Below are 56,938 nucleotides of genomic sequence, written 5' to 3'. Positions count from 1 at the left end.
TGTTCCTCTCCGGTTATCTGCGTCAGATTGAAACCAAACCACTCGCCTATTCCAAACCGTGGTGTAACGTCTTTTGATTTTTTTTCCATCACTGTCCCCCTGACACATTGAATCTCGACACAGCCAGCAACAGCAGGCACACGCCACATATTTCGGAAGGTGTGATCACCGCTTCCGGCATCCTCGCCGTAGTGATCACGTTCTAAAGATTAAAGTTCTGCATCAACTACACCGATGGCCGTGACACCGATAACAGCACCAATAACACAACCAAACATGCATCCTCATGATGCTTAATAAAATGCTATTGGCACTTACACACCGCCTCGAAACTGCCATCTGACTGCACGGCTCATGGACGTACACACCAATCTCATGGTTACAGCGCAGCACACCTCCATCCCAATCGCTTATTGCCGATACATCCTTGCAACCATCACCCTTGATGAACCAAACATCCGCAGCGTCACCCCGCTTGCAGCAGACACCTCAGCGACTCCCAAGCAATGTTTCTCCAACATCACAACGTGCACACAGGCAGCCGATACATAGACAACCACCCAGAGAACACCGCAACAGCAACAGCAACATCAGCACCGGCAAAACAGAACGATAGGCAGCATCGCATGAGCACTGCAAGCCACAGCAATATCAGACAAATGCAATACTCGCCCTCACGAACACACGCCATACCTCGTAAAAAGCGACACACACCGCCGCACAGGATGAGAGACCATCATGTGCATCACAGCTCGGGATTGGCGACCTCACGGTTCAATCACTCGCACCGCTCATCAGCTGCACAGCGTAATCGACCAACAATTTGACGTTGAGTACGACAATCACGCTAGCAATCAGCCACGCCATCACCATCAACCAACGCGGCGCCACCAACGCACCCATGACATTGCGATCGGCAACACAACGCAGCAACGGGATCACCGCAAACGGCAACTGCATCGACAGTACCACTTGACTCAACACCAGCAGATGCGCAGTACCTCGCTCGCCATACAACAACGTCACCACAATCACCGGCACAATCGCTAAACCGCGCGTCAGCAAACGTCGCAACCACGGCGTCAACCGCAACCGCAAGAACCCCTCCATCACGATCTGCCCAGCCAACGTCGCCGTCACTGTCGAATTGATCCCTGAAGCAAGCAGAGCCGTCGCAAACAACGTCGACGCAACCCCAACCCCAAGTAGCGGTGCAAGTAATTGGTGCGCCTGCTCGATTTCCTGCACATCGAAGCGATGCTGAGCATGAAACACCGCTGCCGCCAGAATCAGAATCGAAGCATTGATAAACAACGCGAACATCAGCGCCAAAGTACTGTCAGTCACTGCCCAACGCAGCGCCGCGCGCCGTCCAACAGGCGTGCGCGGATAAGCACGGGTCTGCACAATCGAAGAGTGCAAGTACAGGTTATGAGGCATCACCGTGGCACCAACAATACCGATGGCCAAGTACAGTGCTTGCGGATCGGCAACCACCTGCCAGCGTGGCACAAAGCCGCCCAGCACCTCCTGCAAGGGCGGCGCCGCCAGCACCATTTGGACCGCGAAGCATCCGAAGATTATCAACAACAGGGTGATCACAAACGCTTCAAGCGCACGGAAGCCACGGTGCATCAACAACAGCACCAGAATCACGTCGACCGCCGTGATGATGACCCCCCAAGAGATGGGAATACCAAACAGCAGATTGAGCGCAATCGCCGTACCGATCACTTCAGCCAAATCACAAGCAACAATCGCCAACTCGCAGACCACCCACAACGCCAGATTCGTCCTACGCGAATAGCGCGCCCGGCACGCCTGGGCTAAGTCCAGATCACTGGCGATGCCCAAGCGTGCCGCCAGTGCTTGCAACACAATCGCCATCACATTGGAAAGCAGAATGACCGATAACAGCATATAGCCGAAACGCGAACCACCCGCCAAACCCGTCGCCCAATTGCCAGGATCCATATAGCCGACCGACACCATATAGCCCGGCCCGAGAAAGGCCAACAAACGGAACCCCCAATGCCCACTGCGCGACACCGCGACACTGGCATGCATCTCTCCAAGACTGGGGGAATTAGAGACCGGAGACATAGGTTGAAACGAGGACATAGAACGATTGGTAAGCAACGGCACGCTTCATTTTATAGCAAATGCTATATAGCAACTCACTTCCCAAAGAGATCACACACCATGCAGACCACAACAACGCCAAGAAAATATCTTGGTGCCAACCTTGCACCGTTCAGAGCATTTTCCCCAGAAAATCGCAATGCGTTCCTATCATGCGATAGAAGCAATCACCAGGAAGTTACGTCAAACTAGCGATGACCAACGATGCAATCCCCGATGAACACGAGGCACAAAGTATCCAATCACGGAAAAACTGAAGCAGCGGAACAGCCCCTGATCGATGCAGACATTCACGTAGAAAGCTTCCGTCAAGTGCGCGAAGCCCGCCGTGCCGAACTGGTGAAAGACTACGTCGAATTGATCTCCGATCTTCTCGCCGATAGCGGCGAAGCCCGCCAAGTGGACATCGCCGCACGCTTAGGTGTTGCCCAACCGACTGTCGCTAAAATGCTCAAGCGTCTTGTACGCGATGGATGGGTCATACAACGCCCCTACCGAGGCGCATTCCTGACCCCTGCAGGCAAAGAACTCGCTGCCTCCAGCCGCGAATGCCATCAAACCGTAGAACGCTTCCTCCTGGCACTCGGCATTGATGCAGCAACCGCACGCTGCGACGCCGAAGGAATCGAACATCACGTCAGCGAAGCAACACTTGCCGCATTTAAAGCCTTCCTCCATCGCCACAGCGAAACAACGTGAAACGAACATGCCTGCGATACACCCCAGCGCCGTCTTCCCTGACGACACCCACTGGATGCGCCATGCACTGACCCTGGCCAACCGTGCAGCCTCTGAATTCGATGAAATCCCCGTCGGCGCAGTGCTGCTCAGTCCCGAAGGGACCCTCCTCGGCGAAGGGTACAACTACAACATCACCAGCCACGACCCCAGTGCCCACGCCGAAATCATGGCGCTGCGGGCCGGCGGCCAACAGTTGCGTAATCATCGCCTGCCTGGCTGCACACTCTACGTGACCCTAGAACCGTGCATGATGTGCGCCATGGCCATCGTCCACGCACGGATTGCACGCCTCATCTACGCCGCTGCCGATCCCAAAACAGGCGCCTGCGGCAGCAGATTCAATGTACTTGCCGACCCTCGCCACAACCACCGTGTGCACGTCTGCGGCGGCGTCCTTGCCGAAGATGCCTCACGCCGCCTGACCAACTACTTTCGTACCAAGCGCGGACAATCACCGCTGCCGGAATAACACCTCCCCCTGACGTGGCGACACAGACACCCATCCGATGCATATCAAAACTGCACCCCACACCGCCATCCAAACCGCCCCGATACACCCACCCCACCGGGCACCCTACAACTTCAAACCATCACTACACACCTACCCTATCAAGGCAGCTTGCATTCCTTTGGTCTCAAACACCCCCCCCCCCCCAGAGGCCATACCAAGAGGCCCCGCATCTGCGGGGCCTCCCAGTAACACAACACACCCTCAGACAATCGAACTGGCGACCAGTAAGTGATGCTCGTTAGTGTCGCGCACCGTCGCCTGTGTCGTGGTCACCGCGGACGGCATCGCCATCGCCGCAATCAAACGCTCCACCTCACCGGACAGCACCGTCCCATCCTGGAATACGAAAGATTCCACCTGATGCGCCGGCGTACTGAACCAGCCTGCCACGGTCACCTGATCGTCCCCATGATTGAAAAGGATGGAGAGATCGTCTCCTGACTTCGTAAAGAGCGCCTCTTCACGATGCAGTCCCTCACCAAACACCAGCCTGTCGGTACCGCCCTGTTCCACGAGGGTGTCGTGGCCGTCTCCTTTCTCGAACAAATACGTGTCCGAATTATTACTGCCGTACAGCGTGTCATCGCCGGTACCACCGCTCAGCACGTTGTCAGAGGAGTAATACGCCGACACTTTGAGCACGTCGTTACCGGCACCGCCTTCCAGACGGTTGGTGCCAGCGCCGCCGGACAGCACGTCATCGCCAGCGCCGCCCAGCAGGATGTCCCGGCCTTGCCAGCCCTGCAGGGTGTTGTCGCCAGAGGTGCCGACGGTCGTCAGGCCGATGTCGCTTAACGTCTCCCCAGTCCAGACCGTGCCATCAGCAAACACGATCTGCTCAATGTGGGCAGTGCTGCTACGGTAGCCATCGGAGGTCAACCAGTCCTTCAAGCGGATGCTGTCGTGGCCGTTGCCCAGGTCCAGCACCACGTCTTGACCTTCGCGCAGCACCTTGACATCACTGGCCACAATCCCGGCGCCCAACACGAGTTTGTCGGTACCGCCCTGTTCCACAATGGTGTCGTGGCCGTCTCCTTTCTCGAACAAATACGTGTCCGAATTATTACTGCCGTACAGCGTGTCATCGCCGGTACCACCGCTCAGCACGTTGTCAGAGGAGTAATACGCAGACACCTTGAGCACATCGTTACCGGCGCCGCCCTCCAGACGGTTGCTGCCGCTGCCGCCGTCCAGCAGGTCGTTGCCATCCCCGCCCAGCAGCACATCATCGCCGCCGCGGCCGGACAGCGTGTCATCGCCAGCGCCGCCCAGCATGGTGTCCCGGCCTTGCCAGCCCTGCAGGGTGTCGTTGCCGGAGGTGCCCTGTGTGGTTAACGCCATGTCATTCAACGTCTTTCCGGTCCAGACGGTGCCATCGGCAAAGGTGATCTGTTCGATGTCGGTGCGTGTGTCACGCCCTCCATCGGAGTTCACCCTGTTCTTGAACCGAATGCTGTCGTGGCCGTTGCCCAAATCCAGCACTACATCCTGACCTTGCAACCATCCTCGGATGTCGCTGGCGGCAATGCCTGTGCCAAACACGATGGTGTCGCTACCGCCTTGATCCACGAGGGTGTCGTGGCCGTCTCCTTGGTTAAACAGGTAGGTATTGTTTTGGGAGCTGCCGTACAGCAGGTCGTTGCCCGCATCGCCACGCAGGATATCGTTGCCCTCACCACCGTACAGCGTGTCGTCTCCGCCGCCGCCGGACAGCACATCGTCGCCAGCGCCGCCACTGAGGGTATTGGCTCCGGCATCGCCGAACATGATATCCGCCGCGGCACTGCCTTCCAGATCTCCAGACACAAAGGGCGTACCCGCCTCCTTCAGGGCCTGTATGCCATCAGGGGCGGCGGCGGTACGGTCGATCATGTCGCGCAAGGTATCCAGCGGCTTCCAGTCGCTGCCAGCAAGGGCATCGCTGCCGTAGCGGTACAGGTCCATCGCATCCTGAAGCGCCTGGGCTTTGTTGTGCTGCCAGGTGTCATCCAGCTTGGCGTGCACCCCGGAGGCATCCCAGCCCATCACACCGTGGTGATATGTCATGGTGAGTCCGGACAGGTAATCGCTGAGCCGCTGCTGGAGCACCAGCCGGATATAGATGGATTCTTTCAGGTGGGCATAGGCCTTCGTGAAGGGGTCAATCAAGGGATCGAACTGCTCCGGCAGGAACCGGAAGGTCATTACCTCTTCGCCGTGTCCGTCAGGATGGACCACGCGGTTCCAGCTGAAGATCTGCCCCCCCATGGAGATCTGGCCGTTGTGATCGCTGACCAGGGTGGAGCCGTTGAACTTCTCCAGGATGCCGATGATCGGCCCAAGCCGGGCATGCTGCTGCTGGGTCCAGGTCTGAACGGCCTCCTGGCCCTGGGCGATCACGGCAGCAGGGACGAACCATTGGTAATACACATTGCGCTGCATGTCCCCGGAGGCTTCGAGGCGCTCCTCGCTGCTACGCATGGTTGAGGTGTCGGCCCACAGGGCAATGACCTGATCCAGCGCGGCGCGCAGGGTGCCCGGAGTGGTGCCGGACAATAGCGCTTGAACGGCCGCCAATAAGGCCGGTGACTGGCTGGCGGCTTCTTGCAGATCGCGCACCGCGCCGCTGCCGGTGATGGCTGGTAAGGCGCGGGCCGCCTCGCTCACGGTCACTTGGGCGTGGGCGCCGTTGTAGTCGCGGTAGAAGTGGTCCAGACCCAATTGCAGGTTGCCAACGACGCCGGTGCGGCCATCGCTGCGGGTGTAGGTGCCGCGGCCATCAATGAAATTACCGTCGTTCAAGTTGACGCGCTGGGTGTCGGTGGGCGTCAGGGCGATCGAGGCAATGCCCAGGCTGGAGAGGGTGAACAGCTCGTTGGTCTGGGAGCGGCCATCCTGATTGAGATCGCGCCACACGCGCACGTCGGTAAAGCGGGTGTCGCCGGCATCAAAGACGCCATCCCCGTTGCTGTCCAGATCGCGCAGTGCCTCAAAGCCGGAGGTGGCTTTCTGGCCGTTGGCCAATAGGGTATCGGCACCGAACAGTTCGCTGCCGTCATCAATGTGTCCGTTGCCGTTGCGGTCCAGCACTAGCAAGCCGTCATCGGATTTAATCCAGCCGCTGGCGTGTTTGATGCCGTCGCCATCCAGATCCAGCACCAGCGGGTCGCGGACATCACGCTGATAGCCGAACAGGTCATGAAGCAGCGTCATAAAAGCGTCGCTGTCTTTGTGTAGTTGACCGGATAGGCGGTGGAAGGCATCGCTCATGTGCGTGATCCAATCGTGGAGCGCCTGCTCCGACACCTGGCCGAGCCGATGCAATTGGTCGAATATCTTGTTCAGCACATCCCCCAGGTAATGGCTGCCTAAGAAGGTGCCCTCCACACCCGCCGCTAGCGTCAGGATGGAAGCAAAAATCGCCCCGGCCGGGCCATCCATATACAACGGCGTCAGCAGCGACCCGACTGCTTGTGCCTCCATCAAACCACCCATCAGCCCGCCCAGATAGCGGCTGGTCCAATCCTGCACAATCGTGTTGCCGGCGCTGGTATCGCCGCGGGCGTAGGCCGCATTGGCATCGTGCACCATCGTCGCCAGCGAGAGCAGATCCGCCGCCACACCCATTTTGCCCAGTACGCGCAGCGCATTCGCCCGTGCCGCGCCAGACTCCGGCCCCAGCAACCGCGAGGCGCTCTGATAGCCGTCTTTGATCTCCTGCACCAGGCGCGCCCCATCCACATGACCGCTGCGGCGCTCGGGGATGAATCTGTCAAAGCTGCCGTAACGCCCCGTATCCACCAGCGGGGGTTTGCCTTCTACACCGGTCAGCCCGAAGTACTGGCGGCTATCCAAGCGTGGCACGCCATCAGGTAAATGTATGATGCGGCCATCGGCATCAATGGCCACCTTGATGTAGCCGGACAAGTTGTCGGATTGCGCTGAAATCGCCTGGAAGGCCGCCGCCGGCCCCAGCCGTTGCAAGTCGGATAAGGGCAGGCCATCCACCGAGGTGATATTGGGGTTATTCAGCAGGCGCGGCAGTTCGGTTTGATTAAACACGCCATTGACAGACGCACCGCCGGTCAGCGTGCGCACCTCGCCGACGGTGGCATCCACAAAGCGGGCCGATATGTTGTCCCAAGCGCCGTTCGGGAAACGGGTGCCATCGGCAGTTCTTTCGCCGAAAAGGAATTGGTTGGAGCGGCTGTTGCGCTCATTAGGGTCATCACCAAAAATTTGTTGCAGTTTCTCCTCAAGTACATCATTTCGATTGGGATCGCCAGGCGTGACATTCAGAAACTTGGCCGCTTCGGTGTTATCGATGACCCTGATATCGTCGCCGTTATGCAGCATGCCCTGGAGAATTTGGAAGTTATCGAGTCCATTCACGGTATTACCACTGTATAAAACGGTGGTACTGCCGCCACTGTTGATATCGAGCTGGTTAATTAAATCGCGCAGTTGCTCTTTGGTAGTGATACTGTCGAGTAATGCGTTGGCTTGTTCTGCGGTGAGTGACATGCTGATCTTCCTCTGATTTAAAATTTTAGAATCCAAACTGGACCACAATGGGATGATGGATGTGACGGTTACTTTCCCCCGCTCCGCGTGTTGTCAACGCCTCTTTCAAAATCGTGATGAATTCATTAAGTGAATAGTTATCCAACACTGGTTGCGGTTCATCGGAGTTCTTCCAAGCTGAATGTGGCAACGAAACGAGAGGTTTCATAGGATTGGAAACCGCGTTGATAGACACAATTGTGTCCCATCTAACAACATAGGGATTGTCATTGAAAGTCGAGGGGCCATAACCACGATCCAATTCAACAATAAATTTGGGGCCATTAAGATATAACTGGAATTGGTAATAAACGGGTTCATCACTCGCTTGACTCCCTCTTTGACCGATTCCACATAAATAAAAGTTACGCTCATGATCAACTGTCCATTGACGGCGTATTTCGATAGGTAATATCTCGTTTTTTTTATAAAGATGAAGCAATCCATATTTTTCGATATCTTCTTCTGATGGAATTTCATTAATAAACGGCATGTGATGTCCTTTGAGAGTTTAAATATAGAGATACAACACCTGTGATGCTGGGTAAAAGCGTTCCTGTTGTTTAATCATCATTCCTGTTTAAGAATCCCTCCTGTTTCTTGACCTCCTCATCTGATAATGATGTACATGCCTGTGAAATCCTTGATGAAACACCATCATATCGTGTTTCATCAAAGATCTGACACAGCTGTTTGCAGCATATAGCGGCGCTGCGGAGAGTAAAGAGTCGCAGCGTAATCGCTCCCCCAAATAGCGTCGCCGTTATGCAACATCCCCTGGAGAATTTGGGAGTTATCGAGTCCATTCACGGTATTACCACTGTATAAAACGGTGGTACTGCCGCCACTGTTGATATCCAGCCGATTAATTAAATCGCGTAACTGTTCTTGAGTGGTAATGCTGCCAAGTAATGCGTTGGCTTGTTCTGCAGTGAGTGCCATGCTGATCTTCCTCTGATTTAAAATCCAAAACGGACCACAATGGGATTATGGATGTGACGATTAGAGTCACCTGCACCACGCACAGTCACCGCTTCTTTCAGGATGGCGATAAATTGATTGAGCGAATAATTGTCCAATAAAGGTTGCGGTGCATCGGGGTTTTCCCAGGCCGAGGGAGGCAATGTCTTCAGGGGGCTCACTTGATCACGAGGCATCACCTTGATCGACATCAATTTGCTCCACGTGATGACATAGGGGTTGTCTTCAAAATTCGAGGGTCCACGAGTACGGTCGCGGTCCAATTCGATAATAAATTTCGAACCATTCAGATAAAGATCGAACTCATAATAAAAAACATCTGTAAATGCCTGATTTGCATTAGCACCACCTCCGTATAAGTGAAAGTTGCGTTCACGATCCACAGTCCATTGTCTGCGCAGTTCCATACGCAAGGTCAAATCTTTTTTAAAAGGCAATCCATATTTTTCAATATCTTCCGCGGTGGGAATTTCATTAATAAACGGCATGTGATGTCCTTTGAGAATTTAAATATAGAGATACAACACCTGTGATGCTGGGTAAAAGTGTTCCTGTTGTTTAATCATCATTCCTGTTTAAGAATCCTTCCTGTTTTTTTGATCTCCTCACCTGGGTGATATACATGCCTGTGAAATGCTTGATGAAACCCGACGATATCGTGTTACATCAAACATCTGACATGGCGGTGTGCATCATATACCGGCGCTGCGGAGAGTAAAGAGCCGCGGCGTGATCGCTCCCCCGGATAGCGTCGCCGTGATGCAGCATGCCCTGGAGAATCTGGGAGTTATCGAGTCCATTCACAGTATGACCGCTGTATAAAATGGTGGTACGGCCACCGCTGTTGATATCCAGCTGATTAATTAAATTGCGCAACTGCTCCTTGGTAGTGATGCTGTCAAGTAATGCGTTGGCTTGTTCTGCAGTAAGTGCCATGACTATCTTCCTATGATTTAAAATCCAAAACGGACCACAATGGGAGTATGGATGTAACGATTAGCGTAACCGTCTCCATACACAGTGAATGCTTCTTTCAGAATGGTGACAAATTGATTGAGCGAATAATTATCCAATAGCGGTTGCGGCGCATCGGGGGTTTCCCAGGCCGAGGGCGGCAATATCTTCAGGGGGCTCACCTGATCATGAGGTATCAACCAAATCGACATTAATTTGCTCCATACAACAACATTAGGATTGTCATCAAACCTCAAGGCCCCCCCATCTTCCAATTCAACAATAAAATTTTTTCCATTCAAATAAAGTTTAAAGCGATGATAAATTTTTTCTTCAAACGCTTGATTTCCAGTAGCACCAAGTCCGTATAAATGAAAGTTGCGTTCACGATCCACAGTCCATTCATTACGCAGACGCATGGGTAAATTCAGATCGTTTTTATAAGGCAAACCATATTTTTCGATATCTTCCGCTGCGGGAATTTCATTAATAAACGGCATGTCATGTCCTTTAAGAGTTTAAATATAGAGATACAACACCTGTGATGCTGGGTAAAAGCGTTCCTGTTGTTTAATCATCATTCCTATTTAAGAATCCCTCCTGTTTTTTTGACCTCCTCACCTGGGTGATATACATGCCTGTGAAATCCTTGATGAAACCCAACAATATCGTGTTGCATCAAACATCTGACATGGCGGTGTGCATCAGATCCGGGCGCTGCAGAGAGTAGATAGCTGCGGCAGAATCGCTCCCCCGAATAGGGTCGCCGTTATGGAACATCCCTTGAAGCATCTGGGTATTGCTGAGTCCATTCACGGTATTACCACTTTATAAAACAGTGATATGGCCAGAAAACTTACATTCCGGGCATCGATTCGGATGGTAAGCAATGGACGATGCCATACATCCAAGAGGACGATACTAAGCAGTTTGCGAAGCGGAGTCGCAAGGAGGGTTGCTTTCATCCAATAGGTGGCCTTGATGCTATTGCAGCAGCACCCGTGATCGTCATCGGCGAGGGCTATGCCACCGCCGCGCAGGTGTCGCAGGCCCTGGGTTATGGGACAGTTGCCGCATTTGATGCTGGCAACCTCGAAGTCGTTGCCAAGGCGTTGCACAAAATTTTCCCGAACAAGCCCATCGTGATTGCCGGTGACGATGATCAGTCCTTACAGAATAATCCCGGCAAGACCAAGGCCAAAGAAGCAGCGCTTGCTGTGGGTGGTACGGCGTTCTTTCCGATTTTCGCTCCCGGTGAACAAACGGACAATCCGAAAAGTTTCACCGACTTCAACGATCTTGCCACCAAAAGCGTACTTGGCATCGAAGGTGTTGAACGCCAGGTGCGTGCGGCTGTTGGCAAGGCTATCGAGAAGCATCAAACACGTGCTCAGCAACAGGAACAACAACGTGAATGGAAGCAGGAACGTCAACCGCGTCGGGTTCGCATGGGGTAGGAAATTGACACTTGGTGGTGCTGGATGGGAAACAAAAGCCGAATGGGAGGATCAGTGGAACCGAATTCCAGAGTCGCCCTTTGGATGGGTTGATTCATCTATGCTGGGTCTCGAAAAGATTGATGAAAACGGCTACCAAACCGATGATCGTCCCATCACGGCTGAAACAGCGGAGATTCTGCTCGGGAAACCAATTGATGTTCTGATCGAAGCAGCCCGCCTAAGCATTGAATGCAGTTAAACCCTATGACCGAGAGACTTAGCTAGTTAAGTCCCTTGGTCATCATTAGTAATTCACCGGCTTCACGCTCATACGTTGTGCGCTGGTTTGGAGCGTATCGTGGGGCATGATCTTGTAGGCGCACTGGCGCACATCGCCAAATGGTGGGGGATCGTTCGCTCTTAGTTGTCATCGCTATGACGCTCCACGGCAACCCATCCAACCGACCCGTACCAGGGTCTCGATCAGCGTGGTTCGCTTGACGCCGAAGTTGCGGCATACTGCCGCTTTGGACATGCCACCATCAAGCGCGGCTACGATGGTGTCCAGCTTCTCACCAGTGACTGCTTGTGGCCGTCCGCCGATCCGACCACGTTTGCGGGCAGCAACCAGGCCAGCGACGACGCGCTCCTGGATCAACGCGCGCTCGTATTGCGCGAGCGCACCAAATACCTGGAACAGAAATTCCCCCGATGGCGTCGTGGTGTCCAGGTTTTCCGTCAGCGAGCGGAAGGCCACCCGTTTGTCTTTGAGCGAAGTTACGATGGCCAGCAGGTGCGACAGCGAGCGGCCGAGCCGGTCTAGTTTCCACACGACCAGCACGTCGCCAGGGTGGACGAATTCGAGCGAGCGCATCAACCAACAGATCGATATCGCTGCCATCACGGTCGGTTCCATGAAGCACCGAGCCGAAGACGCGCGGGTTCGCGGTGCGGAAGCGGCCTACCGCTTCACGCACTGCGATTCGCTTCATGTCAAGCACAACGAGTCGAATCTCTGAATTTCTGTTCGGGTAATTGCAACCGCAATAACGCGGCCGATCTTCAACTACCCCCAGCCCCTATATTAGGTTCTTTACTGCGAGCAGTCGGTAGTACTCACCGAGAGCCGTGAGACGAATGGTTTTGCTCTCCATTGCAGCATGCCACATGTGCGGAGCACCTTCAGGCATAACAAGCCCTACGCGGTTGTAATTCTGTAGGATTTTGAAGATCGCGTTGTGGTCAGGGTCTGGAGCTGGAACGCTTTTGGGGTCTGTGGCCCAGGTCTCATACCGCTCTGGCTCATACGTCGGGTCAAGCTGGAACTGAAATCCAGGGGCCGGGAAAAACTCTGAAATCCGGCGAAGTTCCGCAGGTTCCAAGGGAGGTTGTACTTTCCGCAAGGAAACGAAACGTTTAACGTTGGTCTTAAAAACAGGTCGTTGCGCCCATGGCCCGAGCGACTGGTCTACATGTGCATAGACACCGCCTGGCGTCACATCTCCGACGAGGTTTGCGGCAGCGCCGCCAAGCGCATCGATTAACAAGCTGGTAAAGACCCCAGCCCTATTTTCTTCAGTTGCATACTGTTCTGCTGTTGAGGCAGTGAGGATGGTCACTCCATCGCTGATCTCGGCTACCTTCTGCTGCAACGGGCTTCCTCCTGTGACACCGCTGTAACAGCTATCGAGAATGATCAAGCGGTTCTGAATCTTCGATTGGTTGGCCATCGTCATGATTTCGGCCAACGGCACGCCGTCGTTTCCGGTCTTGACGTCAGAAGAGCAAAGGTAGCCACCCGTCGCTTCGATGTGACCGTGCCCGGCAAAGTAGAAGAGTGAAACTTCACCATCACCATCGAAAAGGCTTGCGATGGCCTTTCGAAGCTCATCTCTCCCAACCGAACCGCTTGATCCAGTGGCGGTTAAACACTTAACACCGAAATTCACTGACCCATCGGCGTGCCGACTAAGCATGGTATTAACCGCTAACGCATCGTTCACGCAACCATAGAGTGGTGAAACGTTGGCGTAGCTGTTGATGCCGACTACAAGTGCTTTACGCATTAAAGGCTATTAATCCAGGCAGCGATGTTGTCCCAAGTCCAGACCATCGTATCCACACCGGCGAGGTCGGTGCGATCTTCCTTATAGGCCCAGATGCCACGAATTTTTTTCTTCTCTTCCTTGGCGCATTGAATCTCCCACTGCTGCCCACTGGAGTTGAGGGAGTTTTTGCTGACGATGACAAGGACGCCATCGGAGCGAAGGATGCGAGTTCGCACCTTCTTTTTCCACTCTTCTTCGTAAGCCTCTTTGACAGACATATCTATGTACTCAAAGGGCGAGTCGGTACGCAAAGACTGCCCCTTGATCATGTTGCGGATGTTCTCATCTTCGATGGCGAAGGCAACGAAGATGACTTTATTGTCGGCCATAGTAACGCTCCTTAATGAATTGTGTTTGCAGTGTATAAGGCACACATCCTCGCGCAGCCAGCCGGCGAAATTCATTATACGCCGCACTGCGAGATCCAACCTCCGTAAAACAAAAACCTATCAATAGATGCCATCCTTCATTTGCTGCTGCTTGGCGAACACGCCCTTGGCCCAGGTCAGCGCCGCCAGCCACGGGCTGTTCGGGTCGGTGCCAGCCAGGTCGAGCGCAACGTGTAGCGGCCGAAGATGGCGGCGGATACGCTCGGCCAGGCCGTCCACTGCCTGCCAGTGCAGCGCCAGTTTGCTCACCGGCTTCTCGCTCATCCGCTGTACCGTGGTTTGCAGCGTGTCGCGCGGCATGATCTTGTAAGCGCGCTGGCGAACATCGCCGAACGGCGTGGGATCGGGCACGCTGTCGTCGATGTAGAGCGACAGCAGGCGGCCGACCTGCTGCGGCGTATTTTGCTGACGGCGTGTCTGTTCGGCAGCAAAGGACTGCTTTGCGTCTGCGCTGCTTTCCTCCTCCAATTGCTTCATGTGGTAGGCCATCGCATCGACCAGGTTGTCGGAGAGTTGCCGGTAGCGTACCCAGGCATAGCACAGCAGGTAGAGGTGCGTCTGATCGGCTTTCAGATTGCGCAGGTCGTGGATGGTGTAGAAGTTCGCCATGCTGGCGTAGTACAGCAGGTTCTGATGTGAGACGCCGAGCTTGGGCAGCAGCGCCTTGGCGATCCCATGAAGCGGCTCCAACGTGGCGCGCTTCTCTCGCTCGCGGGCCATCTGACGCCAGCCGAAATCCTTGGCGTCTTGCTTGAGCGCTGCCAGTTGCGACAGGGTGTCATCACGCACCAGGAGCTGGCCCAGTGCGGCCTTAGCTGGTTTGTCCAGCACTTCCGCCAGCAGGCCCGCCCAGCCGCCGACGTTCGACGGACAGGGCTTCACTGACCAGCTCTTGCAGGGTGGTATAGCCCGGCCGGATGATTTTGTGTTCGTTGAGCCAGACGATCAGCTCGGCGGCGACGAACCCAGGCGTCACGTCGCGCCGCACGATTTGCGCCGCCAGCGCGACAAGCTGCGGCATGAAGTCGGCCCCCCACGGCCGGTAGCCGAACAACTCCGCGATCCGCTCACGCTGGGCGTAATGCTCGTGCTTGGTGATCGGCTTGCGCTGGAACGGCTCGCCGTGGAAATAACGGCTCAGCACGAAGACGCAATCGTCTTCGACCTCGTTCCAGTCGAAGCGGAAGAAGGCGTGCTTGGCCTTGAAGTAGCCGATGTGCAAGACGCAATAGACCTGGGCGGTGAGGCTGGGCCGGCCGCTGGCGAGCGCCAGTTCGGCTTCGGTCAGCGCAAGGTATTCCACCCTTTGGGTGTCGTCGAAATCCGGCAACCCGTACAAGGCTTCCTGCTCGGCGTCCGACAGGACGGTCAATCGTTCGCTCTTGGCCGTCATTGCGATGACGCTCCACGAGAGCCTGTCCAACTGACCCGTGCCAGGGTCTCGATCAGCGTGGTTCGCTTGACGCCGAAGTTGCGGCATACCGCCGCCTTGGACATGCCGCCATCCAGCGCGGCGATGATGGCGTCCAACTTCTCGCCAGTGATCGCCTGCGGCCGGCCACCGATCCGGCCGCGTTTACGTGCGGTGGCCAGGCCGGCGACGACGCGCTCCTGGATCAAGGCGCGTTCATACTGCGCGAGCGCGCCGAACACCTGGAACAGGAATTCACCCGAGGGTGTCGTGGTATCCAAGTTTTCCGTCAACGAACGGAACGCCACCCGTTTGTCCTTGAGCGAGGTCACGATGGCAAGCAGATGCGACAGCGAGCGGCCGAGCCGGTCGAGCTTCCACACCACCAGCACGTCGCCGGGCCGGACGAATTCGAGTGCCCGCACCAAACCGGCACGGTCATCCTTCGCACCAGAAGCGCGATCCTCGAATAGGTGCCGGACATCGACGCCGACAGCGAGCAGCGCATCGCGCTGCAAGTCCGTACTCTGCCGGTCGGAGTCCGACGACACGCGCATGTAGCCAACCAACATAGGCGGATAACCATCAAAAATAGGTTTCCGTATGATGACGCATGGCGACAGAGTTTTCCGAACAATTTTTGGGCCGCTAGGAGGTGGGTGCATACGACTGTTGCAGATATGACGGAAAACAAGTGTTTTACGACAGCCTGCACCAATACTGCCATGTACAACTGCTTGCTCCATTAGCACATATGCGCTAATGTGGGGATGTATAATTGTGGATGTTATCCCATGAGTCGCCTGACCATAGACATAACAAACCGGCAGCACCAAAGCCTGAAAGCGCTGGCTGCCTTGCAGGGCAAGACCATCAAGCAATATGCGCTGGAAAAGCTGTTTCCCGGCGACGCTGATGCCAATCAGGCATGGGAGGAACTGAAAACCCTGCTCGGCACACGTATCCACGAGGGACTTGCCGGCAATGTGTCTGCCAAGAGCATCAGCGAAATTCTCAATGAAGAACTGACCGAAGGCAGGGCTTGATCCGCTACGTTCTCACTGCGGCGGCAGAATCCGATCTGCGCGGCATCGTCCGCTACACCCGCAAGCAATGGGGCGATGCGCAGGTGCGCCGCTACATTGCTACGTTGGAACAGGGTATCGCCAGTCTCGCCGATGGCCGGGGGGTGTTCAAAGACATGAGTGCGCTTTTTCCGGCTCTACGGATGGGGCGGTACGAACATCATTACGTCTTCTGTTTGCCGCGTGAGGGAGCGCCTGCTCTGATCGTGGCTATTTTCCATGAGCGCATGGACCTGATAACACGACTGGTTGACCGGCTCAAAGAGTAATGGCGGCTGGTGACACGACTGCTCGTTCTACCCCGAATGGGCGGCTTCTGCTAGCAACCAATCCCGAAAGGTAGTCAGTTTGCGCAAGCTCGCACATTCCGGTCGATACACAACGTAGTACGCCAGTGCAGAAGCAAAGTTGATGTCTGGAAACAGTCTTACCAGACGTCCGCTTGCCAAGTCGTCACGAGCCATAACACTGCGCGCCAGCGCTACGCCATGCCCCTCGATCGCCGCCTGTAGGACCGCAGCAGAATTGTTGATCTGCATGCCTCGTTGGGTAATGGCATCTGTCACACCGGCTTTCTGCATCCAAGCCTCCCAGCTCGGGAACACTGTGTGTCGGTCCATGGACAAATCGTGGATCAGGGTTTCCTGGGCCAGGTCCGCAGGCTTTTGCAAGCGCCAGTGCTCACGCAGCAATTGGGGCGAGCACACCGGATAAACCTCTTCGTCCATCAGCTTCTCGGCGGTCAACCCCGGCCATTGGCCGGCACCATATCGCACCCCGATATCAACCCGCTGAGCTACGAAATCCACGGGTTTGAGGTTGGTGTCCAAGCGCACATCCGTGTCGGCGCAGACGGCCTGGAAGCGGTCGATGCGGGGTAATAGCCATTTCGCTGCGAAGGCTGGGCTGACGGCCACGGTCAGCACGCCGTTTGTCGCACCCTCCTGAAGTCTCTCCATCCCCAGGGTTAGCCGATCAAACCCGGCGCGGATATCGGGCAGTGCCCGCTCAGCGGCCTCTGTGGGAACGAGCCGCACGCGGCCGCTGCTGCCCCGCACGAAGAGCGGCGTTCCCAGCCAGTCTTCCAGCGAGCGCACGAGTTGGCCTACCGCTGCTGGCGTGACGTTGAGTTCGGCCGCCGCCGCAGAAAAGCTCTGGTGGCGGACGCTGGCCTCGAAGGCGCGCAAGGCATTCAGGTGGACGGGTGACTTCATTTCGATAAAGTTTTTCTTTCAATGACTGACACTTTATATGGTTTGTCTTGCTTTGGGAACAGGAGAACAATAACGCTTATTCCAGAGAAAAATTCATACGGAGCTGGAAGGTGCGGCAATGCTGCCACCTTCGGAATCAACAGTTTTTCTTCTATTCATCCCCTGCCGAGCGGCGGGCCAACAGAGAGGATTTCAAGATGAGCAATCAATTCAAGGGCAAGAAGCTGCTGGTTGTCGGCGGCACCAGCGGCATGGGCATGCAGATCGCACGCACCGTGCTGGCCGACGGCGGCAGCGTCGTCATCGTGGGCAACCGCCCGGAGAAGACCGAAGAAGCGCGCAAGGAGCTTGCTGCGCTGGGTCAAGTCTGGGCACTGACCGCAGACCTGACCAATGACGAGGCCGTGGCTTCGCTGATCAAGACCTTGGACGAGCAGCACGCGGATATCGACCTGCTGGTCAATGCCGCTGGAGTGTTCTTCCCCAAACCGTTCCTGGAGCATTCGGGCGCGGACTACGACCAGTACATGCAACTGAACAAAGCCACGTTCTTCATCACGCAGAAGGTCGCCGCCAATCTGGTTGCCAAGAACCGTCCGGGCGCGATCGTGAACATCGGTTCGATGTGGGGCAAGCAGGCCATCGCGGCCACGCCGTCCTCGGCGTACTCCATGGCCAAGGCCGGCCTGCATTCCCTGACCCAGCATCTGGCCATGGAACTGGCCGGTAAGAACATCCGTGTCAACGCTGTGTCGCCTGCCGTGGTGCAGACCCCGATCTACGAAGGCTTCATTCCCAAGGCCGAAGTCCACAGCGCGCTGCAAGGGTTCAACAGCTTTCACCCGATCGGCCGCGTGGGCACGCCGCAGGATGTGGCGGAAGTGGTCGCCTTCCTGCTGTCAGACAAGGCGGGCTGGGTCACTGGCGCCGTTTGGGATGTCGATGGCGGCGTGATGGCTGGCCGCAACTGATGTGTCGCATGCAGGCGCTTTGACGGTGCCTGCCCTGTTTTTATCAACCTGGAAAGGAAATCAACATGGTCTATCTGCAAATCACCCTCAAGATCGCCAACGCCAATCGTGCGGCTGCCGCCGGTGTCTATCAGAAATACAAGGCGCCGTTCCTCGACACCATCAAGGGCGCCCAGTCCAAGGAACTCCTGGTGCGCGACGAAGACGTGCAGGTGCAGCACGGCTTTGACACCGTGGAGAACGCAAACGCCTACCTGCAAAGCGATCTCTTCACCACCGATGTCGTCGGTGGCCTGGCCGCTGCTCGACGCTGCGCCGGACGTGCGCATCTACAGCGTCGCGTAAGGAGCAACGGATGACAACCACCTCGCTCAACGGCGTCGATCTGAACGTCCTGGCGGAAGCCGGCAAGGCAGGCCGCGCAAACCGTGAAGCCACCAAGTTCACGCTGTCATTGAATGGCACGTGGAACGGCGGCAGCAAGTTGACCGCGACCACGGGTGCAGCCGTGATGGGCGGCCAGCGTGACGAAGCCCGTGCGGGACGTTTCACCTTGGTCAGCGACGAGCCGGTTCCTTTGGGCACCGATGCTGGCCCCAACTCCGTCGAGTATTTGCTGCAGGCGCTGGCCTCTTGCTACACGGTCGGCATCGCGATGATCGCCGCCCAACGAGGGATCGCGTTGGAGGGTGTGCGCCTGGAACTGGAAGCCGATGTGGACCCAAGCGTGCCGCCTGGCGTCAATCAGGTGCGCGTGAAGGTACACGCCAAGTCGCCCAACGCCAGCCATGAGCAACTGCAGGCGATGATTGCCGCCGTCGAGCAAGCCTCCACCTTGCGCGACACCCTGGTGCGGCCGGTGGACGTCATCACCACTTTCGCTGACTGATCGCTGTCTGTAGCGCCTCCCGCCATCGGTACGCCGATGGCGGGGGCTTCCTACTGAAACCACAGCCGGGGCGTGCCTACGTCCGGCTTTAACCTGTTATTAGAGAACAACCATGATGCAAGACTGGAATGCTTATCGCGACTCCCTGCTGGAGCGCGTGGGCGACTACGCCAAACAAAGCCCGGACGTGATGCGCGGCCTGATGACGATCGACAACGCAGCCGTCAAGACCGGCCATCTGGAACCCAAGATGCACGAGTTGATCGCACTGGCAGTAGCCATCACCACCCGCTGCGACGGCTGCATCTCCGTGCACACCAAGAAGGCCGTCGAACACGGCGCCACCTTCGAAGAAATCACCGAAGCCCTGGGTGTTGCCATCGCGTTGAACGCGGGTGCTGCGCTGACCTACTCGGCACGTGTTGTCGAGGCCTACCAGCAACTGCCCGCCAAGTAAGCCGTATTGACCGGGGATGGCTGCCATCGCCTGGACGAGCCATGCCGCTGTCCCCGTTTGGATAAACATCATGCTGATCAATGCTGATTTCACCCGCCGCGCCATCGTGACATCCGGCAATTACCAATGGGTCGCCTCGCCCCAGGGAGGCGTCGAGCGGGTGATGCTGGATCGCGTGGGCGCGGAGAAGGCCCGTGCCACCAGCATCGTGCGGTATGCACCCGAATCCTACTTTCCCGCGCACCCGCATCCGGGTGGCGAGGAAATCCTGGTGCTGTCAGGAACCTTCTCCGAAGGAGACCGGCATTACCCGGCAGGCTGGTATCTGCGCAACCCGCCCGGCTCCAGCCATCAGCCCTCCAGTGCCGAGGGCGCAGTCATTTTCGTCAAGCTCCAGCAGATGCCGGATAACGAGACGCGCAGCGTCCGCATTGACACGCGAGACTTGGCCAATTGGCGCCGCGAGGGTGCGCGTGAGGTGTGCCCGTTGTTCGCGACTGAAGGCGAGCAGGTCAGCCTGCAGCGCCTGGCTGCTGGCGCAAATATTCTCGAAGCGTCGCAAGACGGCGCGGAAATTCTGGTCGTATCAGGCACCGTGATGCTGGAGGGGACGCGCTACGAGCAAGGCAGTTGGCTGCGACTGCCGGCAGGTGAACCTGCTGTGCCTCGTGCTGGCGATCAAGGTGCCACTGTGTACCTCAAGACGGGCCATTTGTCCGATGTGGCGGTAGCGGCATGAGTCTGCATACCGCACGCATCGTCATCGTCGGCGCTGGCTTGAGCGGCCTGTACGCAGCCTATCTGCTGGCACGCCAGGGCGTGACCGATTACGTGGTGCTGGAAGCACGGGAGGCACCTGGTGGGCGTATCGCCTCTGCCGACGCCTCGGGACAGGTCGTTTCCCACGGAGCAGCGCAAGCAAGCCCCGTTGACCGTTTCGATCTTGGCCCCGCCTGGTTCTGGCCCGGCTACCAACGCGAACTCGGACGCCTGATCGAAAACGTCTTTGAACAGTTGTCGCCTGTTACCCACGAGCGCCTGGATTCCTTGCTGCGTCCCGAGAAAGCCGGCAACGAGGAGAGTGGCGCTGATGCCCATGAAGAGGCCATAGGCAGCGCACCGGCCGTGCTGCTGAAGCTGCGCGGCAGTCCCGGCCGGCCCAGCCTTGCCAGCATGCAGGACGAGTTGGCGAAGCTAGAACTGATCCGGGGCATCGAGCTGCCCGCCGACTTGTTCGACGGCACTTCGCCGCGTGATCTGGAACGCTGTCGGCAGCGTGTATCAGTTGAAGTGCCCCGCGGCTTGCGCCGACATCCTGATGTCGCACGGATTACTTGGCTGGCCGCCTTTGTCTACCTGCGCGCCCGCAGTCTGACCGACGACTTGGTGGACTTGCTAATCGAAACTATTCACCAGATCGGCGCGCGGGCCGAGCGTAAGGTCGAGCGGGAGTTGCTGGAAGACCTCAAGCGCGTTTCCGGCAAGCAGAACCTGCTGTTCAACTTGGCCGATGCCACGCTGACTCAGCCGGACGGCGTAGTACGCGACGTGGTGTTCCCGGTGGTCGATGAGCAAAAGTTGCGCGATCTTGTCAAGGAGTGGAAAGCCACCGGCCCAACCTACCGTACCACGCTACGCACGGTGATCCGCAATTCGTACCAGGGCCACTACCGCCGCATGGTGCCGACCCTCCTGGCCGCGTTGCAATTCCGCTCCAATAACGACCGTCACCGCCCTGTGATGGATGCGCTCGACTTGGTGAAGCGCTTCGTCGACACCAAGGTGCACACCTTCCCGCCCGATGAAGACGTGCCGCTCGATGGCGTGGTACGCGGCCTATGGCGCGAAGCTGTGATGGAAAAGGATGCCGTTGGCCGGGATAGGGTTAATCGCGTCACCTATGAAATTGCCGCGCTGGAAGCGCTACGCGAGCGGCTGCGCTGCAAGGAAGTCTGGGTGGTTGGCGCGAACCGTTACCGCAACCCCGACGATGATCTGCCAGCCGACTTCGATCTGAATCGGAAGGACTACTACCGGGCACTGAATCTGCCGCTCGATGCCGAACGGTTCATTGCGGATCTGCAGGCCGAGATGGGCGACACACTCTCGACTTTCATGAAGAAGTCATGCAGGCGATGCAGGAACGCATCAATCAGGCGCAAGACAAGCCAGTTTGATTGGCTGACGGAAATTTCGGCGGTTCCGGCTTACAACCTCTAATAAATACTTTTAAAAACTCTTAGCGAAGATTAAATTATTTTGTGACTCGCGTCTAAATGTAGCTTCCAGAGCTGCTGCCGCTGCCGCGTTGTAGTGCCGGACTGGTATTGAGGCATTGCCGACCTGCACAGGCTGGGTAGGAGTTGCTATGGGAGGTGCTGGTGTTTTGCCAGATTGCGTGGCATCGAACGTGGGAAAGCGGGCGACGAGCCAGTTTTCCCACGTTCTGGCTCGCTTGATGAGAGAGGTGCGATAGACTGCGTTGTACTGCGGCGTGCGTGAATGGTAATTCGCCGCTCGCGTCCAAATATCACCCTGGTCGCTGCGCAAGTGACCGCGCAAGCGCCACGCGGCCAGATCATAGGAATAGCACCCACCTTGTGCTACGTCTTGCGCCGTGATCCCATACTGGCGTAATTCGGCTAAGTAAGCCGTGTTGAACTGCATCGGTCCCACATCCTGTGTGCCGTTTGTGTTCTTGACCCATTGGCCAGGCTTGCCAGCTTCTTGCTCGGCCACTGCTAGCACAATGTTCGCCGGAACCTCGTACTTGACGGCAGCCGTAATCGAGCAGACGACGCGCTCTTGTATTTGCGGTGGCAGATCAAGGAAGGGCATTTTATTTCCCTTTTGATTCCGATGCAGAGCCTTCAGTCGGCTTTTGTGATTCCGATACGGAGGCGTCATTGAATGACCAGCTTTTTGCTGGCGAGTGCTTAATATTGCCGTCGTAGTGCGGGCAACCTTCCACAGTCGCGTCTTTGATACATTTGTCCTTCTCCTGGCTGCATCCCGCAAGTGCGATAAAAGACAGGAAGGCTACGAGCGTAAATTTCCTCATCAAAGGCTCATTTTAGAACGACCAGCTTTGCATTATTACAATGACTTTGGCTGATCTTTGTTTACGAACGCAGCCACCTCATCATTCATGGCCGTCTCAGAACCGCCCTGCGTTGCACCTGCTAGGCTGTCACCTCCGAAGGTGTATTGCCCGGACACCCCGTTAGATCCTGTCTGCGTGCTGCCGGTATCGACGTTGCCGGCGTCTGTTCCAGATGCACCCATGTTGTTGCGGATTGCGGATGCAACCTTGCCGCCAGTAGTGTCTGCGATCCGCTCTTTAGCGGATGCAACCATGCTCCCAACCTTGTCTTTAGCGACTTGGCCCGCACCCTTGGCGAGATTCGCTCCCATGTCAGCAGCAAAGCGCCCTGTTGTACCCATCGCCGATATGAACCCGCTGCTGCCACCGGACGATGCACCGCTAGAATTGCCACCTGAACCAGAGCCACCGCCTGAACTGCCCGAGAACATGCCGCTACCGCTCGCCATGTTCTGCTGGGCCGACTGGAATGCGGCCTTGATAGCTGACGCCCCGCCTGCCGCGCTTGATGCACCAGCCATGATGGCAGCGCCGGCAGTGGCCGCAGCGCCGAGGGCAGCACCCGTACCGAAATTGCCAATGCCTGCCGTAGAGCCGCCACCGCCTACGATACTGGCAAACATCGGAGGAACCTTATTTACCAACACGAGCAGGATGATGGACACCACGAGCATGACCAGAAGTCCATTCATCGTGATCGTGCCTTTCGACATAGTTGCGTAATACTGGTCGATGAACGAATTACCGATGCCGATGATCAAGATCATTGCGAAGAGCTGCATACCGATGCCGAGCACCGTCTTGTAGTAACTGATCGCAATGTCGGAGGTCCACCGGCCGCCGCCGAAGCCGAGTAGGAAAACCGCTCCGTAGGATAGGATCCAACTCGACACCAACAGCAGAAGCATGTTTACACTGACCAAAGCTAGCACAACAAGAATCACGGCCAAGATGATAATGCCGGGGAAAGAGTCGACTGGCGACCAAACCGAGGACTTTTTAAAGACATTCGAGGCAATGTCAAAACCAATATCGACAATGCCGGACGGTGAGAGCGCGTTATCCAAGCCGGTGGCATTGGCGGCGATCTGCCGCAACGAATTGATAATCGAAGTTGCGATACCCGGACCATTGATTAGAATCCACCAGAAGAAGCAAGTTACTGCCAGGAACCGAATCGTCTCGGCAAGGAACTCCTGAATGTCGGCCTTGCGCAAGGCCATCATCCCGTACGTCCAAACCATGCTCAATAGCACGAGACTCCAAAACAGCCAGCTCGCGTAGCTGACCATCTTGGCTGACCAGGTATTAGCGACCTGGTAGAAATGGTCGAGAATGTTATCCATCAAGCCAGCGCTATCCACTGAAGTTTGCGCATGCGCCTGCACAGCAAACAGCAATAGCACCAATGCCAGCACTGGCATTACAGGGAGCTTCTTCATGAATATCCCCCTGAAGTTACCATTTTCGAATCGGGCTTTTAGTGAAATTACCCGACCTCAGCTGCGCATCGGCGGCGCTGCGGCAGTTCCCATCTCGCGTTACGAGGTCTGGGTCGGTCTTGCACTTTTCGAGCATGGCATTTCGCTCATCCTCGTGTTGCATGTAGTAATCGACGGAATGCACTGGCTTGCCGCAGGAGGCAAGCAGGAGGCAGCCTAAATATACACAGCCAATCGCTATAACTCGTTTCATGAATATCCCCCTGGAGTTACCATTTTCGAACCACACTTTTAGTGAAGCTGCCCGAACGGAATGCCTCAGCAGCAGCGGCTGTCAGTGCTGCTTTATCTGCATCATTGGATGCGCTCGTGGCGGCTGCTGTGGCCTGTGCGGCCAACATGCCCCTGATTTGCAAGAGCTGGTTGATTTGGACGCTGGCTAGTTGATGACCTGCCTGTAACGCCTGCATTTGCCCTTGCGCGCTCATTGCCTGGGATTGCAGTTTTTGGAGCGTCGCGGCATCGCTCGTGAGCGTCTGTTGCTGCTGATCGAGGCTTTTTAGCAAGGCATCGTTCGCGCGTTTCACGGCTTCCGCGTTGTTAGCCTGCGCGTCCTGTATGACTTGCAACTGCGACGACGGGCAACCCGCAGCCGTGAAGCACGGCAAAGTGCGGTAATAACCCACGTCCTGATAACGCGACAGATACGAATCAATGCCGCCCACCTGTTTTTTGTAGTAGCTCAAGGTGTCTTGCGCCGCCATAAGCTTGTTCATCACCTGGCTCGCTTGATCCCAAATGTAAGTGGCCGGTGCAACGGTGTTTTGCAGCATGTTTTGATACTGTTGTAACTGCGTCTGGTACTGCTGAATTTGCTTCTCGACAGCCGCAACTTGTTGCACGGCGCTGACGATATTTTGCGCCAGATTACTACTGTCGATAACCGGCATACTGGCTTGTATCGGCGGCGAGATACCCGCGAGCAGAACGACCGCTAGACCAGCGACTTTGATAGTTAACACGTTTTTCAAGAACGTTTTCATGGTCATGTCTCCTTGGCGTCAGTAATCAAAGGACTTGTACGGCTTCGTGAAATTGAGGTCCTTCACAATGATGATGTTGAAGCGATAGCCTGGGCGAATTGCGAGAGTCGGAGCGATGTTCAGATTCTTTGAGATCATCTGTGCCGTCACGTTGCCGAGCGGCTGACCGAGTGCCTGGCTCAACTCACTACTAGCGGTTGGCTGGCTGTAGACGCCACTGTTGTTTCTGTTTCGGTCCGTCGCATACGACGCAGCGGCCGTCACGCCTGACATGAGCAGTGCAGACCCGAAGATGCGTGCGTAATGATTGTTAACCTGATCGCGGAAACCAGCGTAGCCAGCATTGTCGGCACCGGGCATCGCACTAATGTCCAGTGCCTTACCATCGGGAAACACGAGACGTTGCCATGCAATGAGGATCGCACCTTGCCCATATGCGACGTTACTGTTGTACGTGCCGACTAGGCGCGTGCCTTGCGGAATGAGCAGATATTTTCCCGTTGCCGTGTCATACACGTCCTGGGCCACTTGGCCCATGATTTGTCCAGGCAAATCAGAGTTCACGCCGCTAATCATTACGCCGGGAATGACGCCGCCGGCACGAATCTCGAAGTTAGAACGCGGGGCTTGTATCTCTTGGTCGAACTTCCACCGATCGCCCTGCCCATTGTTCGCAAACTGTGACACATCCTTACTGCTGGACGATGCTGAGACCTGCAAGAGTTGCGGGCTACTGTCCGAGTCGCCACCACCGAGGTCCGCGCGAATCCTGGCCAACTGTGCTTGATAGGAACTTGTCGGATCCCCGCTTGCTGCGTTTGCGTCCATTTGCCGGCGCACGTTCGCAATCTGGGCAAGTATTTCCTCGCGCGATCACGAATGCCCGACTGATCGACTGCACACCAACATGAACCGTGATGCGGTACAGACTCATTGACTCAGGGGAATCAACCACGTCACTAAGGGGGAAGCCTGACTCTGAGGTGGCTGTGGCGAGTCCATTAGCAGTCGCTGCGGTCGCCGCAAATTTGGCAGGAGCAACCTGCGGCTGCGGGCTGTACTCCAAGACGGAATAGCCCTTGCCACGCAGGGAGGTCAGCAGGGCCGCACCGTAGTCGGCTGTTGAAAGTTGAACTGCGTATGCGCTGGTGGATACAGCGACACAAGCTGCGCCACCGTTGCATCGGCCATCATCTTATTGGCATCAAGCGAAGCCGCCGCATAGTTGCCATACGGACCTTGTGTTGCACAGCCGGCGATGCCTACCATTACGGCCATGACGACCGCGCTCATCATGAACTTGCGCATGGTTAGTTCTCCCTCGTGATCGTCACCTTGGCTTGGCTCGAACCGACGCCGGATACGAGGATCGCCTTGTCAAAGATCGTGTCTACGATGTAGCGGTTGTCTTGAACACGGTAGTTCACCATCTGCGTTTCCGCATCTGTGAACAGCCCTCCGTCCTTACGCACAACGAGCAGCGCCGGCGCTTCGCTTTGTTGCATCTTGGACGGCATTTCGATGATGGTCTTGCGACCATCGTTGTAACCGCGAACCGGCTTCCAACGAGCCGAACCAGTCAGCGTGTCATCGAAGTTGAGGTTCCCCAGGTATTCGCCGGTCTGCGGAATGGTATTGTCCTGACGTACCTTCGTTTCGCGAGCTTTAATTGCGTCCCACTTTGCCATTGCGTCCTCGGGGTACGTGAACGATACAAACGGCATGAGCTGCGTGCGGCTCGAACGCAGTCGGAAATGATACGTGCGCCGATCCGTGGTTAGTACGAGCGTCGTATCGAGGCCCACATCGAGCGGCTTCAAGATGAGATGCAGTACTTGTGATGCACCTGAGCCGGTGACAGCTGGCTCGACTGTATAGCGCGGATCACCAACGTTCATGCGGTTGACGTTTTCGCCAGACTGTAAAGCAATGTCGCAGACTTGCAGCACAGCACACATGATCGGATATTGCTTACCCGATAGGTACGGCCAGTTAATCGAACCATCAGAACCTTGGAACGATTGCACGTCCTGACCTTCCTGCCATTTTTTACCGATAGCAACAACCGCCTTTTCTTGCGGTGTCAACTTCGGCTCATTTTTAGAAAAATACTGATCAGCCAGTGGGTCAGTGCCGGGGGCTGCGATTACAGCCATCGGCACCAAGCCGAGAATCAGAGCAGAAATAAGAGTCTTTTTCATAGCAAGGCCCCAGGCTTAAAGTTGCTTCGACCAGTTGTAGTCTTTGACGAAAACGAAATGTGGGTTGCTGAACATCTGCTCCAACTTCATTTCCGTATCCTTGTTTTGGTAGATCGTCACGAGCACACGCATCATGTACGGCGCTTCCTTGAGTGAGCCATCACGCGCACGCACGGTCTCTTGCCAATCGATTTGCCAAGTGTCTTTGAGCACGATTTGCTCTCATGCATGCTCAGAATTGCCTCGGCAATCACGTTACGCTGCGCAGGAGTTGTCATCGCGCCATTCAAAGCAAGGATCGTGTCAATCCATTCCATTGCCCATGCACGATACGTGCGAGTATCAAGTCGCGACAACGGCGCGAAGGCCAGCTCGTCGGCATTTGATGCGATGCTGAAGTACCGACCACGCCCGGCTTTACATGTCGGGTACATCGACAGGCCCTTGTCGAAGGCGTAGATGCGCGCCCCTAGGTAACGACGCCACTGGAATGCCACCAAGCCCAGCTTGGTCGATTTGCCCGTTCAGGTTGGCCCGAAAATGATGGCGTGGCCGAGATCACACACATGCAAATTGATACGCATGTGAGAATTCCCGCTCGTGACACCATGCAGTAGGGGCGGAGCGTTCGGAGGGAAAAGCGACGATGGCGGGCGATTCTCACCTGTCCAAATGTGCTGGTCGGTAGCAGATCGGCCAAATTCATTGTATTCAGCAGCGGGCAACGCACATTCTCGACACCATGCCCCGGCAGAGAACCAAGATAGGCGTCCATCGTATTAATCGTCTCGACACGTGCGGTGAATGCCAACGCGTTGATTGCTTTTTCGAGTCTCAGGGCCGAGTGTTCTACTGCTCAGAATCAGGAAGTGATGATGCAGCAAGAACAAGGCGTGCTGAACACAAACAGCATCGACAAGGATGTTTTAGCCGCTAAAAAAGAGGTGCGCAAAACGTCTGAGTACACTACCGCCATACGAGCCCAAGAAGCCGTGTCGGTGCAACTCGTGCCTGGCAACATTACACCGGAAAAAGTATGGCTCGATTTGCCGTACAAGCAGAAGGAAGCCGCGAAACACGCCGCAGGCAATCTAGCTGATGGAAAGTGCGCTATTGATTGGGACAAGCAAGAGAAGCGGTGGTATGCAAGGTTGGGCGCTGACCTCGACAAGATCAAGCAATGGTTACCTAGTCATGAAGCGAAGGCAACGAATCTGGCAATTAAAAAGACTTGGCTTGCGGTTGTTTTCGAGCAACGAGATGCGGTCAAGGAAATCGCTGGAAAGCTTCCGAACGGTGAAAATGCGGTTGATTGGGATAAGGCGGCAAAATGTTGGTACGCAAATCCTGGGGCTGATCTGGACAAGTTGAAGCCGTGGATTGCCACGGAAGTCTCAAGTCGGCAACGTCCGGCGCTTTCCCCGGAGGAAGAATTTGCGGAGACGTTACGAAGCATGGGATGCCTCGTGAGAGGTGATCATCCCATCATGGACGCTAAGAAGCACCGTATTGAGGTCGAAGGAGACAGGAAGGGTGAGAAGGCTGGTTTTTATGTCGCTTACCTTGAGGGGCACCCGGCCGGCTATATCAAGAACAACCGTACTGGTAAGGTGCCGCGCAACGTGTCGTCAAGCAAATGGCCGACCTTGTGCCTGTTATCGTGCCGACGCCCTACCTCAAAGCTAAAGGCATCACGCCACAGACGGGTGTGTACACTGACCGCGATGGCCAGAAAACTTACACTCCGGGCATCGATTCGGATGGTAAGCAATGGACGATGCCATACATCCAAGAGGACGATACTAAGCAGTTTGCGAAGCGGAGTCGCAAGGAGGGTTGCTTTCATCCAATAGGTGGCCTTGATGCTATTGCAGCAGCACCCGTGATCGTCATCGGCGAGGGCTATCGCAGGCCTTGGGTTATGGAACAGTCGCCGCATTTGATTCTGGCAATCTCGAAGTCGTTGCCTGAGCAAACTGACAATCCGAAAGGCTTCACCGACTGCAACGATCTTGCCACCAAAAGCTCACTTGGCATCGAAGGTGTTGAACGTCAGGGGGGTGCGGCTGTTGGCAAGGCTATCGAGAAGCATCAAACACGTGCCCAGCAACAGACGCAGCAGCAGGAACGTCAACCGCGTCGGGTTCGCATGAGGTAGGAAATAACTAAGGCGTTCGAGAAGCGAAAATAATCAATGGAACATTTTCGTCGTTTTCACTGATACGGAAAACAACACTTTCTTGGGGAAAGGGGGGTTGAGGCGCAGTGGAACGGTAGATGCACTTAAGCCTGCATCTCGGCGTCGCCGCCGAAGGCAAATTTGTGCTGGTGCGGAAAGAAATCGACGCTCTGCGATGGGAAGTGACCGCCGAACAGTGAGTAATCAACAGCGCAATAAAGGCCCTTCCGGGCCTTTCTTCTATGCGGTTATGCAGCTTCCAATTTCACGTGAACACGCCGTCCGATGGCTGTGGCGATGTTCACCAAGGCATCCAATGAAAACCGCGAGATGCGACCGCGCAGTAAGTCGTTGATGTGTGGTTGGGTAACACCGCAATGCGTTGCAGCTTGCGATTGCTTCCAGTCGTTTGCCTCAATGACAGCTGCGATTTGCCGCATGAGTTCAGCCCTGGCACGAAGGTTCGCCGCTTGTTCCGGTGTGTCTGCCAATGCATCCCATACGCTGTTGAACGTTTCAATCTCGCTCATTTGGCACCTCTCATAAGTTTGGTGTATCGCTTCTTGGCAAGCTTCACGTCGCGCTTGCTTGTGACTTGTGTCTTCTTTATGAAAAACATGTAAGACATAAACGGCATTGGCCAATCTTGCGGTGTAGACAACACGATAAGTGCCAGAGTCGTCCCACACTCGCCACTCTTCAACGCCATTGCCAATTGAAGGCATAGACTTGAAGTCTGCAGGCTGCTCACCCCGCTGCACCTTCTCCAGTGGGGGTTCGGGGAGCAGTGGAACAGTGAACCGACTTCAGCCTCATTGTTAAGCGGGAACCGCCGAAATTTCCGTCATCTCCACAGGCTTAACGTACGATTTTTTCCGTTTCATGAGCTGACCCCTTGATAGCACCACCGTATAACTCGCGCAGGAGCGCCTCCAACACTTCCAAGGCATCGTCTTGCGCCGTGGACTTCCAGACAATATGCCAATGCCGCCAAGGTGGCCACGTGGCGCGCTTGTAGCAAGCGCAAGATCGCACTGACTTTGCAGCACCCGCGAATCGCGCAAGAGCAGCGACTCGGGTCGCTGGAATACGCGCTGCCGCAGGCAGCTGAATACCCAACTCGCGTACCGAGTGGCGGCGTCGCAAGGTGTGGACCAGCAATGGACTGCTGATCATCACTGCTCCGGTACGCAGGCGATCCAGTTCCGAACTGGGACTACAGGGAGGAACCACCCACATGCTTTCCAGCCTGAGCTGCTGATCATGGCTGATACCTCGACCGAGGTAATCGCCAGAGCCGTTTTTCCATCCGGTTACGCAAGCGAGCAATAGACCGCTCGAGGGTACTGCTACCTGGGAGCAGCACTTTATGCGTGAGTCAACCAGCTAGTTGCGCGCTCGAACAGCACGCTGGGTCGGTCAGTGCCGGTCCAGCACAGCATATAAAGCCAACGGGTCAGACGGTATCCGACTTGGCGCTCGGTCATCTCGACGTAGCCGTAGCGAGTACGCATTTCTTTGATGTGCCGTAGTCGTTGGCGTTGATCATGATAGTTCGCTATACACTGGGCCGGATCGTCGAGTGCGAGCTGCCTGGCCAGTACGATCAGCACACTGGCCGGAATCTGAGTGGTGTCGTCGAGGAAGCGGCCAAGGAAACGTACCTTGGTCAGCTGCACAGCAAATCCCAGTCGATTGTGATCACCACGCTTGGCAGCGATAAACTGTCGGTCGTTATCGTCCAGATGAAAATATCGGGCCAGATCTATCGCCGTGGGTCCGGTTACGTACCGGCCGTCATCGACCCGTTGCTCAGCGGTGAGGCATTAGACGGGCATGGTGTGGACGCTAGGTCTATGGCCCTTGCACAAACGATCGTTTATGCAAGGGTGGCTGACGGATGGCGGCAAAGGGCTTGCGCGTTGCATAACGCAATTGGATAGCATGCCCCATAGGCAACAGGTTTTTGCAATAAATTAGCCGGTTACATTTTCGAGGTGATTGTCATGAAAACCACGCCGCTCGACCCGATCATTTCCGAGTTCGCCACCGAAGAACAGGCGGCCAGCTACGACCGTTGGTTCCGCGCCAAGGTCCAGGCAAGCCTGGACGATTCGCGCCCAAGCGTTCCACACGATCAAGTGATGGCTGAGATGGATGCGATCATCGCTGAAGCCGAGCAGCATCGTAAGCAAACATGACGTTGCCGCTTCACTGGCGTACATCCGCACGCGATGACTTGGCCTCGTTGATACGTTTCATCGCTTACGAAAATCCGCTTACCGCGCGGCGCATGAAAGTACTCATTGAAGCGTCCGTGTTACTAGCCTCCGCACATCCCTACATGTTCCGACCTGGCCGTGTACCAGGGACACGAGAGATCGTGGCCCACCCGAACTAGATCGTGATCTATCGTGTCGTGGTCGACTCCATTGAAGTCGTCAACGTCGTACATGCCCGGCAAGAATACCTCTGACCGCCATACGTATCGGCTACGCCCGTGTTTCCACCAAGGATCAAGACACCGCCGCTCAGATCGGTGCACTCACCTCAGCGGGATGCGAACTCATCTTCCAGGAGAAAGCTTCCAGCGGTCGATGGGAACGGCCCGAACTACACCAGCTGTTGGGTCAACTACACAAAGGTGATGTAGTGGTGGTCTGGAAACTAGATCGTCTGTCGCGCTCCTTGAAAGATGTGCTGACACTCATGGACAAAATCCAGCACGCCAGCACGGGATTTCAGAGTTTGACCGAAACGATCGATACCACCCCGCCGGCGGGGCGCATGATGATGCAAATGGTAGGGGCGTTTGCTGAATGTGAGCGCGCCATACTGCATGAGCGCACAAAACACGGACTGGATGCCGCAAGGAAAGACGGGCGTATTGGTGGACGTCGCCCCAAGCTCAAAGCTCCTCAAGCACTGGAAATCGTGCACTTGGTCCGCACTGGACAGAAAACGGCAGCGGATGCTGCCCGATTGTTCAATGTGCACCCAGCGACCGTATCACGGCTGCTTGCCCGGACCCACCAGATGCAGGCTGAAGTGCATCTACCGTTCCTCTGCGCCTCAAAACCCCAACTTTGTAAACAACCGACAACAGTAAAGAACCAAACTTCGTTCTTTACACCTTACGGTCTTCTCTAACACTGTCCCTGATTGCATCCTCAGGCCTGGTGACCCTAATAGCTACACAATCACAGCAGACACGGCATACCATCATCTGGAAAATGCTGGATGGTGATGGTGAAAACGGCCCTCAGGAACTGGGTGATGTGTTGCCTCAAATGCACCCAGATCTGGCGCCTTGCCCTCGAAAGGCTCACCGATATTCACTCCTGCATCAATCGCTGCACTTCCAGATGCAAGTCTTGCAAAGTGAATCGTCGGCAATTCCCCGTTGGGTTGACGAGGAGCGGTCAATTCATGAGGATCCAAACTTACAAAATCTCCTGAACGGACTTTTATAGGAAGCGTAAAATAATTCGATGAAATATCGTTGTCTGAGGCACTGCCAAGGTTAGCAATCTCGACTTTCCCACCATATCCAAGATTATTTCTCATGTAATGGCCATAACCTGGAACATTCGTCCTGTTATCAGACAACACTGACAACATATTGTAATTCGCTCTCTTATTTCCTATTGCGGTGTTATTGATCCAATTCTGACCGCCAACATGATGATTGGCATAAAATCCAGAAGAGCGGTTGCCGACCGCAAGCGAGAATTTCACTGTATGCCGAGGCACCGAGCGCGGATAGGGCTTTCCATTCGCTCCGTAACCACCTGCCTTGAAGCCGTTTCCGTCGCCTAACGCGTTAAAGTCAATATCGTAGCCATTGTAAAAAGCCCAGCAATTAACAATGCTCACCGGAGCATGAGCATTAATAAGATCAAACCCATCATCACTATTAAACCAAGCACGGCTTCCATAAATCATATTCCCTGTTCCAGAATCGGAGGAAGGATGAACACCGAATCCGTCGATATTACCGTTAGAGAATGCATCCAATCCCTTGTTGTTATAAACGTCGACATTGCGAACCACATTATTGCTTCCCGACACGAGATACCATCCGATCCCCATCCCATCATGAATTGACAATCGCTCGAATAGATTGTTGTTGCCACCCTGAACCCGTATCGCTTCCGACTGCGTATGTCTGCCAGCAATGGTGATCTGAACACCGACGATCTCGAATCCCCGGAAAACACAGCCATCACAACTGATCCGAAAGGCTGCAACACGTTTGTCTACTGGCTTGACCGACGAAAAATCGAACACCGGCACCTCTCTCTCATAAGCCACATAAGAAATATGGTCTTTCGTTATGTCGTTCACAACCACGTAGTTCGCATCAGCCGTAGAGACATTTTCTATCTTTAAGTGATAAATACCGCCCCTTAAATAGATAACATCACCGCTCGAAACTTTTTCCTGAGCCGCCATGAGCGTCGCCATTGGAGAGTCCAGTGTTCCGATGTTTTTATCAGATCCATCAGGAGCAATAAACATATCCTTTGCAAAGCCCTGTAATGGCCATTGCATGCAAATAGCAATTCCACACAGGAAAAAAAATCTTATGGAAAACAAAAAAAATGGATTCATTAGGAGCTTTAGCTATTTTCCAGGATGCCGCAGCATCAGATAAGAATTAGCACGATAACAATCAAACCAGCGCGGCCAAATGCTTAGCATCGATTTTTTTCTTATTTTTTCTGTTTCTGCAACACGCTATATTGCATTAATGGCGCTTTTATTATTGGCACACGGGATAATCACTACTCATCTATAGAAATGATGTCAAGATACATGAAGAAGCCTATTACATCATTTACCTCTTTACGCTTGTGCCGACTTGATCCTATTCAATCCTATTCACATTGGATACTAGTGTAAGGAGGCTAGTATGAACTAACACTAAAAACAGGGGCGAATAATCACGACACACGCGGTTCAGAAAGGCGGCAATGGGATATATACATCCATATTCTCGCGTCGTTTCCAATCACAAGAATAAAAGTTTGATCCCAATTCCACACACACAGCGAACAAGAGACTGGCGGGTGATATAATTGGTGCTCTCAACGCTGCCAAACCAGTAGTCTTCGCATGGATAGATGACTGCATCTCGGATGGCTATTTCATACCGCGTCACAACCTTCACGATACCAACGCTCTTGAACTGAAAGTGCGATGATTTCTTCACCTGTCGGCGGTACAGGCTTTTTGAACATCTCCGCAAGGTCTGTATCAAAAATCTTCGGTAGTACGGGATGCGTTCTCATTGTTTGCATCACTGTTGCTTTTGTAGAGATGTGAATGTGTCCAAGTAATGTCGATTATTACAAAGCGTTCATCACATGCTAACAATACATATTAAATGAACAAATTGCAGATGTCCGCTCATCGGTCCTTTGACGGACAGAGGCCTGAAAACCAAACATGGCATCGCCAACTTTACCAAGGCCAGGTCTGGCCTCTCGCAGAGGTACCGCCGTTCATCTCACTAGAGCGTACGTGAAACATATCGGACAGTATTTAAAGAACGCGAAGAAAAATCCGAAGCGCTGTGGCAGGATGCGCTCAGAGCATATGGCAACTGCCCTCTATACGCGACTGAATTTGTATGTCAGAAGTGATTTCTGCAATGGGTACGATACACGACATTGAACGCCTTCTTGCATTGCCTTGGCCAAAAAGTGAAAGCACCACAAAATGAATCCCATCACGTTAACTATTAAGATAACATCTCACCTTAACAATCTCAGATATTTCTTTTACATTTAATTAATTATTAAATTTCATAAACTAGATCTGTGTTTTCACCAGGACATTATGAAATGAAAACTATCAAATTAGCTCCGCTTTCATTATTCCTTTTTATACCAATCGCTTTTGCTGATTCTGGTATTGATGAACAGAATCCTGAGCAGAGATTCATCATAGATATACCCCGCTCTCCTCTTTCTACTCAGGAATCTGCAGAAAAGTATTGGACTGAGGAAAGAATACGTGCCGCAAAACCGAAGCGCATCGTACTCTCAGCAGAGGAAGCATCAAGAATGGAGACCGAAGCAAGATTCAAAAGCTCCATGTTGAATAATGAAGAAAAAGAAAAAACATTAGTCATAGAATCCTCCCCTGGGGGGGATGGCTCTCCTATCCCTAAGGGTGTCAAAGGCGTTGTTGAAGAAGCTGATGTAGACCAATACCCTTTCTCGAATGCGGGTATACTATATTTCACAGAAGCGAATGGAGTTGACAATGCTTGCACTGCTGAATTTGTCGGCAGCAATCGGGTTTTGATGACTGCGGCCCACTGCCTAGTGGATGACAATGGAAAATGGTATAAGAATATTGTATTCCATCCTCGTTCACGTGGAAAAAACAGGATTGAAATTTTAAAAACAGCTTGTAAAGGTGTTCCAGATGGTGCGGTAACGCAAACTGGAAGAGATTTGAGGAAAGATTACGGTTTTATTACTACATATAAAAAGAACCCTAGCTGGCTTGGATTGAGAAGTGGCGTACCTTACACAGAATGGGCAGCCATTGGTTATCCCATCAATTATGGGAATGCTCTTTACTTACAGAGAGTTTACGGTTTCAAAGGCACCACCTTTAGTGGCGTCTCTGATGGCATTGTTGAAATGAAAGATAATCCAATGGAAAATGGTTCAAGCGGTGGAGCTTGGATTGGTAAACTAAACAACAGTAAAAAACCCCGTGGGAATTATGTTATTGGTCTAAATTCATTTTTTTTCGGCGATGGTTCAACGTTTAGCCCTTATTTTAATAAAGATGTTTTTGATCTTTTAGATAAAGTAAAACAAGCCTGTAATATAGAATAATATTTCACGTTTGCAATCTGTAAGATGATGTACTCATCCTGCTAATGGTTAGTTACGTACCAGGATATGCGGCACGTATTGATGGGGGATGCTTCCTTTGCAGGGGCATCCCATCATATTGAAAAAGAGATTGATGGGTACGGCGACCTATTCATAAAACGGTCGTTTGACGGACACTCCACAGTGCCTCGTTTTGACGTTGAACCGCTTTATATTTAATACTGAATTTAATTAATCCGCATAATAATTGATGATTGTAAAATCACATGATGTTTTATCATCCGCATATCAATAAGATATCAGCCTATATGCCTCTAGGGCCACGAACGCAACACGGCTTTATGCATAGCGGATATTTTCAGAGGTGTGACTCATGGATATCGTGATTACTGGCATTCCGAAGACGCCTCCAAGATCGTCAATAAAGCCAGATAGCGGTTGGCCTCTATGTCCACCGCCTCCTGATCCACAGCCCGAACTTCGCAGGAGGCGGCGAGATTGTCGAACAGATCATTGCCGGTGAACATCCATGATGCTTGCTGAGCTGTGCCGCTTAGCGCTGAATATGGATGTGAGGTCTCACATTAGCTTGCCATGACACGCATAGGTTGGTAGAACCCGCTGAGTTCCAATTGTGAAATATGTTGCTTCAAAGCAAGCGCTGGGTTCCCAGCGCAGCGGAGAAAGATGCGGTAGCAGCCGCTCGTCGATGTTCTTGCCCGAATCACGGAGTGCTTGGACTGCCCGTTCCAGGTAGACCGTGTTCCACAGGATGATTGCTGCCACAACCAAGTGGAGGCCGCTCGCGCGGTAGCGCTGGTTCTCGAAACTGCGGTCACGGATTTCGCCGAAGCGATTGAGAAATACGGCGTGGGCCAGGGCGTTCTTGGCTTGCCCCTTGTTCAAGCCGATTTGCACGCGGCGGCGCAGTTCGAGGTTCTGCATCCAGTCGAGCGCAAAACAACGTGCACTCGATGCGCCGCAGTTCGCGCAAAACCACCGCTGGGCCGTTCTGGCGAGGATAGCTGCCGAGCTTTCTAAGCATGAGCGAGGTAGTCACCGTGCCCTGCTTGATCGAGGCGGTCAGCCGCAGGATTGCATCCCAACGGGTGCGAATGTTCTTCACGTTGACGTTACCGCCGATCAGGCCGGCGAGCGTCGGGTACTGTGTGGCTTCGCCATGGATATAAAGGCGCTTGTCGGACAGGGCGCGGATGCACGGGGCGCAGCGGAAGCCCAACAGGTGCATCATGATCGGTAAAGCCAGCCGTGTCGGTGTAGTGCTCCTCAATGCGCAGGTCGGATTCGTGATACAGCAGCCCATCCAGGACGTGGGTGGCGTCGCACACCGTAGCGTTGATGGCCTTGGTATGAAATGGCGTGTACTGGTCGGAGATATGGGTGTAGCACTGAACACCAGGTTCCTGGCCGTACTTCAGGTTCACCTGGCCGGCAACTTGGCCACGGCCGCCGGACTTAAAGTTCTGACCATCCGATGACGATGTAGTGCCATCACCCCAGTAGGATGCGAAGGGTTGACGGAACTGGGCGTTGACCAACTCGGCCAGATCAACCGAATAGGTTTTGTCGCGGATGTGCCACGCCTGCAACCACGTCAGCTTGGCGTAGGTCGCATTGGGGCAGAACTCGGCCAGCTTCGACAGACCCAAATTGATGGCATCGGCAAGGATGGTAGTCAGTAGCAGATACTGGTCTTCGACCGCCTCGCCGCTCTTGAGGCGCTTGAAGTGGCGACTGAAGCCGATCCAGCCATCGACTTCCAATAGCAGCTCGGTGATCTTCAGGTGCGGCAGCAGGCTGCACGCCTGCTGCATCAGCACCTCAGCCTCATCAGGCACGGCATTGTCCAGCGGAAAACTTGATTCGCTGGGTGCTGGTGATCGCCGCATTGGGCAGTTCGTTGGTAGCGACCAGCCGCTCCACTGTCTCCAGTTGCTCTTGCAGTACCGAAAGACGAGCTTCCAGGAACAGGTCGCAGTCGGTATCGACCGCCAGACCCAATTCCTGCGGGTCGTGCTGTGCCGCGAATCGTGGCGGCGGCACCAAGTAGTCCTCGAAGTCCTTGAACTGGCGCGATCCCTGCACCCAGATGTCGCCGGAGCGCAGTGAGTTCTTCAGTTCGGACAAAACGCACAGCTCATAGAAGCGCCGATGCAACCCATCATCCGTGCGCACCAGGTTTTCCCATCGCTTGCGCACGAAGGACGTGGGTGCGTCGTCTGGCACCTTGCGTGACTGACGGTCGTTCATCCCTTTGAGCACTGCGACGCCGGCCAGCAGTTCGCGCATTGCCAGCGCGGTCTTCATGGTCAGCGCGTCCAGCAGGGCCGGCGTGTAACGCCGGAGCTGGGTGAAGCCGTGGCCAACCAAGGACAGGAAATCGAAGTCTTCCGGCCTGGCGCGCGTTTCCGCTGCGGTAATACTTTCGCTGGATGCATCCCAGGGAATGATCGCCTCGATGGCAGCGAACGGATCGCCGCCCGACGGCTTGGCTTCCAGTAGGGCGCGACCGCTGAGTGAATACAGTCGCACCTTATCGTTGATCGCCCTGCCGGACTGCTGGAAGCGGTCGGCATGGTTGCGCGTGGCCTTGCTAAACAGCAAACCCATGAAACGGTCGTACAGGTCGATGATTTCGTCAATCAGCGTGGCGTGGGTGTCAAGGATCACCGCGACCCAGGTTGCATAGCGACGGTTCGGCTCCAGGTCGCACAGGTGCTGGGCTGTCATCTGTCCGCCCGCGGGCGAGCTTCCGATTCTGGTGAATGGCGTGTTCCAGACCTTCCAGCAGCGCCAGATCGCGGACGGTCTTCAGACGCTCCAAGTGGGCCAGCCCATGCTTGGGCTTCGGCGAACCGGGCGGTTGGCGTAGCCAGATCAGCCGCTGCCCTTCGTGCCCTCACGGATCGACAGCAGGCCGTCAAGCACGCGGCGCGGTGAGCGCTTCGTAGACTTGGCGCGTGCCACGATATCAGCGCATCGCTGCACACACGCTCGATGACATCGACGGTCGGAATGATGATACGTTGCTGCCGCAGCAACTCGACCAGCACTTGGGCCAGCTCGATACCACGGTCGGTCTGTTGAGCCAGCTCGGCGAGTTGGTGGACGAAGTGCCGATAGTCGGCGTCAGCTTCAGCCACGCCTGCAACTCCAACAGATGCTCGCGCCACGTTTCCGGGCGCTGCGCGTACTCCGGCCAGATATCTGGCTCGATGCACAACTGGCGGCTAACGATGTTCAGCAGAGAGGCGCGCGGCTCTGCATCAGTTGGCAGGGCAAAGCTGGGATAACGCAGATAGCACAACTGCACTGCGCAGCCGAGCCGGTTGTGACTGCCGCGACGCTGGCGGATCATCGACAGGTCGGATTCGGCACAGGTGTAATGCTGGATGCGTTCATCGTCAGTGGCTGGAAAAGCAAGCAGGCCGATGCGCTCCGTGGACGTCAGCAAATGACGGCGCGGCATGGTCAGTCGTCCTTTCTCAGGTATTGATACAGAGTTTCCCGACTGATGCCCAACTCGCGTGCAAGTGGTGTCTTCTTGTCGCCGGCAGCGACGCGACGCCGCAAATCGGCCACCCGCTTCGGCGCGAGCGCCTTTTTGCGGCCACGGTAGGCCCCGCGTTGCTTGGCGAGCGCGATGCCCTCGCGCTGGCACTCACGGATCAAGACGCGCTCAAACGCAGCGAATGCGCCCATCACCGAGCGCATCAAGTTCGCCATCGGCGAGTCCTCGCCCGTGAAGATCAGGCATTCCTTGACGCACTCAACGCGTACACCGCACTGGGTGAGCTTCTGTACCAGGTGGCGCAGGTCGTCGAGGTTGCGCGCTAGGCGATCCATGCGGTGCACCACCACCGTGTCGCCTTCGCGCACGAATGACAACAGGATGTCGAGCTGCGGCCGTTGGGTGTCCTTACCCGACGCCGTGTCGGTGAACACCTTATCTACCTGGACCTGTTCCAATTGCCGTTCCGGGTTCTGGTCGAAGCTGCTGACACGGACGTAACCGATACGATGCCCCTGCAATAGGCTTCTCAAACTGAAAGTGTCATGTATAAATCTTTGACCTTGCGCGGCACATGTCAAGAAAAGATAAACAAGGCCCTATTATGAGGCTTTTAAATGACTTATCCTGACATCCGGATATCGAGCTGATTAATTAAATCGCGTCACTGCTCTTTAATAGTGATGCTGTCGAGTCATGCGTTGACTTGTTCTGCAGTGAGTGCCATGACTATTTTTCTCTAATTTAAAATCCAAAACGGACCACAACGGGAATATGAATGTGACGATGACGGTAACCCGCACTGTGCACAGTCACTGCTTCTTTCAGGATGGCAATAAATTGATTAAGTGAATCATTGTCCAGCAGCGTTTGCGGTACATCGGGAGTTTCGATAATCAATTTCGAGCCATTCAGATAAAGATAGAAACGGTAATCAATAATCTCTTCAAACGCTTGATTTCCAGTGGCACCACCTCCGTATAAATGAAAGTTGCGTTCACGATCCATAGTCCATTGACGACGCAGCTTCATATCCAAATTCAGATCATTTTTATAAAGCAATCCATATTTCTCAATATCTTCCGCTGAGGGAATTTCATTGATAAACGGCATGTGATGTCCTTTGAGAGTTTAAATACATAGATGCAATACGTGTGATCCTGGGCAAAAGAATCCCTTTTTTTAAGAAACATTGCTATTTAAGAATCCCTCTGTTTTGTTGATCTCCTCACCTGGGTGATATACATGCCTGTGAAATCTTTGATGAAACCCAATGGCATTGGGTTTTATTAAATATCTCATGTCTCTATTTTCTTTGGTGGTGGTCTTTCTATTTCTCATGGACTAGGTATCGCTTGCTTTGAAGTATTTGAGCGGTGCCGGGCCGGTGGGCTGGGTGTGCAAACCGGCTGAGTGGTCTGCGGAGCTGCTGTGACTTCGATATATCCCAAGTGGGCAAAGCCGGTGTGCGGGAGGAGGCCGCATGGCAAGCACTCCTTGACTTGTTGCGGCAGTGGCCGTAGTGAGATTGCCGCAGGCGATGTGACCCGCGGCGCTGTGGAGGCATGCATGAATAGGGTGGATGGGGAGAGATGGTCGCAACGCTGACGGTGTGGACAGTCCAGTTGGACAGCCAAGCAGCATTGATACGGGGAAACGCCACCGTTTGCAGGTAGATGCTCTCTTGGCTGGTCAGATGTGGCGATAGGGTGCGTTTAAGAAGTAGGCAAGCACTGGATAGCGGTGTTCTGGTGACGTTGTTAAAGGGTGAACCCAGGTGTACACGACAACACACCAAGAGGCGGCACATCAGTGCCGCACTTGGCCCTCACCGCGCACCACGAAGCGCTCTACCGTCAATGCCTCCAATCCCATTGGGCCATAGGCATGTAGCCGTGTGGTCGAGATACCGATCTCCGCGCCCAATCCCAGGGCGCCCCCATCGGAAAAACGCGAGGAGGCATTGACCATCACCACCGCCGCATGTAACGCCTGCACAAAGGTGTCGGCGTTCGCCCGATCACCAGTCACGATCACCTCGGTGTGGTCCGAACCGTAGCGGCGAATATGTTCAAGCGCCGCCTCAAGACTGGGGACAACACGCACCGCCAGGATTAAGTCGAGATACTCGGCGGCGTAATCGATTTCGCTGGCCAGTGCCACATCCGGAAGAAAGGCGCGGGTGGCTGGGTCACCACGCAGTTCGACACCATAGGCACGTAACGCCGCCGCCGCCGCGGGCAGGAAACGTGCGGCGATATCGGCATGCACCAGCAAGGTCTCCAGTGCATTGCATGCCGCAGGACGGGTGGTTTTTCCGTCGATCAGTAGACGCACCGCCACATCGATATCGGCAGAAGCATCGACAAACTGATGACACACGCCCTTGTAATGCTTGATCACCGGGACACGCGCATGTTCGGCAACAAAGCGAATCAAGCCCTCGCCACCACGCGGAATCACCAGGTCAATCACGTCGCTGAGCTGCACCAGCTCCAGCATGGTCTGGCGACGCACATCCTCGACCAGAATCAGCGCGGCTTCAGGCACTCCAGCCACACGCAATGCACGCTGCAATGCCGCGGCAATCGCACTATTGGATCGGATCGCCTCCGAACCACCACGCAAGATCACCCCATTGCCCGCTTTGATACACAGTGCAGCGGCATCGGCCGTTACATTGGGCCTGGCTTCGTAGATCATCGCAATGACGCCCAGCGGCACCCGTACTTTCTGCACACACAGGCCATTGGGACGCACGTCCTCCCGCGTCACCTGGCCCACCGGATCCGGCAACGCGGCAATGTCACGTAACGCATCGGCCATACCGGCGAGGCGTTTGGGATTCAGGGCAAGTCTGTCGAGCATGGCACTGCCGGCACCTTGGGTGCGGGCCGCCTCCAAATCGGATGCATTGGCCGTCAGGATTCCTCCAGCATCGGCCTCCAAGGCGGCGGCCATTGATTCAAGTAAGCGGCGCTTAGCATCCGAGGATAACGTGGCCAGCATTCGGGCGGCGTCGCGGCATTGCAAGGCAAGGTGTTTCATATGGGACATACGTGGGACCGTGACTAAAAGAGGAAAGATGTTGCGCGCCATACACCGCGCCCTGCATTCCAAGCATCGAACCGGGCCGTAGAACGCTCACGCACCTGACACCGGATGGGGCCGTGTTGTGCAAGCGTTCTTGCTGACATGGATCGCTCATGCGCGGCATCATCTCAGGCCGCTGAACGCAGTAAACAGATGCGTTGCACCGTGCCAGAACGTGTCATCTGCGGCAAGGCACCGTTTGCAGGCCGCATCGGACATTCTATTGAGGGGGATGAGATGTCGTTCACTGTCTCTTTCAGGGGAATCATCTCCTGACGAGGAGCGCTGTCATTGGACCGCGGCATCGCGCCCTTGGGAACACGGCAACCCGGACGGAAAGAGCACGCATGCGGTCTGTCTTCGCAAAGCTGGAGACAGCCCCTGCAGCAAAACATCACGAGATCCACAACACGCCGCTCAGAGGAGCACTAAATCATCGCGGTGGACAACATTCCCGCCATAGGTGTAGCCGAGCAACGCCTCGATATCGCGGGAATGGCAACCAGCCATGCGGCGCACATCCGCCGCCGAGTATTGGACGATACCGCGGGCCAGCAGCTGGACCTGGTCATCTGCGCCACGTGTACCCATCTGGACCATATCGCCACGGCGGAACTCACCTGCAGCACCACACACGCCGCCCGGAAGCAACGAAGCGCCCTGCTGTGCCAAGGCCATCGCCGCACCGGCATCAATGAAAATCACCCCCGGCTCCACCGGGGCGTGACGCAACCAATATTTACGCGCCGCAATGCGGGTACACCCTGCATGGATCCGCGTGCCGCAGAGCCGGTGTTGCGCCAGAGCGCGTACCACCTCAGCGCTGCGCCCATTAAACAAATACGTCTCAATGCCTGCCGCACCCGCTTTGGCCGCCGCCTCAAGTTTGGTACGCATGCCGCCGGTGCCGACACCACTGCCGCTGCCGCCCGCCATGGCGAGCACCTCGGGGGTCAACGCGCGGACCTCATTCAACGGCTGTGCATCAGGATGGCGGCGTGGGTCGGCGCTGTATAAACCGTCGATATCGGTGGCGATAAATAACGCTTCGGCATCGACCAGCGCAGCAACAATCGCCGCGAGGTTATCGTTGTCGCCCAGCTTCAGCTCGTCGACCGAAACGGTGTCGTTCTCATTGACCACTGGCAAGGCACCCAGCCGCAGTAATTCACGCAACGTCGCACGGGCATTCAGGTAGCGGCGGCGGTTACGCAGGTCGTCGTGGGTCAGCAACACCTGGGCCACTGGACGGTCGAAGAAGCGCTGCCATAGTTCGATGAGTTGCGCTTGGCCAAGGGCGGCCAACGCCTGGCGCGCCGCTAGGGCGCTCCCAGATTCGGCCAGACGCGGGATCACGGCGCGCCCGGCCGCGACCGCCCCAGAGGAGACGATCACCAGTTCACGCCCGACGGCCAGGTTGGCCGAGACGAAGTGTGCCAAACCCAGTGCAAAGCGCGGTGAGAGGCCGCCGCCATCAGCGGCGAGCAGACTGCTGCCCACTTTGAGGACGGCCCTGCGCCATACGGGGATCCGTTGTTCAGAGAAGCGAGATGCGGTGTGGGGATGGGTGTCGATCATGACGGGGCAGGCTCAACACACGTTCTGTGCATGCACGGTGAGCATGGGCATGGTGGTGGATGCGCCGCGAGCCGGAGCGCGGCGCCTCTGTCTTGCGGCCAAGGCACCGATGCGCTTGGATCCCTGGTCAGTGCTATGGCGATCTCCGAGGCGGTCACTCATCGGACGCCTCCCGTGCACGCATGCAGACAGACTGCACCAACGGTTCCCAACGGGCCTGCAACACATCCAAGCAACAGCGGGCGGCGGTGCCCAAAGAGACGCCGTCTGAATCCCCGACGAGCGCAGCTGGGCACCATGAAGCGGCGGCTCATCGCGCATCGCTCCCACACATAGAAGTGGGCTGCTCCAGCGTTTCCCAACCAGCATGGAACGCATCCAGGCATACACCACGGCGGCAGTACCCGGAAAGACGCAGGCGGTGCGGCTGTCCGAATCCCCGACAAGCGCAACGGGATACTCTGCAACGGCAGCTCATCGCGCATCGCTCCCACACATGGACGTGGGTTGCACCAACGTCTGCCAACGGGCATGCAACGCATCCAGGCACAAATCAGCGGCAGCGCCTGGAGAGACACGTGCGGTGAGGCTGCCTTCCGGGGTGCGGCCCTGCGCAGCGGCACCGGCCGCTGTGGCGGCGATCTGGTAGGCCTCACGGAATGGAACGCCCGCCACGGCCGCTTCGATCGCCGCATCAGTGGCATACATGCCCGCATCGATCGCTGCACGCAGACTGGCTTCGCGCCACTCCAGGCGGGACAGTAGGGCCGGCAAGAGCTGCAACGCTGCCAGGCCGCGGCTGAAGCCACGGACGACCGCCCCTTTGCTGCTCTGGAGATCGCGGTGATAGCCGGACGGCAGTGACAGGAGTTGTTCAATCTCGGTGCGTGCGGCGGCCACGCTGGCATGCGTGGCGCGCATCAGTTCGATCACGTCCGGGTTGCGCTTGTTGGGCATGATCGAGCTGCCGGTGCTGTATTCAGGCGGTAAGGCGATGAAAGCGAATTCGCTGCTGGTAAACAAGGAGAGATCCCAAGCGATACGGCGCAGATCCAAGGTGGCACTCCCCAGCGCTTCCAATGCGGCCAGTTCGAACTTGCCGCGCGACAGTTGTGCACTGATGGGATTCACCTGCAACCGTGCAAAGCCGAGTGCGGCGGTGGTATGAGCACGGTCCAGCGGGATGTTGACGCCATAGCCGGCCGCAGTGCCGAGGGGATTGCAATCGATCAGGGCTAGGGTATCGGCGGCACGCACCGCGTTATCGATGAAGGCCTCCGCCCAACCGGCCCACCACATGCCCGCCGAGGACACCACGGCGCGCTGCAGATGGGTGTAACCGGGCATCGGCAGGTGCTGTTCTGCGGCGGCACGCTGTAATGCACGTTGGGCAATGTCACGGTTCAAGGCACCTAGATGCGCGAGCCTGTCCTTGAGCCATAAGCGGGTCGCCACTAGGATTTGGTCGTTCCGGCTGCGGCCGGTGTGAATCTTGCGGCCGGTATCCCCGAGGCGTTCGGTCAAACGGCTTTCAATCGCTGAGTGGCCGTCCTCGTACTGTGCATCCAGTACGAATGCGCCGTTGCGGTACTCCGTGGCGAGCACTTCCAGCTCACACAACAAGCCATCCAATTCATCCGGTGAGAGGATGCCAATGCGCTGTAGGCCTTGCGCATGGGCGGTGCTGGCAGCGATGTCGTAAAGGAAGAATTCGCGGTCTAACAGGACATCGTCAGCGGCCAGGAACGCCTGAATGTTGGCGTCAACTGCCACGCCGGGTTTCTGCCATAACAGGGTCGCCATTGTTGTTGTGTCCATGAAGCCGGCTGGGGCGTTCATTATGCAAGGGTTGTTTACCGCCGCGGCGCTGCGGGGCGCTTCAGTGCAAAGGAATGGCGGTGAATTCGTCTAGGCCGAGGGCACGGTTGAGGTTTTGCAATGCCTGGGTCGCCGCTCCCTTCAGTAAATTATCCAAGGTGGCCACCACCACCACGCGCTTGTTGCCGGGCGCCATCGTGAAGGCGCCGATCTGCACGCCATGACGCGCCGCAATCTGGCTGACCCAGGGGGCTGGGTCGATGATGTCGACCAGGGGTTCGTTGGCATAACGGGCTGTGTACAGGGTCTTGATGTGTTCGCGGGTGAGGGGGCGTTGCAGCCACAGGTTGGCGGTCAAGGTGATGCCGCGGAAATGCGGGGCCACGTGGGGCATGAATTCGACGGGGATACCGAGCTGCGTGCTGACTTCGCGCTCGTGCAGGTGATCCGTGAGTGCGTATGGCATCAGGTTGTCACGTAGCAATGCCACGTTGTTTTTGTCTGAGGGGGTGGTCCCAGCACCGGAATAGCCGGATACGCCAAAGCACTGCGGTGGGCCGGCCAAGTGGTCCCGCAGTGGGGCAATCGCCAGTTGCATGGCGGTGGCATAGCAGCCTGGGTTACTGAGGCGTGTCTGCCCGGTGTAGGTGTGCCGGGTCAGTTCCGGGAGGCCGTAATACCAGTCTGGATCGAAACGGGTGTCTGCGGATAAATCGATGATGATGGTGCGTGGTGCGGTGGCATGGATGGCCTGCACGTAAGCGGCAGCGTTGCCATTGGGCAAGGCCAGGACCACGGCATCAGCCCTCTTGGCCGCCACGGCTGCCGGATCGAGGGTTGCAAAACAAAGATCGCCGCGGTAAGCGGAGTTGTGTGCCGCCACTGGCTGGCCATCCAGCTCACGTGAAGACACAAACATCAGTTCAATCGCGGGATGCTCGGCCAGCAGTCTGATTAATTCGGCGCCGGTATAGCCGCGGGCGCCCACGATGCCAAGGGTGAATGTGGTGTTGCTCATGTTTTGGTTTTTATGTGGACAGCCTGCTGTGCATTCACGTCTGGCTCTTCAGTATCAATAGCAACGTGGCTCCGGTACGCGATGCAGACCAAACGCGGCACACCGCCTGCTTGGCGGTGTTTCCGCAATGCGGTATCGGGGATGCCGCAATGCATTCCGGGGCCGGTACGCTGGTGTCTCTGGGCCACTGCTGAGGATCGCGGTGTCCCAGTCATCGCAGCACGTCTCTGTGACAAGGCTAGGATGGCAGGTGCACTGCAGCGCCGTGGTAGTTCAGGGTAGCCCCGCCGTAGCGGGTCATGGAGCATCTTCAATCCTCCAGGGTCCGGGGGTGCAGGGCACAGTGGGCCACGCATGGCTGGATCTGTTCAAAGTTGTGCAGTCCACTCCAAAAGACCTTCCAGTGTTCCTGTTTGTAGCAGCCATCGGATTCCGCGTAGTAAAAAACATTGGCTGGGTTGTTGTGGCGGGAACGCCAGAACAGCTGCGGCGTTTCTTCGCGCATCACACTCCACACTGCACGGCCCAGCCCTTCCCCCTGCGCGTCGTCCAGCACGGCAAATTTATCTAGGTATGGCACGTCGCCAACGTCGGTCAGGATCACCGCAGCGCGGTAGTTCTCGCTGACATATGCGCGCAGTAAGGGGGTTTTTTCAAAGTAATCCGGGACCAGGGCGCGGCCGAAACTGGATTCGATGAGGTGCTGGAGGCGCAGCAAGTCCAAGTCCTTCCATGCCGTCACGCGCCGTACCCGCTCGCCACGCCGCACCAGCGTGCCGGAGCCTTTGTGAGTAAACAATTCTTTGGCTAGATCAGCAGGACGGGTGATGGACACCGAAGATTCCAACGGCAGCCGATCGAGGAGGTGTTTGATCTGCTCAATCTTGACTTTCATGCCGCCATAGACCCAGGGCTGCTGGATCAGTTGTTCGTATTCGGTAGACAGGTTGATTGAATCAATGAGTTTTCCATCAGCATCAAGTAAACCGCCGGTGCCGGTGAGAAAAATGATTTTGTAAGGCTTGAGGACTTGCACCAATTCATTGGCAGCCACATCAGCGTTGACATTGAGAATCTGTCCACTGGGTGTCTCGCCCAGGCTCGTCATCACCGGAATCGAAGCGGCACGGAGGCTGGCCTCGATCGGGGCGAGGTTGACGGCTGTGATGCCGCCGACGAGGCCGTAGGTCTCTAGGTCCAGGTAGTGCGCCTCGAACACGCCCCCAATGATCGAGGTGGCGCGTGCACCGTTGCGCTGTAACGCTTCGACTAGTTCAAGGTTGGAGGCATGAAAGACTTTGCGGACGATCGCCATTGTCTCCGGCAAGGTCACACGTAAGCCGTTGACGGTCTGCTTGTGAATGCCGGCAGCAGCTAATTCTTTGTCTAACTGCGGGCCGACACCATGCAGAACAATCGGCGTCAGACCAACGTCTTGCAGGAATGAGAGGGAAGAGGTCAACGCCTCCAAATCGTCGCGCAGTACTGCACCGCCCACTTTGACCAGGGCAAAACGCTTGGCGTCCAACTGTGAGAAACGCTTGAGGTATTGGCTGATTTCTTTAGCGCTGGCCATGCTTGACAGCAGGCGAATGATGGTCTGTCGAGTCTGTATGTTGGCGTGCATTGCATTCGCGGTGATGGAAGGACGGACACGCCTGACGGCGCCCAATAAGTGATGAGAACGAGAATTACGAGGTACTGATGATGCGATGGACCGATGCGGCGTAGCGCTGCAACTGCTGGAGCGTGACAAATTCGTCGGCAGTGTGCGCCTGGGCAATATCTCCTGGTCCGTAGACCAGGGCAGTGTAGCCACAAGCCGAAAAGAGTGAAGCCTCTGTCCAGAAGTCCACCGCATGACCCATCGGTAAGCCCAGTACCTCAGCCACATCACGGGCCGCCAGCCGCCGCGCCTCAGCCGCTGCTATACCACCGGACGGTAAGCTGGGTCCGCGGAACGTTTCTTGGAAGGACGCCGCCGGTATCGCAAACCCAGCGAAGGTCGCCAGGAGTTGATCCACATCCATGGATGGCAAGGGACGGACGCCAAAACGCACTTCGGCGGTCGGTGCAATCATATTGGCTTTGATACCTCCTTCGAGCCGTCCGATGTTGAAACGCAGCCCCGTCAAACCACCGAAACGCTCATGGGCCAATGAGGCGGCGTAATCAAGGGCACGGACGCCCCAGCGCATCGCCTGATGCAGGGCACTGGCAGCGGGTGGTTGTTCGCCCGCAGCATGACCGGCGCAGCCGGTAAATGTCATCGAGACCGCACTGATACCGCGATGTGCCAGCACGGCTTGACTCATGGTCGGCTCGGCCACCAAGACGGCTTCATAAGGTATACCGCGTTTCAGGAAGGCGGCGACGCCGCGCGGATCGTTCGCCTCCTCGTCGGAGGTAAACAGGAGCGCGGCAGCGCCATCACTCGCCTGGACCGCGGCCAACAGTGCCGCCGCAGCGCCCTTGATGTCACACACACCCAACCCAATGACGCGATCTGCAGTACGGCGCATCACATGTGGATCCGCACTCCATGCCGGCGAATCCGGGACCGTATCCAGGTGTACATTGAATAGGATCTTGGGGGCGCCACGCACGGCATACAGGCTGACCGCACCGGCGCCATGATCCGTCGTTTCAAGATGGAAGCCCGGCAGGTGGGCCGTCACATAGGAGAAGATCCCGTCGGTACCGATGGCGCGCGGCGGGTTACGGGTATCGAAGGATACCAATTGCTCAAGGTGATTCAGGGTGCTATCCAGCAACACACTCATGTACCGGCCTTCATAGAGACGCTGAAGTAGCCAAGCTGGGACGGGCGCAGGCAGACGGGCATCGCACGCTGCAAGCACAGCATCGCAGGTGCGATGTGCAACACGTCAAGCACGCCAGCATCGCCAGTACCGCAGACAATCCGCTCTTGGAATATCGCTGTAGGCGATCATGCACTGCGCTCACTGCCTGTGGAAACAAAACACATGGTGATCTCCACTGCCGGTTGCACCCTGTCATGCATCGCCACACGTGCCCGGTAAGGTCAGGCCGCATCGGGTCGGGCAGCCGCTGTGACGCAAGCGGTACGTCAACATGGGGTTGGAGAGATACTCCATCAATGTCACCTATGGCCGGCAGAATATCCCTCCGCCGTTGCACTGGCGGAGGGATGACTTCAGCAATATGCAAGCGCCTTATATAAAACGATCGATGACCCTGCGTATGAACATCATCTGCCCTGCTGCATCGATACAGTTGCTCACGGCTGGCGATGCACGCAGCGGGATAGCGTTGTCTAAAGGGGAAGACAACAGTGTCCGTGCATTGCGTCATCCAGGAAATGACGGAATGCAGGTTCCATCTCCAACACATGTTTTTTGCGGTGCTGCTGCAAGGTGGGCTCATGGACCGCGTCCAGACAAGTGAAAACAAATGGTATGTCCCTGCTCCGGTATGTGAACAAGGCCGTTGGCACAAGGAACAAAAGCACTGCCGTACGACAAGGCGCCTACGGTTGCACGCCAAGGTCAGGGGCCCAGTGAGCGATTCACCTGAGCGTATAAGGTGGAGCTCATACCAAACAGCTTGATGAACCCCTCGGCTTCCTCAACACCCCAGTCGGCCGACTGGGCATAGGTCACGCCCTTGCTGCTGAGGATGTGTGGTGAGCGCACCGCTACGGCATCAACACGGCCACCACGGGTTTCAAGCACGACCTCACCGTTCACCTTGGCCTGGGAGGATTTCAAGAAACACTCCAAATCCGTCTTCAACGGATCATGGAAAAAACCTTCGTAAATCAGTTCAACCCATTTACGCGCCACCTGCGGTTTGAAGCGGTTCTGCTGTTTGGTCAACACCGCCTCCTCCAGCGCACGATGTGCGGTCAGCAGCGCATTCAGTCCAGGCGCTTCGTATACGATGCGGCCCTTCAAGCCAATGACGGTATCGCCGGTGTAAATACCGCGGCCAACCCCATAGGGAGCAAAAAGCTTGTTGAGCTTCATCAGGATCTGAGCACCGGGGAGCGGCTTACCGTCCACCGCCACGGCTTCGCCCTCAACAAATTTGATGGCCGCCGTCAGGGGCTCGGTCGGCCACGCGCTGCGCGGCGCGCACCAGCCACGGACGCCCTCGCCGGGGGGTTCCCACTTGTCGATCTCGCCACCAGACAGGGTAATGCCCAGTAAGTTTTCATTGATCGTATAGTTCTTCTGTTTGGCACGGACACCGAAGCCACGTTCTTCCAAATACTTCTGTTCGTAGGTACGGGTGTGGGGGTGTTCTTTCTGGATTTCACGAATCGGCGCAATGATTGTGTAATCGCCCTGCGCCTTGATGGCAAGATCGAAACGCACCTGATCGTTCCCCATTCCGGTACACCCATGGGCGATCGCACACGTGCCCAGTGCATCGGCGCGTTTGAGTACAGCATCCACAATCAAGTAACGGTCAGAAACAAGGAGCGGGTACTGGCCTTGGTAGGCTTCGCTAGCCCAGACAAAAGGCTTGACGAAGCCCTCCCAGATCGCGGGGCCACCATCGACGGTCAGATGGCTGGCCACACCACATTCAGCCGCGCGTTTCTCAATGAAGTCACGCTCCTCTTCGTCGACACCGCCCGTGTCGGCAAACACCGTGTGCACGGTATAGCCTTGCTCCTGAAGGTATGGGATGCAAAAGCTGGTGTCGAGTCCGCCGGAGAAGGCCAGGACGATGTCTTTCTTGCTCATGGGGGAAGTTCCAAAAAAGTATCGTGAATTATTGGGAAGCGAGTATGGCCATGATTGCCTTCTGCACGTGCAGACGGTTCTCAGCCTCATGAATGGCAATGCAGTTAAATGCATCCATCACTGCATCGGTCGCCTTGACGTTACGGCGCAACGGCAAGCAATGCGAGAACACCGCGTTGTTGGTCAACGTCATTTTGGTTTCGTCAACAATAAAGTGCCTGTATTGGTCGCGGATCGGTTTTTCCATCGCCCAGTTGCCAAAGAACGGGAGTGCGCCCCAACTCTTGGCGTAAACCACGTCGGCACCACGGTAGGCATTGTCGATGTCGTGGCTGACCTGAAACGTGCGGCCACTCTCAGCAATGTTCTGCCGTGCCCAATCGATGTAACGCTCATCCAGGACGTAATCTGGCGTTGGACACAACAGGGTCACATCCATCCCCAAGCGAGTGGCGATGGTCAGTGCCGAATTGGCCACTGCCGTATTCAACGGTTTGGGGTGATAAGTCCAGGTCAATACGTACTTCTTGCCACGCAAGTCCGAGGTGCCAAAGTATTCCTGCAACGCCATGATATGCGCCAATTCCTGACACGGATGGGTGATGGTCTCCATGTTGATCACCGGCACCGGCGAATATTTGGCAAAACTGTTGAGCACGATGTCTTGGCGATCGTAAGTCCAGTCCGAAAACTTCGGGAACGCACGCACGCCGATGAGGTCAACGTAACGGCCCAGGACCCTGGCGACTTCCGAGATGTGTTCCTCAGCATCCCCCTCCATCACTGTGCCCAGATGGAACTCGATCGGCCACGCATCCTTGCCAGGCTGTAACACAATGGCGTGACCACCAAGCTGGAACGCACCTAGTTCAAAGCTGGTGCGGGTACGCATCGACGGGTTGAAGAACACCAACGCGATCGACTTGTCCTTCAGTGCGTTCCCTAGCTTGTTGTGCTTGAACGCACGGGCTTGCGTGAGCAGTGCATCCAGTTCAGAGCAGCTCCAGTCCTGGGTATTCAAAAAATGCTTCAACGCCATCAATCGATCCTTTGCAATGATTTGCAATGAAGAGCCGCCGCGAAACAACCAAGGTACGCAGAATGTGCAGTATTTTTAATCATTGAACCCGTAGCAACACCAAAATGAAAAAACCCAGCATCGGGCTGGGTTTTTTTGAACGGATGACAAAACACTCCACAAATTACCCATTAAGAACCCTGAATTCCAGCCGATGCAGACGCAAGGTCAAACTGGAAGCCAAACAAGCACTGCTGGTGTCATATCAAGGTTTATTTGTAGGGGTGCGCATCCTCCCATGCATGGGGTACCAGCGCAACTCCAACAAGGTACCGTTCATCGGTAAGCCCAGAGCTGTCGCTGCATCGCACCCCGCATTGAAAAATATCGCTTTGCTTTCAACGTGGCGGCGGGAAGTTGTGTTCATTGAGGTAAGGCGTCACCAGCACTCGCACAGGTAACAGATTCCCAGGATCTTCAGGAAGGCGTGAGCGATACTTCGTGCCCTTATAAATGTAATCAACATCATAGGCAATCGGACGGCGAAATTCGCGCGGCACCTCGACGATACGGCAATTGCGCTGGGTATTAGTTGGAGCCGTTGGTGGCGCTTGCAATGCGTGCGTGCGGTGATGACCAAACAGATCTTTTACCAACTCCATGATCCGCGAAATCTTTCTATGACTTTCAGGCCCCGAGACTAAATCGGGAGAAAACTCAGCCAGCGACGATGAATCGCACTGCTCTTCAACATGGCTGGCATGCCACGTCTGATAGACCGGTTCAACCTTCAGCACCCGGGCGTAATCAAACTTTACGTTCCCGACGATACCTAGATTCTTCAGATCAGTCTTCCGGGGATGCACGGCCCACGAAGGCATCACAACACACGCCAACACGCAGCAGGTGAAAAATAACAATGGAAAGCGCATCAATCCCATTCAAGCGTGTACTAACGGAACGTAGTGTAAGACCGGGGCTGCTATGGGGCTGAACAAAACCTATCTGGCAGTCAATCGCAGCCCAAAGTATCAGCGAACGCCGCAATGCACGATCTCAAGCGCTAGAATCCGACATTGCTCCTGCGATGGTCCGTGATGAGTCTGCACCTTTACAACACCCTTCATCGGAGAGTCGAGCCGTTCCAACCGCTCGACCCGGCATGCCCCACTATGTATGTATGCGGCCCCACCGTCTACAACTATGTGCATATCGGCAACGCCCGCGGTCCAGTGGTGTTTGGGGTGTTGGCAGCGCTACTGCGACGACGTTATGGCGCACTGCGCTACGCACGCAATATCACCGACGTGGATGACAAGATCAACGCCGCTGCGCAGGAACAGGGCCTTCCTATTTCGGCCATCACTGAACGCTTCTCCGCTGCTTACCGCAGGGATATGAGAAAACTCGGCGTGGAGCCGCCCGACATTGAGCCGGAAGCCACCGCGCACATCCCACATATCATCGCCATGATCGAACGGCTGATCGAACGCCAGCACGCCTATGCCGCCGCGGGGCACGTGCTGTTCGCGGTCAACAGCTTTCCAGATTATGGGCAGCTCTCACGCCGGGATCCGGAAGAGATGCTGGCTGGCGCACGGGTCGAGATCGCTCCCTACAAACGCGACCCAAGTGATTTCGTGCTATGGAAACCTTCCAACGAGACGCTACCAGGTTGGGACTCGCCCTGGGGGCGCGGCCGCCCGGGCTGGCATATTGAGTGCTCAGCAATGGCCGCAGCACATTTGGGTGAGACCATCGATATCCACGCCGGCGGGATCGATCTGCAATTTCCGCACCACGAAAACGAAATCGCACAAAGTCGCTGCGCACACGGCAGCACCACCTTCGCACGGGTCTGGATGCACAACGGGATGCTCAATTTCAACGGTGCCAAAATGAGCAAATCGCTAGGCAACATCGAAACCGTGCACGCACTGACCACCAAGCATCCGCCCGAAGCACTGCGTTACGCACTGTTGTCGGCACACTATCGCAAACCGCTGGACTGGTCTGAAACACTCATCACACAGTCGGTACGCACGCTGAATCGGCTTTATGGGACGCTACGCGACTTGGCTGCCTATCCGGCGCACCCCACCATCCCGGCAAACGTCGAAGCAGCCTTGGATGACGATCTGAACACGCCACAGGCATTAGCCGAGCTGGCCACACTGGCAAACGAGGCACGCATCCGGCTCGCTGACACAAAAAATCACGCATCAGCCGAGGCTACGTCACTTGCACGGCTGAAAGCCGAGCTGCTCGGTGCCGGACTCGTGCTTGGTCTGCTTCAGCAAACGCCAGACGCTTGGTTCAGCCAAGGCACCAGCGACAGCGACGAAACGCATATCCAAGCCCTGATCGAGGCACGCCGTACCGCCAAGCAGGCTCGGGATTTTGTCCGTGCCGACGCGATCCGCGCACAACTCGCCGCGGCAGGTATCGTCCTTGAGGACACTCCGCAGGGAGTACGCTGGATTAAGCAGTACCCATAAAGGATTCATCCAAACACATGCGGCAATCACTTGATGCATCAGCAAGTGCGTTTTATGGCTTGTTTCATCCCCTCGTTTTAGCGCCTGCTGATCCTGCGGGAATCATCGCCGACGCTGTCTCGCTGCAAGATCGAGCCTGCGCATCATGACTCGGAGCAACGGGCATACCGCCATCTCACCCTATCGTCACCGTACGCGGAGCCGCACTGATCAAGACCATGATCGATCATCCATTTCCACTGGAATCCACTGCCACCGCTGCCCAAGCAGCCATTGTCGAGGAGTTTTCTTGCTTTGGGGATTGGTCCGAACGCTATCAATATCTGATCGACCTCGGACGCAAGCTCCCGCTGTTCCCCGAGATCTGGAAGACGGAGGAACACCGTCTGCACGGCTGCCAGTCAATGGTGTGGATCGTGCCTGAAGGCAATAGTGAACATCTCAACTTCTATGGGACCAGCGACTCGGCTATTGTCTCCGGCCTGATCTATCTGGCACTGCGCGTGTATTCCGGACGTAGTGCCGCCGAGATCCTGGGAACCCCCTCCAATTACATCACCAACATCGACCTAGCCAAGCACCTGTCGCCAACACGCAACAACGGTGTAGCCGCCATGCTCGACTTTATTCGCAACACAGCACAAGCACTCACCGCATGAGCACCTCACCATCATCCACCCCAACATTACGCACCCTGCTATACCGCACTGGTTTCGCCTACGTGCTGGCATATCGCATCGCAGCAACGCTGTCCTACCAGATTGTCTCCGTGACGATCGGCTGGCACATCTACGAGATTACCCATAACCCGTTCCTACTGGGTCTGGTCGCTCTGGCTGAGATCTTGCCGTTTTTCTGCATCGCTCCATTCGCCGGTTATCTGGTCGACCATCTGCCGCAACGCCGGCTCGGAATGATCGCCAGTGTCGGCCTGACGATCACTCCAGCGATTCTATTGATAACCGCTTTAGACATGGCGTCGGTG

The 56,938-nt window shown here is 55.8% G+C and carries 53 protein-coding genes and 11 pseudogenes (1 of these 64 cut by a window edge); 21 read left to right on the top strand and 43 right to left on the bottom strand.

Translation table 11 applies throughout. The features are described from left to right. Nucleotides 1–774: 774 nt before the first annotated feature. Nucleotides 775–2,121 (bottom strand): Nramp family divalent metal transporter, encoded by a 1,347-nt coding sequence (locus tag PLS229_RS01950; RefSeq protein WP_038272931.1) that lies wholly within the window; start codon nt 2,119–2,121, stop codon nt 775–777. 237 nt (nt 2,122–2,358) lie between these two features. On the opposite strand from PLS229_RS01950, the gene mntR reads away from it, so the two are divergent. Both mntR and tadA read left to right on the top strand, forming a co-directional pair. Next, on the top strand, nt 2,359–2,841 hold the full coding sequence (mntR, locus tag PLS229_RS01945; RefSeq protein WP_038272949.1) for a manganese-binding transcriptional regulator MntR: 483 nt from the start codon (nt 2,359–2,361) through the stop codon (nt 2,839–2,841). 7 nt (nt 2,842–2,848) lie between these two features. Then, the gene (gene tadA, locus PLS229_RS01940; RefSeq protein ID WP_051482387.1) at nt 2,849–3,352 is read left to right on the top strand and encodes a tRNA adenosine(34) deaminase TadA; all 504 of its coding nucleotides are present in this window, start codon (nt 2,849–2,851) and stop codon (nt 3,350–3,352) included. Between the two features lie 243 nt (nt 3,353–3,595). Here the strand turns inward: tadA and PLS229_RS01935 are convergent, their stop codons facing one another. The 6 genes and pseudogenes from PLS229_RS01935 to PLS229_RS01910 form a co-directional block, all read right to left on the bottom strand. Further along, entirely contained in the window at nt 3,596–7,897 is a 4,302-nt protein-coding gene (locus tag PLS229_RS01935) for a calcium-binding protein (RefSeq protein WP_114867063.1), read from the bottom strand. A 25-nt stretch (nt 7,898–7,922) separates the two neighbouring features. Beyond that, nucleotides 7,923–8,429, bottom strand: coding sequence for a hypothetical protein (locus PLS229_RS01930; RefSeq protein ID WP_038270723.1), 507 nt, complete (start codon nt 8,427–8,429; stop codon nt 7,923–7,925). Nucleotides 8,430–8,686: 257 nt separating this feature from the next. Further along, a pseudogene (locus tag PLS229_RS01925) lies at nt 8,687–8,878 on the bottom strand (RTX toxin); the annotation flags it as partial. A 17-nt stretch (nt 8,879–8,895) separates the two neighbouring features. Next, nucleotides 8,896–9,405 carry a hypothetical protein gene (locus PLS229_RS01920; protein WP_038270724.1) on the bottom strand — a complete coding sequence of 170 codons (510 nt, stop codon included), beginning with the start codon at nt 9,403–9,405 and terminating at the stop codon, nt 8,896–8,898. A 232-nt stretch (nt 9,406–9,637) separates the two neighbouring features. Further along, a pseudogene (locus PLS229_RS01915) lies at nt 9,638–9,853 on the bottom strand (RTX toxin); the annotation flags it as partial. Between the two features lie 17 nt (nt 9,854–9,870). Continuing rightward, nucleotides 9,871–10,371: a hypothetical protein gene (locus PLS229_RS01910; protein ID WP_038270725.1), complete on the bottom strand. Its 501-nt coding sequence runs from the start codon at nt 10,369–10,371 to the stop codon at nt 9,871–9,873. 345 nt (nt 10,372–10,716) lie between these two features. Between PLS229_RS01910 and PLS229_RS01905 the strand changes: the two are divergent. Together PLS229_RS01905 and PLS229_RS01900 are read left to right on the top strand one after the other, a co-directional pair. Then, nucleotides 10,717–11,328 (top strand): annotated as a pseudogene (locus PLS229_RS01905) (toprim domain-containing protein); the annotation flags it as partial. 4 nt (nt 11,329–11,332) lie between these two features. Continuing rightward, a complete protein-coding gene (locus PLS229_RS01900) occupies nt 11,333–11,569 on the top strand; it encodes a hypothetical protein (RefSeq protein ID WP_152536590.1) in 237 nt (78 codons plus the stop codon). A gap of 174 nt (nt 11,570–11,743) precedes the next feature. Here the strand turns inward: PLS229_RS01900 and PLS229_RS01895 are convergent, their stop codons facing one another. The 6 genes and pseudogenes from PLS229_RS01895 to PLS229_RS01870 form a co-directional block, all read right to left on the bottom strand. After that, on the bottom strand, nt 11,744–12,211 hold the full coding sequence (locus PLS229_RS01895; protein WP_230428272.1) for a recombinase family protein: 468 nt from the start codon (nt 12,209–12,211) through the stop codon (nt 11,744–11,746). Continuing rightward, nucleotides 12,177–12,302, bottom strand: a pseudogene (locus tag PLS229_RS01890) (nucleotidyltransferase domain-containing protein); the annotation flags it as partial. The gene PLS229_RS01895 and the pseudogene PLS229_RS01890, both read right to left, overlap by 35 nt. An 87-nt stretch (nt 12,303–12,389) precedes the next feature. Further along, complete coding sequence (locus PLS229_RS01885) at nt 12,390–13,376, bottom strand: caspase family protein (RefSeq protein ID WP_038270726.1); 987 nt, start codon at nt 13,374–13,376, stop codon at nt 12,390–12,392. Next, on the bottom strand, nt 13,376–13,747 hold the full coding sequence (locus PLS229_RS01880; protein WP_038270728.1) for a TIR domain-containing protein: 372 nt from the start codon (nt 13,745–13,747) through the stop codon (nt 13,376–13,378). The genes PLS229_RS01885 and PLS229_RS01880 overlap by 1 nt, the downstream gene beginning before the upstream one ends. A gap of 138 nt (nt 13,748–13,885) precedes the next feature. Beyond that, nucleotides 13,886–15,200 (bottom strand): annotated as a pseudogene (locus PLS229_RS01875) (DUF4158 domain-containing protein); the annotation flags it as partial. Continuing rightward, nucleotides 15,197–15,790, bottom strand: a complete 594-nt coding sequence (locus PLS229_RS01870; RefSeq protein ID WP_038270729.1) for a recombinase family protein — start codon at nt 15,788–15,790, stop codon at nt 15,197–15,199. The gene PLS229_RS01870 and the pseudogene PLS229_RS01875, both read right to left, overlap by 4 nt. Nucleotides 15,791–16,012: 222 nt before the next feature. Here PLS229_RS01870 and PLS229_RS01865 point away from each other — a divergent pair, with 222 nt between their 5' ends. Together PLS229_RS01865 and PLS229_RS01860 are read left to right on the top strand one after the other, a co-directional pair. Continuing rightward, nucleotides 16,013–16,264, top strand: a complete 252-nt coding sequence (locus PLS229_RS01865; RefSeq protein WP_038270730.1) for an antitoxin — start codon at nt 16,013–16,015, stop codon at nt 16,262–16,264. Then, complete coding sequence (locus PLS229_RS01860; RefSeq protein ID WP_038270731.1) at nt 16,261–16,572, top strand: type II toxin-antitoxin system RelE/ParE family toxin; 312 nt, start codon at nt 16,261–16,263, stop codon at nt 16,570–16,572. Before PLS229_RS01865 ends, PLS229_RS01860 begins: the two co-directional genes overlap by 4 nt. A gap of 27 nt (nt 16,573–16,599) precedes the next feature. On the opposite strand, the gene gcvA is transcribed toward PLS229_RS01860, so the two are convergent. Then, entirely contained in the window at nt 16,600–17,517 is a 918-nt protein-coding gene (gene gcvA / locus PLS229_RS01855; RefSeq protein ID WP_038270732.1) for a transcriptional regulator GcvA, read from the bottom strand. Nucleotides 17,518–17,714: 197 nt separating this feature from the next. Here gcvA and PLS229_RS01850 point away from each other — a divergent pair, with 197 nt between their 5' ends. From PLS229_RS01850 to PLS229_RS01820, 6 genes are all read left to right on the top strand, one after another. Beyond that, nucleotides 17,715–18,488 (top strand): SDR family NAD(P)-dependent oxidoreductase, encoded by a 774-nt coding sequence (locus PLS229_RS01850; RefSeq protein WP_038270733.1) that lies wholly within the window; start codon nt 17,715–17,717, stop codon nt 18,486–18,488. Nucleotides 18,489–18,553: 65 nt separating this feature from the next. Further along, nucleotides 18,554–18,847 carry a hypothetical protein gene (locus PLS229_RS01845; protein WP_200866185.1) on the top strand — a complete coding sequence of 98 codons (294 nt, stop codon included), beginning with the start codon at nt 18,554–18,556 and terminating at the stop codon, nt 18,845–18,847. Further along, nucleotides 18,844–19,377: an OsmC family protein gene (locus PLS229_RS01840; RefSeq protein ID WP_038270735.1), complete on the top strand. Its 534-nt coding sequence runs from the start codon at nt 18,844–18,846 to the stop codon at nt 19,375–19,377. Before PLS229_RS01845 ends, PLS229_RS01840 begins: the two co-directional genes overlap by 4 nt. Before the next feature lie 115 nt (nt 19,378–19,492). Next, a complete protein-coding gene (locus PLS229_RS01835; protein WP_200866190.1) occupies nt 19,493–19,834 on the top strand; it encodes a carboxymuconolactone decarboxylase family protein in 342 nt (113 codons plus the stop codon). A gap of 16 nt (nt 19,835–19,850) precedes the next feature. Beyond that, nucleotides 19,851–20,573 (top strand): cupin domain-containing protein, encoded by a 723-nt coding sequence (locus PLS229_RS01830; RefSeq protein WP_230428156.1) that lies wholly within the window; start codon nt 19,851–19,853, stop codon nt 20,571–20,573. After that, on the top strand, nt 20,570–22,054 hold the full coding sequence (locus tag PLS229_RS01820) for an FAD-dependent oxidoreductase (protein WP_081755409.1): 1,485 nt from the start codon (nt 20,570–20,572) through the stop codon (nt 22,052–22,054). Before PLS229_RS01830 ends, PLS229_RS01820 begins: the two co-directional genes overlap by 4 nt. A gap of 9 nt (nt 22,055–22,063) precedes the next feature. On the opposite strand, the gene PLS229_RS01815 is transcribed toward PLS229_RS01820, so the two are convergent. The 10 genes and pseudogenes from PLS229_RS01815 to PLS229_RS12640 all read right to left on the bottom strand — a co-directional run. Then, nucleotides 22,064–22,672 (bottom strand): transglycosylase SLT domain-containing protein, encoded by a 609-nt coding sequence (locus tag PLS229_RS01815; protein ID WP_038270737.1) that lies wholly within the window; start codon nt 22,670–22,672, stop codon nt 22,064–22,066. 1 nt (nt 22,673) lies between these two features. Continuing rightward, complete coding sequence (locus PLS229_RS01810) at nt 22,674–22,895, bottom strand: hypothetical protein (protein WP_038270739.1); 222 nt, start codon at nt 22,893–22,895, stop codon at nt 22,674–22,676. A 35-nt stretch (nt 22,896–22,930) separates the two neighbouring features. Then, nucleotides 22,931–24,379, bottom strand: a complete 1,449-nt coding sequence (trbL, locus tag PLS229_RS01805; protein ID WP_230428155.1) for a P-type conjugative transfer protein TrbL — start codon at nt 24,377–24,379, stop codon at nt 22,931–22,933. A gap of 16 nt (nt 24,380–24,395) precedes the next feature. After that, entirely contained in the window at nt 24,396–24,632 is a 237-nt protein-coding gene (locus PLS229_RS01800) for an EexN family lipoprotein (RefSeq protein WP_081755410.1), read from the bottom strand. Nucleotides 24,633–24,648: 16 nt separating this feature from the next. Then, the gene (trbJ, locus tag PLS229_RS01795) at nt 24,649–25,422 is read right to left on the bottom strand and encodes a P-type conjugative transfer protein TrbJ (RefSeq protein WP_038270743.1); all 774 of its coding nucleotides are present in this window, start codon (nt 25,420–25,422) and stop codon (nt 24,649–24,651) included. An 18-nt stretch (nt 25,423–25,440) separates the two neighbouring features. Next, nucleotides 25,441–26,295 (bottom strand): annotated as a pseudogene (locus tag PLS229_RS01790) (TrbI/VirB10 family protein); the annotation flags it as partial. 43 nt (nt 26,296–26,338) lie between these two features. Beyond that, nucleotides 26,339–26,512, bottom strand: a pseudogene (locus PLS229_RS12650) (conjugal transfer protein TrbH); the annotation flags it as partial. A 5-nt stretch (nt 26,513–26,517) separates the two neighbouring features. Further along, a complete protein-coding gene (locus tag PLS229_RS12645) occupies nt 26,518–26,730 on the bottom strand; it encodes a hypothetical protein (RefSeq protein ID WP_230439323.1) in 213 nt (70 codons plus the stop codon). A gap of 2 nt (nt 26,731–26,732) precedes the next feature. Further along, nucleotides 26,733–27,623, bottom strand: a complete 891-nt coding sequence (gene trbG, locus PLS229_RS01780) for a P-type conjugative transfer protein TrbG (protein WP_038270744.1) — start codon at nt 27,621–27,623, stop codon at nt 26,733–26,735. Between the two features lie 15 nt (nt 27,624–27,638). Next, nucleotides 27,639–27,830, bottom strand: a pseudogene (locus tag PLS229_RS12640) (VirB8/TrbF family protein); the annotation flags it as partial. A gap of 707 nt (nt 27,831–28,537) precedes the next feature. Between PLS229_RS12640 and PLS229_RS12095 the strand changes: the two are divergent. Continuing rightward, nucleotides 28,538–29,781: pseudogene (locus tag PLS229_RS12095) on the top strand (DUF5710 domain-containing protein); the annotation flags it as partial. Nucleotides 29,782–30,050: 269 nt separating this feature from the next. Here the strand turns inward: PLS229_RS12095 and PLS229_RS01760 are convergent. The 4 genes and pseudogenes from PLS229_RS01760 to PLS229_RS01745 form a co-directional block, all read right to left on the bottom strand. Beyond that, complete coding sequence (locus PLS229_RS01760) at nt 30,051–30,332, bottom strand: helix-turn-helix domain-containing protein (RefSeq protein ID WP_038270748.1); 282 nt, start codon at nt 30,330–30,332, stop codon at nt 30,051–30,053. A 126-nt stretch (nt 30,333–30,458) separates the two neighbouring features. Then, a pseudogene (locus tag PLS229_RS12090) lies at nt 30,459–30,527 on the bottom strand (type II toxin-antitoxin system RelE/ParE family toxin); the annotation flags it as partial. Between the two features lie 133 nt (nt 30,528–30,660). Further along, entirely contained in the window at nt 30,661–31,041 is a 381-nt protein-coding gene (locus PLS229_RS01750; protein ID WP_038270750.1) for a hypothetical protein, read from the bottom strand. Nucleotides 31,042–31,169: 128 nt separating this feature from the next. Next, complete coding sequence (locus PLS229_RS01745; RefSeq protein ID WP_230428271.1) at nt 31,170–31,565, bottom strand: DUF4158 domain-containing protein; 396 nt, start codon at nt 31,563–31,565, stop codon at nt 31,170–31,172. Between the two features lie 243 nt (nt 31,566–31,808). On the opposite strand from PLS229_RS01745, the gene relB reads away from it, so the two are divergent. The 3 genes from relB to PLS229_RS01730 all read left to right on the top strand — a co-directional run bounded on the left by relB (nt 31,809) and on the right by PLS229_RS01730 (nt 32,952). Next, on the top strand, nt 31,809–32,003 hold the full coding sequence (gene relB / locus PLS229_RS01740; protein WP_038270756.1) for a type II toxin-antitoxin system RelB family antitoxin: 195 nt from the start codon (nt 31,809–31,811) through the stop codon (nt 32,001–32,003). Then, nucleotides 32,000–32,203 (top strand): type II toxin-antitoxin system RelE/ParE family toxin, encoded by a 204-nt coding sequence (locus PLS229_RS01735; protein WP_200866186.1) that lies wholly within the window; start codon nt 32,000–32,002, stop codon nt 32,201–32,203. The genes relB and PLS229_RS01735 overlap by 4 nt, the downstream gene beginning before the upstream one ends. A gap of 65 nt (nt 32,204–32,268) precedes the next feature. Continuing rightward, nucleotides 32,269–32,952: a recombinase family protein gene (locus PLS229_RS01730; protein WP_325065063.1), complete on the top strand. Its 684-nt coding sequence runs from the start codon at nt 32,269–32,271 to the stop codon at nt 32,950–32,952. 72 nt (nt 32,953–33,024) lie between these two features. Here the strand turns inward: PLS229_RS01730 and PLS229_RS01725 are convergent, their stop codons facing one another. Next, the gene (locus tag PLS229_RS01725) at nt 33,025–34,416 is read right to left on the bottom strand and encodes a right-handed parallel beta-helix repeat-containing protein (RefSeq protein WP_051482280.1); all 1,392 of its coding nucleotides are present in this window, start codon (nt 34,414–34,416) and stop codon (nt 33,025–33,027) included. 1,235 nt (nt 34,417–35,651) lie between these two features. On the opposite strand from PLS229_RS01725, the gene PLS229_RS01720 reads away from it, so the two are divergent. Further along, entirely contained in the window at nt 35,652–36,662 is a 1,011-nt protein-coding gene (locus PLS229_RS01720; protein WP_038270757.1) for a trypsin-like serine peptidase, read from the top strand. 386 nt (nt 36,663–37,048) lie between these two features. Here PLS229_RS01720 and PLS229_RS01715 read toward each other — a convergent pair whose 3' ends face one another. The 9 genes and pseudogenes from PLS229_RS01715 to argC all read right to left on the bottom strand — a co-directional run bounded on the left by PLS229_RS01715 (nt 37,049) and on the right by argC (nt 47,701). Further along, nucleotides 37,049–37,189, bottom strand: a complete 141-nt coding sequence (locus tag PLS229_RS01715) for a hypothetical protein (RefSeq protein WP_160165149.1) — start codon at nt 37,187–37,189, stop codon at nt 37,049–37,051. 139 nt (nt 37,190–37,328) lie between these two features. Beyond that, a pseudogene (locus PLS229_RS01710) lies at nt 37,329–40,152 on the bottom strand (Tn3 family transposase); the annotation flags it as partial. Between the two features lie 2 nt (nt 40,153–40,154). Continuing rightward, on the bottom strand, nt 40,155–40,715 hold the full coding sequence (locus PLS229_RS01705; RefSeq protein ID WP_038270758.1) for a recombinase family protein: 561 nt from the start codon (nt 40,713–40,715) through the stop codon (nt 40,155–40,157). Between the two features lie 223 nt (nt 40,716–40,938). Then, nucleotides 40,939–41,307 carry a hypothetical protein gene (locus tag PLS229_RS01700; RefSeq protein ID WP_038270759.1) on the bottom strand — a complete coding sequence of 123 codons (369 nt, stop codon included), beginning with the start codon at nt 41,305–41,307 and terminating at the stop codon, nt 40,939–40,941. A gap of 696 nt (nt 41,308–42,003) precedes the next feature. After that, the gene (locus PLS229_RS01695) at nt 42,004–43,251 is read right to left on the bottom strand and encodes a glutamate-5-semialdehyde dehydrogenase (protein WP_038270853.1); all 1,248 of its coding nucleotides are present in this window, start codon (nt 43,249–43,251) and stop codon (nt 42,004–42,006) included. 453 nt (nt 43,252–43,704) lie between these two features. Then, nucleotides 43,705–44,865: a glutamate 5-kinase gene (proB, locus tag PLS229_RS01690; RefSeq protein WP_038270760.1), complete on the bottom strand. Its 1,161-nt coding sequence runs from the start codon at nt 44,863–44,865 to the stop codon at nt 43,705–43,707. Nucleotides 44,866–44,877: 12 nt separating this feature from the next. Beyond that, complete coding sequence (locus PLS229_RS01685; protein ID WP_160165150.1) at nt 44,878–45,027, bottom strand: hypothetical protein; 150 nt, start codon at nt 45,025–45,027, stop codon at nt 44,878–44,880. Between the two features lie 312 nt (nt 45,028–45,339). After that, entirely contained in the window at nt 45,340–46,668 is a 1,329-nt protein-coding gene (argH, locus tag PLS229_RS01680; RefSeq protein ID WP_038270761.1) for an argininosuccinate lyase, read from the bottom strand. Between the two features lie 76 nt (nt 46,669–46,744). After that, nucleotides 46,745–47,701, bottom strand: a complete 957-nt coding sequence (gene argC / locus PLS229_RS01675; protein WP_038270762.1) for an N-acetyl-gamma-glutamyl-phosphate reductase — start codon at nt 47,699–47,701, stop codon at nt 46,745–46,747. An 81-nt stretch (nt 47,702–47,782) separates the two neighbouring features. On the opposite strand from argC, the gene PLS229_RS01670 reads away from it, so the two are divergent. Continuing rightward, nucleotides 47,783–47,983, top strand: coding sequence for a hypothetical protein (locus tag PLS229_RS01670; protein ID WP_152536591.1), 201 nt, complete (start codon nt 47,783–47,785; stop codon nt 47,981–47,983). Between the two features lie 28 nt (nt 47,984–48,011). Here the strand turns inward: PLS229_RS01670 and PLS229_RS01665 are convergent, their stop codons facing one another. The 5 genes from PLS229_RS01665 to PLS229_RS01645 form a co-directional block, all read right to left on the bottom strand. Further along, nucleotides 48,012–49,328, bottom strand: coding sequence for an acetylglutamate kinase (locus PLS229_RS01665; protein ID WP_038270764.1), 1,317 nt, complete (start codon nt 49,326–49,328; stop codon nt 48,012–48,014). Between the two features lie 64 nt (nt 49,329–49,392). Then, nucleotides 49,393–50,484 (bottom strand): acetylornithine deacetylase, encoded by a 1,092-nt coding sequence (locus tag PLS229_RS01660; RefSeq protein ID WP_038270765.1) that lies wholly within the window; start codon nt 50,482–50,484, stop codon nt 49,393–49,395. A gap of 747 nt (nt 50,485–51,231) precedes the next feature. Beyond that, nucleotides 51,232–52,437 carry an argininosuccinate synthase gene (locus PLS229_RS01655; RefSeq protein ID WP_038270767.1) on the bottom strand — a complete coding sequence of 402 codons (1,206 nt, stop codon included), beginning with the start codon at nt 52,435–52,437 and terminating at the stop codon, nt 51,232–51,234. Nucleotides 52,438–52,465: 28 nt separating this feature from the next. After that, complete coding sequence (locus PLS229_RS01650; protein ID WP_114867062.1) at nt 52,466–53,476, bottom strand: N-acetylornithine carbamoyltransferase; 1,011 nt, start codon at nt 53,474–53,476, stop codon at nt 52,466–52,468. Between the two features lie 377 nt (nt 53,477–53,853). Further along, on the bottom strand, nt 53,854–54,396 hold the full coding sequence (locus tag PLS229_RS01645; protein WP_038270769.1) for a hypothetical protein: 543 nt from the start codon (nt 54,394–54,396) through the stop codon (nt 53,854–53,856). A 156-nt stretch (nt 54,397–54,552) separates the two neighbouring features. Here PLS229_RS01645 and cysS point away from each other — a divergent pair, with 156 nt between their 5' ends. The 3 genes from cysS to PLS229_RS01630 all read left to right on the top strand — a co-directional run. After that, nucleotides 54,553–55,953: a cysteine--tRNA ligase gene (gene cysS, locus PLS229_RS01640; RefSeq protein ID WP_038270770.1), complete on the top strand. Its 1,401-nt coding sequence runs from the start codon at nt 54,553–54,555 to the stop codon at nt 55,951–55,953. 218 nt (nt 55,954–56,171) lie between these two features. Next, nucleotides 56,172–56,612, top strand: coding sequence for a SufE family protein (locus PLS229_RS01635; protein ID WP_038270771.1), 441 nt, complete (start codon nt 56,172–56,174; stop codon nt 56,610–56,612). Continuing rightward, a protein-coding gene (locus tag PLS229_RS01630) for an MFS transporter (protein ID WP_038270772.1) crosses the window boundary here: on the top strand, nt 56,609–56,938 show its 5' portion. 915 nt of this gene lie beyond the right edge of the window; the window shows 330 of its 1,245 coding nt (coding positions 1–330); the start codon lies at nt 56,609–56,611; its stop codon lies beyond the right edge, outside the window. The genes PLS229_RS01635 and PLS229_RS01630 overlap by 4 nt, the downstream gene beginning before the upstream one ends.

It is taken from the genome of Xylella taiwanensis (genome assembly GCF_013177435.1).
GTDB classification, from domain to species: Bacteria; Pseudomonadota; Gammaproteobacteria; order Xanthomonadales; family Xanthomonadaceae; genus Xylella; species Xylella taiwanensis.
Note: the sequence above shows the minus strand (reverse complement) of the source record. Positions and strands in the feature narration are given on the sequence as shown.

Bases quoted from the DNA above. Each gene is read 5' to 3' on its own strand.
- trbJ (WP_038270743.1), bottom strand. From the start codon at position 25,422: ATGAAAACGTTCTTGAAAAACGTGTTAACTATCAAAGTCGCTGGTCTA.
- cysS (WP_038270770.1), top strand. From the start codon at position 54,553: ATGAGTCTGCACCTTTACAACACCCTTCATCGGAGAGTCGAGCCGTTC.
- PLS229_RS01695 (WP_038270853.1), bottom strand. From the start codon at position 43,251: ATGTCCCATATGAAACACCTTGCCTTGCAATGCCGCGACGCCGCCCGA.
- PLS229_RS01665 (WP_038270764.1), bottom strand. From the start codon at position 49,328: ATGCACGCCAACATACAGACTCGACAGACCATCATTCGCCTGCTGTCA.
- PLS229_RS01720 (WP_038270757.1), top strand. From the start codon at position 35,652: ATGAAAACTATCAAATTAGCTCCGCTTTCATTATTCCTTTTTATACCA.
- PLS229_RS01950 (WP_038272931.1), bottom strand. From the start codon at position 2,121: ATGTCCTCGTTTCAACCTATGTCTCCGGTCTCTAATTCCCCCAGTCTT.
- PLS229_RS01715 (WP_160165149.1), bottom strand. From the start codon at position 37,189: ATGTTCACCGGCAATGATCTGTTCGACAATCTCGCCGCCTCCTGCGAA.
- PLS229_RS01880 (WP_038270728.1), bottom strand. From the start codon at position 13,747: ATGGCCGACAATAAAGTCATCTTCGTTGCCTTCGCCATCGAAGATGAG.
- PLS229_RS01685 (WP_160165150.1), bottom strand. From the start codon at position 45,027: ATGAGTGACCGCCTCGGAGATCGCCATAGCACTGACCAGGGATCCAAG.
- PLS229_RS01645 (WP_038270769.1), bottom strand. From the start codon at position 54,396: ATGGGATTGATGCGCTTTCCATTGTTATTTTTCACCTGCTGCGTGTTG.
- PLS229_RS01655 (WP_038270767.1), bottom strand. From the start codon at position 52,437: ATGAGCAAGAAAGACATCGTCCTGGCCTTCTCCGGCGGACTCGACACC.
- PLS229_RS01735 (WP_200866186.1), top strand. From the start codon at position 32,000: ATGACGTTGCCGCTTCACTGGCGTACATCCGCACGCGATGACTTGGCC.
- PLS229_RS01870 (WP_038270729.1), bottom strand. From the start codon at position 15,790: ATGTTGGTTGGCTACATGCGCGTGTCGTCGGACTCCGACCGGCAGAGT.
- PLS229_RS01930 (WP_038270723.1), bottom strand. From the start codon at position 8,429: ATGCCGTTTATTAATGAAATTCCATCAGAAGAAGATATCGAAAAATAT.
- PLS229_RS01635 (WP_038270771.1), top strand. From the start codon at position 56,172: ATGATCGATCATCCATTTCCACTGGAATCCACTGCCACCGCTGCCCAA.
- PLS229_RS12645 (WP_230439323.1), bottom strand. From the start codon at position 26,730: ATGCGCAAGTTCATGATGAGCGCGGTCGTCATGGCCGTAATGGTAGGC.
- PLS229_RS01845 (WP_200866185.1), top strand. From the start codon at position 18,554: ATGGTCTATCTGCAAATCACCCTCAAGATCGCCAACGCCAATCGTGCG.
- argH (WP_038270761.1), bottom strand. From the start codon at position 46,668: ATGGCGACCCTGTTATGGCAGAAACCCGGCGTGGCAGTTGACGCCAAC.
- PLS229_RS01920 (WP_038270724.1), bottom strand. From the start codon at position 9,405: ATGCCGTTTATTAATGAAATTCCCACCGCGGAAGATATTGAAAAATAT.
- PLS229_RS01835 (WP_200866190.1), top strand. From the start codon at position 19,493: ATGCAAGACTGGAATGCTTATCGCGACTCCCTGCTGGAGCGCGTGGGC.
- PLS229_RS01815 (WP_038270737.1), bottom strand. From the start codon at position 22,672: ATGCCCTTCCTTGATCTGCCACCGCAAATACAAGAGCGCGTCGTCTGC.
- PLS229_RS01810 (WP_038270739.1), bottom strand. From the start codon at position 22,895: ATGAGGAAATTTACGCTCGTAGCCTTCCTGTCTTTTATCGCACTTGCG.
- mntR (WP_038272949.1), top strand. From the start codon at position 2,359: ATGAACACGAGGCACAAAGTATCCAATCACGGAAAAACTGAAGCAGCG.
- PLS229_RS01725 (WP_051482280.1), bottom strand. From the start codon at position 34,416: ATGAATCCATTTTTTTTGTTTTCCATAAGATTTTTTTTCCTGTGTGGA.
- trbL (WP_230428155.1), bottom strand. From the start codon at position 24,379: ATGAAGAAGCTCCCTGTAATGCCAGTGCTGGCATTGGTGCTATTGCTG.
- PLS229_RS01830 (WP_230428156.1), top strand. From the start codon at position 19,851: ATGGCTGCCATCGCCTGGACGAGCCATGCCGCTGTCCCCGTTTGGATA.
- PLS229_RS01840 (WP_038270735.1), top strand. From the start codon at position 18,844: ATGACAACCACCTCGCTCAACGGCGTCGATCTGAACGTCCTGGCGGAA.
- relB (WP_038270756.1), top strand. From the start codon at position 31,809: ATGAAAACCACGCCGCTCGACCCGATCATTTCCGAGTTCGCCACCGAA.
- PLS229_RS01935 (WP_114867063.1), bottom strand. From the start codon at position 7,897: ATGTCACTCACCGCAGAACAAGCCAACGCATTACTCGACAGTATCACT.
- PLS229_RS01850 (WP_038270733.1), top strand. From the start codon at position 17,715: ATGAGCAATCAATTCAAGGGCAAGAAGCTGCTGGTTGTCGGCGGCACC.
- PLS229_RS01820 (WP_081755409.1), top strand. From the start codon at position 20,570: ATGAGTCTGCATACCGCACGCATCGTCATCGTCGGCGCTGGCTTGAGC.
- gcvA (WP_038270732.1), bottom strand. From the start codon at position 17,517: ATGAAGTCACCCGTCCACCTGAATGCCTTGCGCGCCTTCGAGGCCAGC.
- PLS229_RS01650 (WP_114867062.1), bottom strand. From the start codon at position 53,476: ATGGCGTTGAAGCATTTTTTGAATACCCAGGACTGGAGCTGCTCTGAA.
- PLS229_RS01910 (WP_038270725.1), bottom strand. From the start codon at position 10,371: ATGCCGTTTATTAATGAAATTCCCGCAGCGGAAGATATCGAAAAATAT.
- tadA (WP_051482387.1), top strand. From the start codon at position 2,849: ATGCCTGCGATACACCCCAGCGCCGTCTTCCCTGACGACACCCACTGG.
- PLS229_RS01800 (WP_081755410.1), bottom strand. From the start codon at position 24,632: ATGAAACGAGTTATAGCGATTGGCTGTGTATATTTAGGCTGCCTCCTG.
- PLS229_RS01750 (WP_038270750.1), bottom strand. From the start codon at position 31,041: ATGTGGGTGGTTCCTCCCTGTAGTCCCAGTTCGGAACTGGATCGCCTG.
- PLS229_RS01670 (WP_152536591.1), top strand. From the start codon at position 47,783: ATGCAGACCAAACGCGGCACACCGCCTGCTTGGCGGTGTTTCCGCAAT.
- PLS229_RS01760 (WP_038270748.1), bottom strand. From the start codon at position 30,332: ATGAGCGAGATTGAAACGTTCAACAGCGTATGGGATGCATTGGCAGAC.
- PLS229_RS01660 (WP_038270765.1), bottom strand. From the start codon at position 50,484: ATGAGTGTGTTGCTGGATAGCACCCTGAATCACCTTGAGCAATTGGTA.
- PLS229_RS01895 (WP_230428272.1), bottom strand. From the start codon at position 12,211: ATGGCAGCGATATCGATCTGTTGGTTGATGCGCTCGCTCGAATTCGTC.
- PLS229_RS01865 (WP_038270730.1), top strand. From the start codon at position 16,013: ATGAGTCGCCTGACCATAGACATAACAAACCGGCAGCACCAAAGCCTG.
- PLS229_RS01700 (WP_038270759.1), bottom strand. From the start codon at position 41,307: ATGCCGTTTATCAATGAAATTCCCTCAGCGGAAGATATTGAGAAATAT.
- argC (WP_038270762.1), bottom strand. From the start codon at position 47,701: ATGAGCAACACCACATTCACCCTTGGCATCGTGGGCGCCCGCGGCTAT.
- trbG (WP_038270744.1), bottom strand. From the start codon at position 27,623: ATGAAAAAGACTCTTATTTCTGCTCTGATTCTCGGCTTGGTGCCGATG.
- proB (WP_038270760.1), bottom strand. From the start codon at position 44,865: ATGATCGACACCCATCCCCACACCGCATCTCGCTTCTCTGAACAACGG.
- PLS229_RS01885 (WP_038270726.1), bottom strand. From the start codon at position 13,376: ATGCGTAAAGCACTTGTAGTCGGCATCAACAGCTACGCCAACGTTTCA.